We start from the raw sequence: 56,140 nt of genomic DNA, 5'->3' as shown, positions 1-56,140 counted from the left end.
GACAAAAACAGAACAAAATCACAGATATATGACATCTGATCACAAAATGAATCTTGTTTTCTCTGAAAATACTGGGGAATACCTCAACAAAACCTCAGCCAACGTTATTCCTTCCTCTAAAAAAGAAAAAATAACTGAATTGCCTGAAAATACCGAAAAAGCTGAAATTATTACCGAAGATTAATGGAAAAAGAAGATTTAGCCAAATCCTCAGATAATTCAATAGAAAAAGAAGGGGTTATAAGTCAATATTTATCTCAAGAAGGAATTCCAAATCAATCTTTATCTGATGATCACATAGGAATTGAAAACATTTCTGTGGAACCTAACAAATTATATGAAGCAGTTTCAGCTTTAAAAAATTACGGATTCAACTATCTCCAATGTCAAGGAGGATACGATGAGGGGCCTGGTAAAAATCTTGTAAGTTTCTACCATTTTATAACTGTTAATGATTTACAAAAAATCGAAAAAATTAATGAAGTCAGATTAAAAGTTTTCTTAAAAAGAGATTCTGATTTATCAATCCCTAGTTTATATAACATTTTTAAAGGAAGTGATTGGCAAGAAAGAGAAACTTTTGATATGTATGGAATAAATTTTATTGATCATCCAAATCCTAAAAGACTATTAATGCCTGAAGATTGGAGAGGATGGCCATTACGAAAAGATTATATTCAGCCAGATTTCTATGAACTTCAAGATGCGTATTAGTTTAATTTTTTTAATTTGCGGTATAAAAACATAACTGCTCTTGCGAGTCTCCTTTGATCATGTCTAAGAGTTGGAGTTATCCTTTTTGAATATAATGGTGCCTGCAAAACATAATAACCCTCAGATAATAATTTTTCTTTATTACATTGGACAGGCTCTGCCCCTCTACTTTCGTAATAGTCTACTAATGGAGACTTTTCAAATTTAATCTGAGATAAGATTGAGTTAAAAATTCGAGTATTAACTCCAAAATTTGATAATTGTTTTTCTATTGCTTTGATATGTTGATAAACATCAAGTCCATCTGTTTCTCCTGGCTGAGTCATCAAATTACTTATATATATTTTTGGGGCATTGCTTTGCAATAAGGCATCTACTATCTCTGGTACTAACAAATTTGGCAATAATGATGTGTATAGACTACCTGGGCCAAGAACAATTAAATCTGCTTCTTTTATGGATTCAAGAGCACTTGGTAGAGCAGAAGGATTTTCTGGTAGGTAACCAATCCTCGAAATTAATTTTTTAGATTTACTGATATTGCTTTCACCATAAATTTTTTCACCGTCTTCTAATTCGGCCCATAACATAACATCAATATTTGTTGCAGGTAAAACTTGACCTTGTACCGCCAAGACCTTACTAGAGGCCTGCACTGCCTTTTCTAAACTGCCTGTAATTGTTGTTAAAGCTGACAAGAATAGATTTCCGAAACTATGACCTTCAAGACCACTTCCTCCTGAAAATCTATACTGAAATAATCTTGTTAGAGTAGGTTCCTCGTTTGATAAGGCTGCCAAACAATTTCTAATATCTCCTGGAGGTTGCACACCTAATTGTTTTCTGAGAATTCCACTACTTCCGCCATCATCGGATACAGTTACGATTGCTGTAATATTACTACTATAATTTTTTAGGCCTTTCAGTAAAGTAGATAAGCCTGTACCACCCCCAATTGCAACAATATTAGGACCTCTGTTTAATTTACTCTTAACTCTTAATGCATCAACTAAGAATGTATTTTTTTCTGGAACAAGCGCTTTTTGAATAGAATTAATACTTCTATTTTGTCCAATCCCTATTAATATTATTCCAACAACAAAAATTAATGGCCCCAGTATTGAAACGGGTAAGACTTTTGTTAAACCTATTAATAAACCAAAAAATATTTCAGTAAACCAATAAAGGGGACTTAAATTTGTCCAAATTGACAGGCCCAATAATGAAGTGAGGAATCCTATTGCAGAAGTAAGCATCCATCTTTTTATTACCAGTCCTGGCAAAAGCCAACTCAAAATTCTCGAAATTTTGTTTAATAGATGAAAGTTATACTTTTTATGATATTTGTACAATCTTCTAACTCTTTTTTTTCGCTTATTCATTAAAAAAACTCTTAAATTATTTTTATCAAATTTAAAACTATAATAGAACCATTATAAATTAAATTCATACATCCTTTTTTTATTTCTAAAAATAGGCAAAATGAAATGAAAGATGTTTTTAAATAAGTTTTGAAGAAATCAAAGCATGCAGTTGAAACAAAAGACCTCTCAATTAGCTGGGGAGAAGTAGATGTGCTTGATCAAATAAATTTTGAACTTAATGATGGAGAAAAATTAGCTATTGTGGGCCCCTCAGGTTCCGGTAAATCAACAATATTAAAAATATTAGCAGGACTCATACTACCTACCAAAGGAGAATTAAGAATATTTGGTGAAAAACAAACATATTTGAGATTAGATCAAAATAATCCTCCTGATGTAAGACTAGTTTTTCAGAACCCCGCTTTATTAGGATCTTTAACTATTGAAGAAAATGTAGGTTTTCTCCTTAAGAGAAATAAAAACCTATCTAAAAAGTTAATTCATGAAATAGTATGTGAATGCTTAGCTGAAGTAGGATTATTTAATGTTGAAAAAAAACTTCCAAATGAATTAAGCGGAGGCATGCAAAAAAGAGTAAGTTTTGCTAGAGCATTAATTAATGATCAGACTCTCAAAGTAAAGTCAAAACCTTTATTACTTTTTGATGAACCAACTGCTGGCCTTGATCCAATTGCCTCTTCAAGAATTGAAGATTTAATTAATAAAACAAATCATAAAGCTAGCGGATCATCTATTGTAGTTAGCCATGTTCTTAGTACTATAGAGAGAACTTCAGATAAAGTTTTAATACTTTATGGAGGTAAATTTAGATGGGCAGGCTCGATTGATGAATTTAAAGAGAGTAAAGATCCCTATGTATTCCAATTTAGGCATGGGAAACTTGATGGTCCAATGCAACCCAAAGACATTTAGAAATTATGCGTAGAAGCTTGAGAGATTCAATAGTTGGTTTTTCCTTATTAGGAGGAATTTTAATTTTCACATTCTTTTCTTTTTGGCTAAGAGGAGTAAAATTATCTTCAAAAAATTGGTACCTCTTTGCTGAATTCAATAACGCAAGCGGTTTATCAAAAAAATCTCCAGTTACTTACAGAGGAATTTTAGTAGGATCGATAGAAGATATCTTGTTTACGAATGAATCAATTAAAGCAAAAATAGTTTTAAATAATCCTGACATTATCCTTCCAAGGCCAGCATTTGCTAGGGTAGTCACAAATTCTTTCCTTGGAGGAGATGTACAAGTTGCTTTAGAAACTAGTGACAAGACAATTCCCAAAAATACAGCAAAACCTATTTCAGAAAAATGCGATACCAAATTAATTATTTGTCAGGGAGACACTATCACAGGTAAGCAACTATCAAGTCTCTCAAATATAACTAATAGAATAAGTCAACTTTTAAAAGAAACAAATCAAGAAAACTTAATTGAGAACATCCTCAACTCAATTAATCAATTTGACAAAACACAAGAAAATCTTGATGAATTAATTTATTTATCGAAAAAAGAAATAGAAAGAGTTGAACCTCTAATAAAAGAAATTACAACTGCTGCTAATCATTTAAATAACATTTTGTCTACTATCGATGATAAAGAAACCCTTAACGACATTAAATTGACAATAAATGCTGCTAGATCTATTTCAACCAAAATAGACGATATGAGTGATGATTTTGAAAAATTAACTCAAGATAAAGAATTAACCAAATCTATAAGAGATTTAACGATTGGACTTTCGAAATTTCTTAACGAAATTTATCCATAAAAAATATTTAGAATTCATTTATAGCATTTAAAGCCATAGCTGCGATTGCTTTATCTGTAGCTTTTGGCAGTTGAACATATTTCCCTTGAGCTGCCTCTGCTAATTCTTTACCAAATCCACTTGCAATAAATTTTCTTTCTGTATCAATTATCAAAAGTTTTATCCCAAGCATGGGATATTTTGCTGCAATATCAAGAACCTCTTGCTTTAAATTTGCATTTGTATTTTCGTTTTCTTCAACTTCATTTTGTCCTAGAGATAATCCTAATGGAACATTTCCTCTTCCATCGGTAATTCCAACAACAATAACTTGACCTATATCTCCAGTAGAAAGAGCATTTTTTGCTACTTTTGCTGATTGCGTTAGTCCATGAGCTAAAGGAGATCCACCTCCACAAGGCATTGTTTCTAGCCTTCTTTTCGCTGCAGTTATTGATCTTGTTGGAGGCAAAAGAACCTCTGCTTGATTACCTCTAAAGGGTATAAGAGCAACTTCATCTCTATTCTCATATGCCTCTGTTAAAAGTCTTATTACTGCGCCTTTAGCACTTTGCATTCTATTTAAAGCCATAGATCCACTAGCATCAACCAGAAAAATCACTAGAGCTCCCGCCTTTTTTTGAAGAAGCTTAGCCCTAAAATCGTTTTCTTCAATAACTATTGATTTATTAGGATTCCTTATTCTTCTCGATTTTTGATAAGGAGCTGCAGCTCGCAAAGTCGCATCTACCGCAATTCTTTTTACCTTACCTCTTGGAATTATAGGTTTCACATACCTTCCTCTACTATCACTGAATATCACTGATCTACTTCCGCTATTTCCGGCTTTAGCTTTAGCTGATGAAAAAAGCAATAAATCAGGATCAACCATACATGCCTCAGGATCTAATATAAATTCTTCAGGTATATCGGGAGTAGATTCTTCTTCTCCATCAGAATTATCTTCTTCTTGTTCTTGTTCTTGGTCTAGGTCATTATCATTTTCATTAGCCTCAGGTTCTGACTCTTCATTGTTTGATTGAGGTGGAGGGGGGGGACTCTGATCCTCTGGAGGGGGGGGTTGAATATCATCATCTTCTGGAGGAATTTGCATTGCTCGTGGGAGAATAACTAACCTAACTGCGACTTTAAGATCTTCAGAATTTACATTCTCATCGCCTCGAAGAGCTGCATTGGCCTTTGCCACTTTTACTGCAAATAATTCTGACCTATGCCCTTCTACTCCTCCTCTAAGAGCTTCATTCACTAAATAGGTTATTTGCTCTTTTGTTATCTTGACATCCTTTAACCATTGCCTTGCCAAAATTAATTGAGTGGATAAATTATCAGATTCTTCCGACCATTTTTCTGAAAATTGAATATTATTTTCTGCATGCGATAAAACAGATTTTGTAATCTCAACTCTTTGAGCGTTATCAATAGATTGATCTGCGGAAAGCACGATGGCAAAACGATCTAAAACATGATCTCTTAGAGCTCCTTCTTCAGGATTATAAGTTGCTATTAAAAGTGACTTACAAGGATGAGAGAGACTTAAACCATCTCTTTCAATATTATTTTTCTCTCTTCCTGTGGCTTCAAGAATTAAATTTACAATTCCATCATCCAATAAATTTATATCATCTACATAAAGAACACCTCTATGAGCCTCTGCTAAAATTCCAGGCTGAAAAACTTGTTCCCCCGTACTTAATGATGCAGCGACGTCAATTGATCCAACAAGTCTGTCTTCGGTTATGCCAATAGGAACTTGAATAAATGGTGCCTCTCTTACTTTCTTCGGAATTTCTTCAATTTGATTCAAATAATCACTTCCAATTACCTCCTCCAACAATTTATTAGTACTAATATCCCATTCCTCTGGTTTATCTGGATCAAGGTTCCTCCCAATAGGTCTTAATGAAGTTCCACTATTTTTCTCAATTAGCTTTTCAAGTATTAATTCATTATCTAATACCTCTATAGGAGGAAGTAAAGTATGTAAACCCCTTGCTAATACTGACTTACCAGTACCTCTTCCACCAGCAATAATCACTCCCCCTAAACTTGGATCAACTGCTGCCAAAAGTAAAGATAATTTCAATAAGCTATGGCCTGTAATTGCGGCCAAAGGAAAAGCTCTAAAAGAATCCTTCGACTTCATTAAATCTTTTATTTCTCCTTTTTCTTTTAACTCGGGGTTCAAAATCACTTTAAAAATGCCTGATATAGAATTTATCCAATAACTTTGTTTTTTGTAGTGGAATTATCAAATCTTAATATCAAAAATGGACTATGTATATCCCTCGGAGCAAATATTGATAGTAAATTCGGAAGCCCTCTTGATTCACTATTAATTTGCAAACCAAAAATAGAGGAAATAATAAATGAGTGGGGAGATAGTTCCAACCAAAAAAAAGAAGAGAAAAGCAAATTTTATGCAAACTTTTTTTGGTCTTCAATTTATGAGACATTACCTCATGGTGTTGATAATGAGCAGCCAAATTATTTAAATACTCTATTACTTATAAAAAGTAATTCTTTCCCAAAACCATCAACTAAAAAAGCGAAATTACTTTTAAAAGAGCTAAAAAAGTTAGAGAGATTTTTCGGACGAGAAGAGACGCCAAAGGGTAAGAAATGGCTATCAAGATGTCTCGATTTAGATATTCTTTGGTGGGAAGATTTTCATACGGTTGACGAGGAATTAACATTACCTCACCCTAGATTCATGAATCGGAATTTCGTTATTACACCACTTTCTGAAATCTTAAGTAGAAGCCAAAAAATCACAAAGTTTGATGACCCAAAATGGTCTATTAATTGATTTACAAAACCAAAAAATAACTGTTAGGCTGTTTTTATTTAAAATTCATGGGCAAAATAAACTTTTTAAAAAGATCCATTTTTAAAGAAAAAATATCTGAGTTAAAGTCAAAAAAATTTAGTTTCGAAATAAATAGAATTGAGCTTCCAAATGGACACGAAGGTGAATATGGATACATTAAGCATCCTGGGGCAGCATTAGCCGTACCTATTACAAAAGACAATAAAGTTATCATTCTTAGGCAATATAGATTTGCTGTTTCAAGGTATTTATTAGAGTTTCCAGCAGGCACATTAGAAATAGGTGAAACACCTATTAATTCAATTAAAAGAGAAATACAAGAAGAAACTGGATTTAGTGCAAACAAATGGGATGAATTAGGAACTCTTGTCCCCGCTCCTGGTTATGCAGATGAAGAAATTTATTTATTTTTAGCGCGTGATTTGAGCAAACTAAATTCCGAGGTTAAAGGAGATTTAGATGAAGATATAGAAGTATTAATTTTAGATCCGAACGAACTAGATAATCTTATTTCTAGTGGGGATGAGATTCTTGACGCAAAAACTGTTACAGCTTGGTTTAGAGCTAAACAATTTTTAGATGAATTATGAATAAACCTAGAATACTTTTTTGGCATAGAAAGGATTTAAGAATATTTGACAATCAAGCTTTAATCAAAGCATTTTCATTATCAAATGCTATTACTTCAACTTACATATTTGATAAAAATTACCCACACGATTTCAATGCAAGTTCAAGAGCTTGGTTTCTAGGAAATTCGCTTCAAGAATTAGGAAATAATTGGAAAAAAATGGGTAGTAGATTAATCATGGAAGAAGGAGATCCGGTATTAATAATTCCTCAATTAGCAAAGAAAATAGATGCTAAATTTGTTTTTTGGAATAGATCAATTGAACCTTATGAGATTAATCGCGATTTAAAAATAAAAAAAAATTTAGAAGAACAAAATATCCAAGTTATTGAAACTTGGGATCACTTATTATTGGAACCTTTAAAAATATTTTCCGGAAATAATAAACCTTATTCAGTTTATGGACCTTTTTATAAAAACCTTAAATCAAAAATGAATTTATTAGGTCCATATGACCAAGATAAAGTTGCTTTCCAGTTTAAAGATATAGATAATAAACTCAAAGAAAATAAGACAATAAATTCATCTGATTCGGTTCTAGAGAAATTTATCAAAAATATCAAATTTCCTGGTTCGAATATTTGTCCATGTAGACCTGGAGAGAATGCTGCAGAAACATTATTAGAAAACTTCATTAACGAAAAAAAAATATATTCTTATAATTCGGCACGAGATTTTCCTTCCCATAATGGGACATCTTTTCTAAGTGCATCTCTCAGATTTGGCACCATTAGCATTAGAAAAATTTGGAACGCAACATTAAATTTAAATTCAGATTTTGCAAATCAAGGAAATTATCTATCAATTGAAACTTGGCAAAAAGAACTTGTTTGGCGTGAATTTTATCAACATTGCTTATTCCATTTCCCAGAGCTAGAGAAAGGTCCATATAGAAAAAAATGGGATCACTTTCCATGGCAAAACAATAATGAATGGTTTCAGCATTGGAGCAACGGAGAAACCGGAGTACCTATAGTAGATGCTGCAATGCGTCAACTAAATAGTACTGGCTGGATGCATAACAGATGTAGGATGATAGTCGCTTCATTTCTGGTAAAAGATCTTATATGCAATTGGCAAATGGGCGAGAAAAAATTTATGGAGACTTTGGTTGATGGAGACTTATCTGCAAATAATGGGGGATGGCAGTGGAGCGCCAGTAGCGGTATGGATCCAAAACCACTAAGAATTTTTAATCCATACACCCAAGCAAAAAAATTTGATCCTATTTGCAAATATATAAAATATTGGATTCCTGAATTATCTAAAGTGTCAAATTCAGAATTATTAAATGGGGGGATATCTAATTTAGAAAAAAATAATTATTCAAGTCCTATTGTCAATCACAACATACAGCAAAGATTGTTTAAATCACTTTATGCTGAAATTTGAATTTCCTCTATACAATTCTTTAAAACTTTATTTAAATTTTCTGCTACATAAACTTGCTCTTCATAAGAAATTTCAGGAAACATTGGAAGACTAAGAACTTCTGTACAAATTCTCTCTGTATTAATGAGTTTTGTTCTAGAAAAATTTTTATTTTTGTAAGCTATTTGTGCGTGTATTGGAATTGGATAATAAATAATTGAATTAATACCTTTTTCAAAAAGTTGTTGTTTTACCAAATTCCTTAATGAATAGTATTTTTTGCAATCAGTATCAAATAAATTTGAAAAATCTTCATTTAAAAAATATTTATCGTTTCTTAATTTGATTACAAATTGATTCCAGGAATGGGAAATTGAATCAGAGCTAATTTTTGGAAAACTAATAAATGGATTTTTTTCTAATAAATCAAGGTAATTATTAGCAATTTTTTGGCGATTATTAATCCAATTAGAAACATACTTAATTTTAATATTTAATATGGCAGCTTGAATGGTATCAAGTCTGCTGTTATATCCAATTTGGGTATGATGATATCTTATTGGGCTGCCATGAACAGCCAATTCTCTAATTTTTTTTGCAATCTTCTGATCTGAAGTTGTTACTGCTCCACCATCTCCAGCAGCTCCTAAATTTTTAGTAGGGAAAAAGCTAAAACAGCCTATATCTCCGATACTACCAACTTTGGAAGTTTCCCACATTGTGCATGTTGCCTGAGCACAATCTTCGATTACTTTTAAGTCATATTTCTTGGCCAAAGATTTTATTAAGGTCATATTCACTGCATTACCAAATAGATGAACTGGCATAATTGCCTTGGTATTAGGATTTATTTCTTGTTCTATTAGCTCAGTATTAATGAGATAAGTTTCTGGATCTATATCTACCAAAACAGGATTAGCACCAACTGCACTAATAGCCTCTGCAGTTGCAAAAAAGCTAAAAGATGAGGTAATAACTTCATCACCCACACCAATATCTAATGCGCGCAAAGCTAATACTAAAGCATCAGTTCCACTATTACATCCAATAGTATTTTCAACACCAATCAGATTTGAAAAACTCTCCTCAAATTTGGCAATTTCTTGTCCTCCAATATACTGACCCCCTTTTAAAACTTTAGAAACCTCACTCTCAATTTCAGAGCCAATTTCTTGGAACTGTCTATCTAAAGTAAATGGAGGTATCTGCATAGTAAATATATTAACCCTAAACCATATTTCTATGGGTAAAAAAAAATTTTAATTCATTTAAACCAACTTGGTTCTTTACCAGGAGTCCATTTTATATTGCAACCTAAAGAAGGCATCTGATTTGAAGGATAAGAATTATCTAGATTCAAATCTTTTACAGCAGAGCGCAAATCTTTTCCAGATAGAGGGATATTATTACCTGGTCTACTATCGTCTAATTGGCCATGATAATACAATAAAAAATCACCATCTTCTTCATTTGAAAAAAGATAAAAATCTGGGGTGCAAGCTGCTTTTAATTTCTTAGCAAAATTTTGATTTTCATCATATAGATAAGGAAAACTCCATCCCTTTTTTTGTGCTTGTAATCTCAAATTTTTAGGAGAATCTGAAGGATGAGTGAGAATATCATTACTAGAAACTGCAACTGTTTGAACTGTATTTTCAATTTCTTTACTTAATGTAGAAATTTGATTCTCAATATATTTGACAAATGGGCAATGGGCACAAATAAACATTAAAAGTAAATGCCGATTATCTAGATTATGAGAATTAAAATATTCATTTTTTGAAGAATTAGCATTTAACATTTCGAAATTCGGTAATTGAAAACCTAATTCCAAAACCATAGAATTTGTTCTTACCATGTTTAAGTTAAAAATTCTTTGATATTTGAAAATTATTGTATATTTTGGAGTAATCCGTAAAGATAGGTACTTTTATATAGGAGAATAATAGAAATAATAAACAAAATGCTTCTAAATCTAACTGGCAAAAAAATTCTTGTTACAGGGATTGCCAACAATCGTTCAATAGCATGGGGTATCGCTCAACAACTTTCAAAAGCTGGCGCAGAACTTGGAATCACATATTTGCCTGATGATAAAGGGAGATTCGAGTCTAAAGTTAGAGAACTAACTGAACCTTTAAACCCATCGTTATTTTTGCCTCTTGATGTTCAAAATCCAGCTCAAATTGAAGAAATCTTTAAAAATATAAAAGACAATTGGGGGCAAATTGACGGATTAGTTCACTGTCTTGCATTTGCAGGACGCGATGAATTGATTGGAGATTATAGTGCTACCACTTCAGAGGGTTTTGATAGAGCTCTTAATATAAGTGCGTATTCGTTAGCACCTTTATGTAAAGCAGCAAAACCACTGTTTAGTGATGGTGCTGGAGTTGTCTCCTTAACTTATTTAGGTTCAGAAAGGGCGATTCCTAACTATAACGTGATGGGAGTTGCTAAAGCAGCTTTAGAAGCTTCAGTAAGATATCTTTCTGCAGAACTTGGTCCAGAAAAACAAGTCAGAGTTAACGCAATAAGTGCTGGGCCTATAAGAACACTTGCGAGTTCTGCTATAGGTGGCATTTTAGATATGATTCACAATGTTGAAGAAAAGGCTCCTTTACGCAGAACAGTCACTCAAACAGAAGTAGGTAATACAGCTGCTTTTTTATTAAGTGATCTCTCTAGCGGCATTTCAGGCCAAACAATTTATGTTGATGCGGGTTACTGCATTAATGGAATGTAAACTAAGTTTTTTGCACAAAAAATGTCATCTCTAAGGCAATCTGAAATAAAAAGAAAAACGAATGAAACAGATATTTCTGTATTTATAAACTTAGATGGAAATGGAATTTCTGAGATTGATACCGGGATACCATTCCTAGATCATATGCTTCATCAAATATCCAGTCATGGTTTGTTCGATTTAAAAATAAAAGCAATTGGAGATACCCATATTGATGATCATCATACAAATGAAGATGTAGGAATCGCATTAGGTAAAGCATTTTCAAAAGCTTTGGGAGAAAGAAAAGGAATAAGCAGATTTGGACATTTCTTTGCCCCATTAGATGAAGCATTAGTTCAAGTCACCTTAGACTGCTCTGGTAGACCGCATCTATCTTATGATCTTCAATTAAAAGCTCCTAGAATAGGAAATTATGATACTGAACTAGTAAGAGAGTTTTTTATTGCCTTTGTAAATAACAGCGGTATTACTCTGCATATTAATCAAATACGAGGAAGTAATTCACATCACATAGTTGAGGCGTGCTTTAAAGCTTTTTCAAGAGCAATGAGAATGGCTACCGAGATAGATCCAAGAAGATCTAATTCAATTCCAAGCAGTAAAGGAATGTTAGAAAAACAATAAAATAGGAATTTTTTCAAATCAGCCACAATTCAGTTGATTTTTGGCGAAGATAGATGGAGTGATTATTTTGTTGTGACTAATTTACAAGATAAAAAAATTGATAAATTTAATATTTTTAAAAAAGAAGATTGGTCAAGTGCTTATCAAAATGTAGAAAAGGAGATAACTAATGAGCCTCTAAAAATTAGCAAAGGTAATAATATTCAAAATTTAAATGGAACATTATTAAGAAATGGACCAGGAATATTAGAGAGAGGTGGACAATGGGTTCATCATCCATTTGATGGTGATGGGATGATAACATCCATAAAATTCAAAAATGGTCAGCCATTATTAACAAATAGATTTGTTAAAACTAAAGGCTATTTGGAAGAAGAAAAAATAGATAAATTTATTTATAGAGGTGTTTTTGGAACACAAAAAAATGGAGGAATTTTAAATAATGTATTAGATCTAAAATTCAAGAATATCGCTAATACACATGTCATTAAATTAGGAGATGAAATTCTTGCATTATGGGAAGCAGCAGGTCCACATGCAATGGATCCTGATAGTCTTGAAACTATTGGTTTAACAACATTAAAAGGAGTACTAAAGCCTAACGAAGCATTCAGTGCTCATCCCAAAACAGACCTAAACTCAAATACATCTTCAGAACTTTTAGTCACTTTTGGAGTACAAACCGGGCCAAAAAGTACCATTAGATTAATGGAATTTGATAATGCTGGTACAAATTCTGGAGAGCTCATTTTTGACAGAAAAGATACCTTTAATGGCTTTGCATTCCTTCATGATTTCGCAATTACAACTAATTGGGCAATATTTTTACAGAATGCTATTGATTTCAATCCTCTTCCATTTGTAATGGGTCAAAGAGGAGCAGCACAATGTCTAAAGTCAAACCCAAATAAAAAGGCAAAGTTTTTTATCATCCCCAGAGAAAGTGGATTGTTTAGAGGACAGTCTCCTTTAACAATAGATGCTCCAGAAGGATTCGTTTTTCATCATGTAAACGCATTTGAAAAAGATTCCAAAATCGTATTAGATAGTATTTTTTATGATGATTTCCCATCAGTTGGTCCAGACGAGAATTTTAGGGATATTGACTTTGATAAATATCCAGAAGGAAAACTGAAAAGATCAATCATCGATCTAAAGACAAAAACTTGTGAACTTGAAACTTTCAGTGAACAATGTTGTGAATTTGCTGTTGTTAATCCTAAAAACTTAGGATTAAAAGCAACTTTTAGTTGGATGGCAAGCACATCTCAAAAGCTGGGGAACGCTCCGCTTCAAGCAATAAAAAAAATAAATTTAACTTCTAAGGAAGAGATTTTTTGGTCAGCAGGTTCAAGTGGATTTGTTAGTGAACCAATTATGGTTCCATCAGAAAACTCTTCAAAAGAAGATGAGGGATTTTTATTTATAATTCTATGGAACGGAGAAAGAAGAGGAAGCGATTTAGTGATATTAGACGCAAAAGACTTAAAAGAATTAGCTGTTTATGAATTACCCATTTCAATTCCTCATGGCCTTCATGGATCTTGGGTTAATTGATTTTAAGAAAAAATTTCAATTAAATCTGGAATAATTTTTTTTAATGCTTTACCTCTATGACTACAAGAGTCTTTAATATCATTATTCATTTCTGCGAAAGTTAATCTGGTAGAACTCTCCTCAAAAATTGGGTCATACCCAAAACCACTTTTTCCTCTGGGGTTTAAAATAATATTGCCATGACATTTGGCCTCAGATTCAATAATCACTTCACCATTTGGGGAACAAACACAAATATAAGCAATAAAGAAAGCACTTCTATTTTGAACTCCATCAAGTTCTCTTAAAACTCGTTCAATCCTTTTTTGATCATTTTCTGCATATCTAGATGAGTAAATGCCAGGCTTACCACCTAGTGCTTCAATACAAATTCCTGAATCATCTGCTATTGAAAAATTATTCGTTTTTCTAGAAACTTCTCTCGCTTTTTTAATTGCATTATCTCTAAATGTCAGTCCATCCTCTTCAACTTCTAATGATTCTGGCTGGAGTAACAACTTACAATTAACTCCGGCAAGCAATTTCTTATATTCTTCAATTTTACCTTTATTCTTACTCGCTAAAAATAAATTTTTCATCCTTATTTTCCTGCCAAATTTATAAATACTTGTCCCCAATCTAATAACTCATCTAAATAAGATTCTTTTGGTGCTTCACAATACAACCTTAAAAGAGGTTCTGTTCCTGAAAACCTAAAAAGAAGCCAAAAATTTTTATCAATTCTCAACTTTATTCCATCGATCTTTGAGATACTTTTTAACTTGTGATTATTAATATTCTCAGGAATATTATCTATGATAAAATCTTTTACGTTATTTTTCTCTGACTGGTTTGGAAATTTAATATCAATTCTTTTATAAAAACTTGGCCCAAAATCTTCTTGAATCTCATCTAAGGTTTCATATAAATATTGAGATTTTTCAGCAATTCCATTTAATAAAACCATCGCTGCATATAGAGCATCTCTTTCAGGAATAAAGTCACCAAAACCAACTCCCCCAGATTCTTCTCCTCCAATAAATATTTTTTCTTTAATCATTTTTTCAGCAATATACTTAAAGCCAACTGGAAGTTCAAAAACATCTCTATTTTGACTCTCTGATATATTTTTAATAATATCTGAACCACTAACAGTCTTTAAAACTGGATAAGAATTATTTTTAATTTCGCCCAAATAGCTAATAAAGTATGGGAGTAGATCTTGAGTACTAGAGTATCTTCCTTTTTCATCAATTGCCGCAATTCTATCACCATCACCATCAAATATAATTCCTAAAGTTTTCACTTCATTTGTTGAATTTTTAATTAGTGTTTGTTTTAGATCATCTGCATAATTCAAAAGAGGTTCAGGAGGTTTTCCTCCAAAAAAAGGATCAGCATCTTTCCTGATTTCTGAAATAACTTCTAAATCATTAGAAGCAAAAATCTCAGCCATACAATTTGCAGCTGAACCATGCATAGAATCTACAAAAATTCTCAATTTCATTTTTTTTAATCTCTTGGAAATATAGTCAATATCAAAAAGAGATTTAATTCTATCTAAATGAAATTTCTTTATATCTACCAATTGATAAGTACCATCTATTTTTTCAATTGAATTTCCAAGCATTAATCTTTTTTCAACTTCACTTGTAAAAGATTCGTCAACAGAACATCCATTAAAGCTCTTTATTTTCAGACCTAGCCAATTATATGGATTATGACTTGCTGTAATTATTAACGCTCCAAGACAACCGACTTCTTTGGCATAGAAACTACAAGAGGGTGTTGTAACAAAGCTATCAGATAAGATCGGTTCGAAACCACATCCTCTTACAAAAGGCACTATTTGCTTGGCGAATTCACAAGCCATAAATCTACGATCATATCCAATAATAATTTTCTTTGAATTAACTTCTTTATAGTATTGATAATGCAACTCTTGGCATGCAGCAACAACAACTCTTGAAAGATTGGACAGGTTAAAGTCAAAACCAATAATTCCTCTCCAACCATCAGTTCCAAATTTTATCTTATCTAATTTATCAGCTGTCAAATTTCCTTGATTTCTTTTAATTATCTATACTAATTTATATGAGTAAATTTTAAAACCGACCTTAAAAAATAATTTGAATTCTCTTCATTTAAAAAGTTATACAAGATGCAAAAGAAAAGCGTGGCTCGATTTTAAGGGTAAAAAATCTTATGAAGTTTGGTCTCCCCATAAAGCTATAGATAAAATTAATCAGTTTCAAATTTTCTCTGAATTTTGTAATGGTGAAATATATACAGGATTAAAAGCCTGTGAAAATGGTTATCAAGGGGTAATTGGATTAAAAATCAAAGGAAATCTTTTCCAAAATATAAACGCAGAGATACTTCCACAATTACTTTTTAAGACTAAAGGTAAAAGTAAATGGGGACAATATAAATATTTACCTGCTGTTTATAAGTTAGGCCACAAAACAACTAAAGAACATTTATTCGACTTAGCTTTTTGTTCTATTCTTTTGGAATCTTTTCAAGAATCTAAAATTGAGAAAGGATTAGTAATTTCAACTTTTTATAAAAAAATTAAAGTTGAAGAAATTTATTTAAATAAAAAATTAAGAAAAAAAGTTTTAAATGTTTTATTAAATTTGAATGAATGCTTGGAGGGATCTATACCAGAAATAACTCAAGATAGAAAAAAATGTACTATTTGTTCTTGGCAAAAATTTTGTAACAAAGAAGCAAAAGAAAATGGATATCTAACAGATATAGATGGAATAGGGTCCAAAACTGCATCATTACTCATAACAAATGGAATAACTAATACCCAAACATTAGCTTCGTATAGCGAAAAACAACTTGGAGAGAAATTATCTAAATTCAAAGATCAGAAGTATGAAAAAGCATCCATATTTGTAAAGCAAGCACAAGCATATATCTCTGGAGAACCATATTTCATTTCTAATAAAAATAATACGGAAGATCTATTAGAAAAAATATGTTCGGGATTCTATATATTTGATATTGAGTCAAATCCAGATGAAAAGCATGATTTTTTATATGGATTTTTAAAAGTAAATAATTTGTCTAATAAAAAAGAAGATCTTATCTATATACCAATTTTAAATCTTAAAAACAATAAAGGAGAATCTTACAGGCAAATTATTGAAATACTTTTTTCAAAGAAGGAATGGCCAGTTTTACATTACGGAGAAACAGAAAAGATAGCAATAATTAATATTGCTAAAAACCTAAATTTTAGTTTTGAAGAAATTGATTCACTTGCCTCAAGATTTATAGACTTACATACCTTAGTAAGAAAGTCTTGGATATTACCACTAAAAAACTATGGCTTAAAAACTGTTTCTAATTGGCTTGGATTTGAATGGATGCAGAAAAATGTAAGTGGATCGAAAGCCCTTTATTGGTGGATTCAATATCAAATTACGGAAAACGAAATATTTTTTAAAAAAATTATCCAATATAACAAAGACGATTGTTTGGCTACTCTAAAAATTGCAGAATTTTTAATTAAAAATCAATTAAAGAAAAATTGATCCTACAGATTTATTAATAATAATTTTTCCAAAAATTTCTGAAAAAAAATAACTTCCTTCCTCTAAATATTTTCTTTTTATCATTGCTAAACCTTTTATTTGAGAATCTGATTTAAAAAAACTTGTTATTTTACCTACAGAAATATCCTTGGCAGAATTTAAATATAAATTTTTATCTTCAACGTCTAAATTCAAATTAGATTCAAATGATTTCCAAATTCTTATTTCTTGTTTTAAAGAAGAAACATTTTTTATTTTTGACATTGTTTCTTGTCCTAAATAACAACCTTTATTAAAATCTATAAGATCTTGTAATCCAAGCTCAAGAGGATTATTTTTTCCGTTTATTTCCATTTCTAATGAGGGTATTGCCTGATTAATCTTCCAAAGTTTTAAATCATCAGGATTTAGTAAATTTAGTTTATTTTTATATATTTCAAATTCTTTATCTTCTATTTTGAAGAAAATAGGCTGGTAATTTCTCCATGAACTAGATTCATCAATTTCCTGAATTCTATTTATCAAGAAAGCTTCACTTATAAATACATCGTCCGCTGGAAAAATTATTTTATTAAAGTAATCAATTATTTCATTAGTGTTACCCGCCAAGATAATTACTTCTAAGTTTTTTTCTAAAAAAACAATTTCAATTAATGACCTTAGAACTCCATTTGGAGTTAACCAACAAGTTTTGATAACTTTATTTTCTAAATTAAGAATATTACCAGTTGTTATTCCATTCAAAAATTTTCTGGCATCTTTTCCAGTAATAGAAAAACAATCAAGTTTTTCAAGCCAAAACTTTTTTTTTATATAATGCATTTTGAAATAATTATAAAAAGTCTTTTATGGTAAAAAGACTCTTTAATTTAACATTTTCATCGCTAAGGGCTTCTAATCCCCCTTCTTGCCTATCAACTATAGACAAAACTTCCTCAACAAGATAATTATTTTCGCGTAACTTTTTTATAGCTTTTATCACTGAACCAGCAGTTGTAACGACATCCTCTAAAACAGTTACCAAAGTTCCTTCTTCTAATGTGGGGCCCTCTATTCCAGCTTTTGTACCGTATTTTTTAATTTCTTTACGAATTATTAAACCATTTAGGTTTAAACCTTGCGCAGCTGCTTTTACAATTAATCCACTTACTATAGGGTCTGCACCTAATGTCAATCCTGCTACAGCTTTTGACCTTGAGTCCTTTAACTCTAAAAATAAATCACTTATTAAGTTTAAGCCTTCGCCATTTAATGAGACTGGTTTACAGTTCAAGTAATGACTGCTTTTTTTTCCTGAAGATAAAGTGAAGTTTCCTTTCTTGTAAGATTTTTCAATTAACTGTTTTAACAATTTTGCTTTATTTAAATCATACTTATCCGAAAATTTGCCCATTAGTAAAAGTTAAATTAATATTTAAAGATTAGAAGAAAAAAAAGAAATCTCACAAAAACTTCCAAATGAGGTGTTTTTTGAAATATTATTTTTATATTGTATATTGAAATTCAATGTAAATTAAAATTACATAAATTCCCTTTGGGGGTGTAGCAATCTGGTGAATGCACCAAACTCATAATTTGGCTAAGGCGAGTTCGATCCTCGCCACCCCCATTATTCATTTGTTATTGAATGAAAATAACTCTACTTTTATTTCTTTTATTTTTCCCAGCTTTTTTCGCAGCGAGTGAACTCTCTTTTTTATTAATAAGGCCAAGTAAAGTTTTAAGGTTGATAGAGGAAAAAAAGAAAGGAGCATTTTCAATTTTAAAAATTCAAAAACGCTTTAGATCTTCATTAATTGCCTCTCAATTTGGAGTGACAATTTCATTAATTGCAATTGGATGGCTTAGCAATAACCTGGCTAATGATTATTGGAAAAGCAATATCTTGTCAAATAGATTTTATGATCTTCTATTGTTTTTATTGGTTGTTTTAATTGTTACTCTCGTTTCTGGACTAATTCCTAAAGCACTAGTAATTAACAATCCAGAATCTGCTGCATTGAGGCTTACAACAATATTTGATGCCGTTAGAAAAGCTATGAATCCTATAGTGAAGATAATAGAATTCTTTGCTAGCGCATGTTTAGGCTTATTCAATTTAAATGACAAATGGGATTCTCTAAACTCGGGTTTATCGGCAGGAGAATTAGAAACTCTTATAGAAACAGACAATGTAACAGGTTTAAAACCAGATGAGAAAAATATTCTAGAGGGAGTTTTTGCTTTAAAAGATACACAAGTTAAAGAAGTAATGATTCCAAGATCTGAAATGGTAACTTTGCCAAAAAATATAACCTTTTCAGAACTTATGAAACAAGTTGATAAAACTCGCCATGCTCGATTCTTTGTGATTGGTGAGTCTTTAGATGATGTATTAGGTGTATTAGATTTACGTTATCTAGCCAAGCCAATTTCAAAAGGTGAAATGGAATCAAATACATTATTAGAGCCGTTCCTTTTACCAGTGACGAAAATTATAGAAACATGTTCTTTAGCAGAAATATTTCCAATAGTGAGAGACTACAATCCTTTCTTACTAGTAGTTGATGAACATGGTGGGACAGAGGGGCTCATAACTGCAGCTGATCTAAATGGCGAAATAGTTGGAGAGGAAATGCTCAACAATAGAATTTATTCCGATATGAGAATGTTAGATAATTTCTCTAAAAAATGGTCAATAGCTGGAAAATCAGAAATTATTGATATAAATAAGAAGTTAGGATGTTCCATTCCAGAAGGCGAAGATTATCATACTCTTGCTGGATTTCTGCTAGAAAAATTTCAATTGGTTCCAAAAATTGGGGACGTTTTAGATTCTAATAACATCAAATTTGAAGTTATTTCGATGTCAGGTCCAAAAATTGATCGTGTTAAAATAATTCTTCCCAAAAGCTAAATGTGGCTCGCCATGGAGGATAATGATAATAAATACATGGATTTAAAATTATGCAACCAACCTCATCACCCGTAAAGGTTGGAGTAATAGGCATAGGGAATATGGGTTGGCATCATGCTCGAGTGCTAAGTTTACTCAAAGATGCAAATCTCATTGGAGTAGCAGATCCAAATGAAGAAAGAGGTAAATTAGCGATTGAACAATTTCAATGTGAATGGTTCAAAAATTATAAGGACTTAATTCCAAAAGTTGATGCGATTTGTATTGCTGTCCCGACACTACTTCATCATAAGGTTGGACTAGATTGTCTAAATGGAGGTACGAACGTTCTCATTGAAAAACCTATTGCAGCTAATGAGTTGGAGGCAAAATCCTTAATAGAGGCCGCTAATGAAAGTAATTGTCTATTACAAGTTGGACATATTGAAAGATTTAATCCTGCTTTTAGAGAATTAAATAAAATTGTTAATAATGAAGAAATTGTTGTTTTAGAAGCAAGGAGGCATAGTCCTCATGCAGACAGAGCAAATGATGTATCGGTAGTAATGGATTTAATGATTCATGATATTGATCTTATTTTAGAGCTTGTAAACTCAAAAATACAAAAATTAGCAGCTGTTGGAGGAAGAAATAGCGAAGGATTAATAGATTATGTTAATGCTACTTTAGTTTTTAAAAATAATGTTATTGCAAGCTTAACTGCCAGCAAAATGAGTCATAAAAAAATTAGAAATTTAAGTGCTCACTGCCAAAATGGACTAGTAGAAACTGATTTCTTAAATCACTCTTTACAAATCCATCGAAAGTCTCATGAATCATACACAGCAGAACATGGGGAATTAGTTTATAGAAATGATGGTTATGTCGAAGAAGTTAGTACAACCTCCATTGAACCTCTTTATGCAGAACTTGAGCATTTTCTTAAATGCGTTCAAGGTAAAGAAACTCCTGAGGTAGATGGTGAGCAAGCCTCAAGAGCTCTAAAAATTGCTGATTTTATAGAGAGTGCTGTAGATAATTCGGGAGATGCGATTTTACTTGAAAATCCCTTCTAATACTAACAATCTAAACTAAAAGTATTTTATTTAAATCCAACTGCAGCTTGCCAAACAAATACCAATAAAAAGAAAAATAAAGGAATAAGAGGAAGAACATCAACAGTTGGAGCAAAGGCCTTGTACGCCTCGGGCAATTCAGCGAATGTATTAAATAGAGTGAGCACCTTTTTTAATAATTTAATTAATTATGATAAGACGTTACCATGTATGGTGTGCAATAGAGGATGTTTTCCAAGGAGCGAAATCATTTGTAAAACAATTATCTCTAATCGCAGTAGAAATTGCATTAGTAAATCTTATTAAGTGAGCAATATTATGCAAACTTATGAGGGTTAATCCTAATATTTCGTCATTTCTTATTAGATGATGCAAATATGCTCGAGAATAGGATTTACAAGTCTCACATTCACAAGTTTTATCAATCGGAGAAAAGTCATTTTTAAATCGGGCATTTCGCAAATTCAATCTTTCATCATTAAAAAATGCGGTCCCATGTCTTCCTAGTCTTGTAGGCAAAACACAGTCAAATATATCGAATCCATTAGCAACAGCTAAAGAAATTTCTCTTAAAGAGCCAATTCCCATTAAATATCTTGGTTTATTTGTTGGTAAAAATTTCGCAACGTAATTAATTACACTATGTATTTCTTCGACTTCCTCGCCAACACTTACACCTCCCACTGCTATTCCAGGCAGATCAAAAGAACTTGTATATTTTGCACTATATTCTCTCAATCTGGGAAACTTACCACCTTGAACTATGCCAAATAATGCTTGATTAGATTTCTGATGAGTCTCAACACATTTTTGCAACCATGAATGAGTTCTTTGTAAAGAGTCCTCAATATCATTTTCACTAGCTGTGTGAGGAGGACAATGATCAAAAGCCATCGCAACATCTGATCCAAGATCCATTTGAATCTGTATTACTTTTTCAGGAGATAAAAATACATGACTACCATCTCTTGGATTTTTAAATTCCACACCTTTATCAGAAATATTATTTAATTTAGCCAAACTAAAAACTTGATATCCACCTGAATCAGTAAGAATAGGCTTAGGCCAATTCATAAAGTTATGTATTCCGCCAGAATCTTTAACTAATTTTTCTCCAGGTTGTAGATGAAGATGAAAGGTATTTGAGAGAATCATTTCTGATCCTGTAGAGATTAACTGCTTAGATGAAATTCCTTTAACCGTTGCCAAAGTACCCACAGGCATAAATTTTGGTGTATTTACCTGACCATTTGGTGTATGAAAAATACCAGTTCTTGCTCCTGTATTACTGCAATTCGATGTAATTTCAAATTCAAACACGATAATTTATAAAATTTTTAATCCTTTTTCATTTAATCTACTCTATTATTTAATATTGAATCTATTTTTATCTCATCATAAAATATTTAATAAAAAATTTTGCAGGATCTTGGATTTTCTATACGACATTTCCAAAGTTACCTTTAATTAAACCCGAATTTAAAAATATTGCACAATTTGCGCCGCCTTTAGGATTTTTTATTGGAACAATACAGAGCTATATTTTTCTTTTTTTAATAACAAACTCTTGGTCCATTTATGCATCTACATTAATTTGTTTGGCTTCAGGCTATCTAATTACTGGTGGTCTGCACATTGATGGTTTAATGGATACTTTCGATGGTATTTTTGCGGGTAAAAAGAAACGTTTAAAAGCCATGAAAGACAGTAAAGTTGGATCCTTCGGTGTTCAAGCTTTAGTTTTTATAACTTTAATTCAAATTGCTTGCATATTGAAAATTCAAAACCTAATAATTTTTGTTTTACCTATATGCTTATTTTGGGGAAGATTTTCAAATTTATTTTTTATAGAAAAGTTTAAATATATGAGTTATAAGAAAAAATCTATTAGTCACAAAAAGTTTTGGAATGGACTGAAAAAAGAATCTTTGATCTCCATTATTTTTCTTTTAATTTTCATTGCATACCAATTAGTTTCAATTACATCCCAAGCAATAATAATAAAATTTTTATTTCTTATTTTGATTGGTATTTTTCTAAGCTACTCTATCCCAAACATACTGGGTAAACAAATTGGAGGCTTTAATGGAGATGTCTGCGGTGCAAGTGTTGTACTTGTTGAAACTACAATGTTGTTTATGCATGCAATTCTTTTATAGGTAGTTCTAAATAGAAAATATTTTTCTTCTTAAGATTTTTGAATTTCTCAGTATTATCAATCGAGTTATTTTCCAACAATCTCAAATCTCCTCCAATTTGTTGTGCTAATTTCCTAGCTAAAAAAAGTCCCACACCGGTTCCGTCCTGCTTCTTAGCAGCAGATCCTCTAAAACCTTTTTGAAAAATTTTTTCATTCTCATTTTTGGTTATTTTTTTACCATCATCGAATATGCAAATACCTTTACTCGTAATAGCAAGGCCAATCTCAGCATCTTTTTGGGCATATTTAAATGCATTTTCTAATAAATTGGCAACAATTTCAGCGATGACAGCATATTTTGCCTTTAATGGCGATAAAGCCCAATGTGGCCACAGAGAAGGTTCTGTCCAATCTCTATTTTCTAATTTCGCGTTAGCTTTACCCCTTTCTAAAATTGGCCTCAATAAACTCTGAATAGTTATTTCCATTTTATTATCTAAATTTGGTGGTAATAATAATCTTTCTTCTCCAATGTCTAAGGGAAGTTGAATAGTTGTATTTAATTGCGCAAAAGAGTCCATATAATTATTAATTTGTTTTTGCTCTATTATCATGCGTTCAACTATTTCAATAGAGTCATCATCTGAACCAAGTCTTTTGATTAGTAATTTTGCATATGTTCTTAGAGCAGCTAATGGATTCCTCAATTGATGAATTATGACATTGACCTGATTTTTTAAATAATCAATTTCTTTATTTTTATTTTGACGTTCTAATTCGATAGAAACGCATTTAGCTAAAGATATTGAAAGCGCTTTTATTCTGGAATCAAGAGATACTGGCCAATTTCCTCCCCTCAAATCAGTTTCTACCCTAAGGACACCAAGGAGAATATCATTTTCTTGAAGAGGGTACCATCTTCTATTAGGAGAAGAAACTTTTAGTGAAGGATCGTCTTCTATTGATTTTAGGAGTCTATCAGTCTGCGGCCATTGCCCAATCAATTCAAAAGATGCTTTAGTTCCTTGCTTAGCTGAAGCAAGATACATTACTAAATGAGTCACACCCATGGAGCAACCGAAACTCTCTAACTGTTTTATGATTAATTCTTCAAATTTTTTTGAGAGGTCCATGATAAATGAAATTTAGAGAAATTTTTGGAAAAATTTGAAAAAGGGCTTGTAAAATATGAAAAAAGTATTAAGATATATAAAGAGGTCTGACTTAAGCCAGCCTTAAATATGAACATTTAATCATATTTTAAGCTACATCAGGGGTTGATGGGTCCTCTATGTAATTCGAAGTGAATTCAAAATCACAGATAGTAAGATTAGTAAAAATAAACAAGACTAATCTCATTAATAATTTCAGGAGTACCAATCAATGTCAAAAAAGAGAAAGAGAATCAGCAGAAGAAGATTGGCTGGCCAAAGAGTAATGGCACATGTACCTATTTATCATATCGAAACTGGCAAACATAAACCAGTTACAGCAGCAAGAAGATTCATAGCTGAAAATGGTCTCTCTGCACCTTCAGTCTTCAATGTCAGAAGAAATGAACATACCACCGATAGGTTTTTTTGGGGTGAAAAAGGGTTATTTAGCGCGCAATATGCTGAAGAAAATCATTTTCTATTTCCATCACTAAAAGTTGTAGTTGAAGGAATTGGTGAAGAAAAAATATTTGAAGGCCTAGAACTTACTGCAGATGATTGGGAAGAGATTGAAGAATACGAATATGCTTTTGTTTAAAAAATATTACTTATATTTGAACTTATAAAATTAATTAAATTTGAATCAATTTGATGAAATCCATCGAATTCTAATAATTCACAAAATTTAGAAGATTTAATCTTTACCTTTTCATAAATAGTCCTAGAAGCATCTATAGGCACGACGTCATCAAATAAACCATGACTAATAATAAATGGCGAGCATTTTTTTCCTGGGGCCCAGTTGGGGTGAGGATAACCACTACAAGCAACAATTAATCCAAAATTTAATTTGAATCCTGCATCAATTGCCATTGCCGCCCCCTGAGAGAACCCCAACAAAATTGTTTTTTTTAGTGGAATTTGATTAGTATCAAATTTTTTTAATGTAACTAGAAGTTTATTTACTTCAACCTCAGCTCCATTCCAATCATGTGGGTATAATCCATACCACTGTCTTCCCTGACCGCTTGGGTGTAATCCAGGAGCCCTCAAAGAAATTAACTCAAAATCAAGATTTATTTTTTCAGTCATCTCCTTTCCAAATGTCAAAAGGTCATCTGAATCAGCTCCCCAACCATGCATCAAAATAATTCTATGAGTTGCAGTTTGAGAGCTAATCGAGACAAATTCATGATTGATAGCATATTTCATGTTTATATTCTTAAGTAAGCAAACTTTCCCATAATGTCTCCATTAGCTTTAGTAAGTGTCTCTGATAAAAAAAATATTATTCCATTTTGTAAGAAATTGGTAGAGCAACTTAATTATAAAATTCTATCAAGTGGAGGAACTGCCAAACATCTTATAGAGGCTAAAATTCCAGTTATTAAAGTTGCTGATTTTACTAATTCTCCAGAAATTCTTGGAGGGAGAGTTAAAACTTTACATCCAAAAATACACGGAGGAATATTAGCTAAAAGAACTGATGAGGAACATAAAAAAGATATAGAAGCTAACAATCTTGAGTTAATTGACTTAGTAGTAGTAAATTTATATCCTTTTAAAAAAACTGTAGATCAGGGAGCTAAATGGGAAGCTGCTATTGAAAATATTGATATCGGAGGGCCATCTATGATTCGTTCTGCAGCTAAAAATCATAAAGATGTCTCCGTTTTAGTAGATCCTAGTCAGTATCAAAATTTTCTTGAAGAAAGTAAAAAAGGTGAATTGAAAGACTCATATAAAGCAAAATTAGCTCTTGAAGCTTTTCAACATACAGCAGACTATGACGCTGCAATATCTAATTGGATAAGAAAAAAAAGAGATTTACAAGCTTCCAAATATATTGAATCTTATCCACTAATCAAAACCTTAAGATATGGGGAGAATCCACATCAAAAAGCTTTCTGGTATGGTTTAAGTAACATTGGATGGAACTCAGCAGAACAATTACAAGGAAAAGACTTAAGTTATAACAATCTATTAGATCTAGAGTCGGCACTTTCAACAGTTTTAGAATTTGGCTACTCAGAAAAAGATGCACTGACAACCGACATGTATGCCTCTGTTATTTTAAAACACAATAATCCTTGTGGTGCCTCTATAAGTAATTCAGCTTCTAAAGCATTTTTGAATGCTTTGGAATGCGACTCTGTTAGTGCATTTGGAGGAATAGTTGCTTTTAATTCAAATGTTGATAGTGAGACCGCAATTCAGCTCAAAGATATTTTCTTAGAGTGTGTCGTCGCTCCATCTTTTGATGAGGAAGCTTTAGAAATTTTAAAAGTTAAAAAGAATTTAAGAATTTTAAAGTTTTCAAAAGATCAACTTCCAAAAAAGAATCAAAATTCTACTAAATCAATAATGGGAGGATTACTAGTTCAAGATACTGACGATAATGAAGAAAAAACTGAAAATTGGATTTCAGTAACTAATAAAAATCCGAGTAATCAAACTAACTTAGATCTAAATTTTGCATGGAAAATTTGTAAACACGTCAAATCTAATGCCATTGTTATTGCAAAAGACCAAAAAACTATAGGGATTGGAGCTGGACAAATGAATAGAGTAGGAGCAGCAAAAATTGCACTAAAAGCAGCTGGAAGGTTATGTTCTGATGCTGTCTTGGCCAGCGATGGGTTTTTCCCATTTGCAGATACTGTAGAACTAGCAAATGAATATGGAATAAAAGCCATTATTCAACCTGGAGGAAGTCTAAGAGACAAAGAAAGTATTGATATGTGTAATTCGAAAGGAATCTCTATGGTATTTACCCAAAAAAGGCATTTTTTACATTAAATTATGTTGACTTTGGATAATATGTAATCTTGTTTGTTTTTCTGAATAAAGATAGCCTTCCTGGACCTGCACAAAGAAAGTAGAGTGAAATAGCCCCATATATGAAAGACAATTCGAAAGCATAATTATGACCTTCAACCACTGCCAAAGGAAAACCTTCCAGTCCAGTATCAAGGAGATGAAAATATACTGCGAATGCCATGGTGGAGAATAGACCAAGAGAAGAAAGTCTCGCAAAAATCCCTAAAGCCAATCCAACTGGGCATACCAGTTGAGTAATTGCTGCTCCAAAAGTCCAAATAACAGGATCACCAGGCAAAAATGGGAAATACTTACCAACTACAAACTCGGCAAAACCCTGCGGATCCTGAAGTTTTTCTAGGCCATGATGAATCATCAAAGCACAAAAACCTATTCTTAAAACAAAAATAGATAGTTCACCAAGGATATTTACTTCTGACCCTGAAGATGAGTTGGCAACTACAACTTCAACTTTTTGGGGCGCTTTAGTTCTATTCATACTTGCAGTTTGAACCTGATTAGTTTGAGCTTTGTCTTCCATACTTCATTAATTTTTCATTATTCTAGTTAATAAAGTAGATCTTTTGGAATTATCTGACTAATAAATTAAAAAAACTAAGCAAATTTATAAATGAATAACAAATTCAGGAAGCAATATCAATTAACTTTTCAATAACATCTGCAACAACCTTATCAGGAGTGGATGCACCTGAGGTAATTCCAACATTAATTTTTCCGCTAGGTAGAAAATTATTTTTAAGTTCTAAATCTGATCCTAGTGGTTTATGAAATATTGAGTTTTCTTTAACTGATATCCTCTCTGGAGTATCAATGTGAAAAGAAGAAATATTTTTATTAATTGCTATTTCTTGTAGGTGAGTAGTATTGGAAGAATTAAAGCCTCCAATAACTACTAAAATATCAAGGTCTTCATCAACCAGAGAGAACATTGCATCTTGCCTTTCTTCAGTTGCATCACAAATAGTATTAAAAGCTAAAAAGTGACTATTTAAGTTTTCTGGTCCAAATTTCTTTAACATCGTCCTTTCAAAAACCTTTCCAATTTCCTCAGTCTCGCTCTTAAGCATAGTTGTCTGATTTGCAACTCCCACTCTATCTAAATCTTTATCAGGATCAAATCCATTAGAACAAGCTTTAGCAAATTTGTTCATAAACTCATTTCTATTACCTTTCCCCAGAATATATTCAGAAACGTAGTTCGCTTCTTCTAGATCAAGTACAACTAAATATTTACCTGCGAATGAACTTGTAGCGAGAGTCTCTTCATGTTTAAATTTTCCGTGAATAATAGATGTGAAAATATGTTTTTTATGTTTTTCAACTGTATGCCAAACCTTAGAAACCCATGGACAAGTTGTATCAATGATATGACAACCTTTCTCATGCAAGAGTTTCATTTCTTGAACAGTAGCTCCGAAAGCAGGGAGTATAACAACATCCCCATTAGAAACTAAAGAAAAATCTTTTATTCCATTTTTAGCTGAGATGAATTTTACATTCATTTTTCTTAAATGATCATTAACCGAGGGATTATGAATTATTTCGTTTGTTATCCAAATATTCTCATTTGGGTAATGTCTTCTAGTTTCATAAGCCATTGCAACAGCTCTTTCAACTCCCCAACAGAAACCGAAGGCTTGGGCCAACTTTATATTTAGTCTGCCTTTAGTATAAGTAAAATCATTATCCCTAATAGAACTTATCAAATCACTTTGGTAAGCTTCTTCTAATGCTTGAGCTCTTTTTGTTGGAGAATCGAAACCCCTTCTATTGTATCTATCAGAATGATGAAGAGATCTTCTAAAAGCTTGAGTATCCATCTTTCTATATTACAACGTTTTAAATAATTTTTCGTAAAAAAAAGAAACCTGACATAAGTCAGGTTTCTTAAATCAATTTTCAGTTAGATTATTTGGCAGATGCAAAGTCTGGATATGCTTCCATACCATGCTCTCCTATATCTAAGCCTTGAGTCTCTTCCTCTTCAGATACTCGGATTCCTCCGAATAATCCTCCAATTACAGACCAAGCAATCCAGCAAGTAACTAGTGTCCAAATAGCGTAAGCTGCGGCACCAAGAGCTTGAACTAGAAGAAGGGTAATACCTCCACCATTGAACAATCCCATACCTGCTCCATCACCCTGTACAGCTGTACCCCAGAGACCGATAACTACAGTACCCCATACACCACAAACTCCGTGAACAGAGAATGCACCTACAGGATCATCAATCTCAGCGGCATCTAGTGCTGCAACAGAAAATACAACTATAATTCCTCCTACTAGTCCTGCGAACCAGGCTCCAGCAAGAGTCATATCACCACAACCAGCAGTGATACTAACCAAACCCGCAAGGATTCCGTTAATTATCATTGTAAGATCAGGCTTACCAGAAGTTAATGTTGAAACAATAGTTGCACCAATAGCTCCAGCAGCTGCTGCCAAAGTAGTTGTTACAGCAACATATGGAACCCATTGATCCATAGCAAGTTGAGAACCGGGGTTAAATCCATACCAACCTATCCATAGGACTAATGCACCTAGAGTAGCTATAGCCATGTTATGTCCTGGCATAGCTTGTGGTTTCCCATCAGAGTATTTGCCAATTCTTGGTCCAAGAAGCATAGCTCCTACAAGACCCGCCCATGCTCCAACTGAGTGAACAATTGAAGAACCAGCGAAGTCAACAAAACCTAAAGAATCAAGCCAACCACCATTCCATTTCCAGCTACCAGCAATTGGATATATAAATGCAGTTAATACAACAGCAAAAACAACAAATTCTCCAAATTTAACTCTTTCAGCAACAAGACCGGAAACGATAGTTGCTGCAGTTCCTGCGAATGCAGACTGGAACAAGAAATCAACAGTTGGGACTAATCCAGCGTCAGTAACCATATCAGCGGTAACTGTTGGATCAAAGAATAAGCCTCCAAAATAAAGCCATCCGTCAGCAACACTTCCTCCGTACATTAATGAATAGCCGATAAACCAATAAGAAGTTACAGCTAGAGCAAATACAAAGAGGTTTTTAGCAAGGATGTTTACTGCGTTCTTAGAACGACACATACCTGCCTCAACCATAGCGAAACCGGCGTTCATGAAGATCACCAAAATAGTGGCGATCAAAAGCCATAAATTGTTAGCAAGAAAAGCTGCATTCAACTCAGGTAAATCAGCTGCATGAGCTGAAAGATTAAAAATACCTAAACCAAACAAAGCTAGGGGAACAGTTGCAAGCCACAACATAGAGCGGTTTGAACTAAATCCTCGAATACTCCTCAAAAGGAGCATAGGTCCATTCACAAGACTTGCATCTTGTAATTTGGACCTAGAGCGCCTTTGAGGCGTTTGCAAAGCAGTGGTCATAAAAAAAAATTAGATCTGCAAAAAAACAGTTTGTGCTGTTTCCTTTCAAATTTAAATTTATTCAAAAAACTTATCAGTGTCTAGTAGTTGTTTATACCAATTTTATAGTTGCACCATAAAAAATTATTTGTTAAATTTGAAAATTATTTTTTTAAGATTTCAGATTATCAAGTTTATAAATTATTTTAAAGGTTTAATTCCATTCCATGTTACGTGATCTTTATGAAATACAAACGAGCAAGGGATGGTGATCATGCCTGCACTAGAAGATTCTCTAAAAAGACTGCCATATAAGGGATCTGCCTCATCTCCGGGAGTAAAAAATTCTGCATCTTTTCTGGTTATACAAGGTACTAAAACGCTTTTACTTTCAGGAATCAGTTCTTTTAATTCTATTAAGTGTTTTTGGCCTCTTTTCGTTACTGTATCTGGGAAAAGAGCTACATTTTCTTTAATCCAAGTTGTATTTTTTACTTCTATGTAAATGTTACGTTTATCAGGATTTGAAGATTTTGGAGTTAAAAAAAAGTCAATTCTGCTTTTTTTATCTTTTCCATAAGGGATTTCTGATTTAATTGTCTCTATTTCTCCTATTATTTCTTTCAGCAAATTTTTCTCAATAACCCTTTTGATTAACTTATTTGCAAATAGGGTATTAATACCCACCCAAACCTCTTCATTTTTTGCATCTAATACAGATATCTGTTCCCATGTAAAAGGTAATTTTCTTTTTGGAGAAGGGGAAACACTTATTCTTACTTTTGCTCCCTCACACAAAAGACCTTTCATTGGGCCTGTGTTAGCACAGTGAGCAGTTACTACCTCTCCACTCTCTAGTTTAATATCTGCAAGAAACCTTTTATACCTCTTGATTAAAACCCCTTCAATTAATGGATCAAATTCAATTATCCGATCATTCATAAATATGTCTTTAGTTAAAAATCAAATATAATTGAAACTTAAACATCTTGATGATTTAGACAAATCCAAATGCATTCATTTCTAAAAAATAATGTTTTTTCAATTTCATTTGGTACTAGTCTTAGTAAATTAGCTGGATGTATAAGACAAATATTCATAGCTGCTGCTTTTGGGGTTGGGGTAACATACGACGCGTTTAATTACGCCTACATAATTCCTGGTTTTTTGCTAATAATAATTGGAGGAATTAATGGTCCCTTACATAACGCAGTCGTTGCAGTTCTAACTCCACTTAACAAAAAAAATGGAGGAATTGTTTTAACTCAAGTAAGTATAAAGCTTTCAATATTATTATTCATCATAGCCATATTGATTTATTCAAATTCCAGTTTATTAATTGAATTATTAGCCCCCAATTTAAGTTCGCAAGCTAAATCTATTGCTACTTACCAATTACAAATACTTACACCATGTATCCCTTTATCCGGCTTCATAGGTTTAAGCTTTGGCGCCTTAAATTCTCAAAGAAAATTCTTTTTATCAAGTATAAGTCCAGCAATAACAAGCGTAACTACTATTTTTTTTATTTTATTTAGTTGGATTTTTAACCAAGAAAATATATCTTTTAATTTCCTTAATTATACGGGATTACTGGCTTTTGCAACTTTGACAGGAACTTTTATTCAGTTTGTTGTTCAAATTTTGGAAATAAATAAAATTGGTCTCTTGAGATTAAATTCAACCTTCAAATTATTTAAAGATGAAGAGAAGAGGATTTTCAAACTAATCATTCCAGCATCTATCTCATCGGGTCTAAGTCAAATTAATGTTTTCATCGATATGTTTTTTGCTTCAAGTTTTCAAGGAGCAGCATCTGGACTAGCTTACGGAAACTTTCTCATACAAGCACCTTTAGGCATATTATCGAACTCTTTGATTTTGCCATTACTTCCAAAATTCTCAAAATTGAAAAGTGATAAAGACGTTAGAGGTCTCCAAAAAAAATTGATATCTGGAATAGAGTACTGTTTTTTAACAACTATTTTTTTAACCGGATTTTTTATAACATTTAATAATCAAATAGTACAATTAGTTTTTCAAAGAGGATCATTTGATTATGCAGCGGCTTTAAAAGTAAAAAATATATTAATTGCTTATGCAGTTGGCATACCTTTTTATCTTTATAGAGATTTATTAGTAAGAACTTACTATTCAATAGAACAAACAAACTTCCCTTTTAAGTGTTCATTAGCAGGGATAATATTAAATATTTTTTTTGATTGGTTTTTAATTGGTGCCCCAATTGAAAATTTTGGAAATCTTTCACCATATAATTTTGGAGTTGTAGGAATAATTTTATCTTCGGTAATGGTCAACTTTATAGTTTGTATTTTGCTTTCTTTTAATCTGAGAAATGAAGATATCCATTTACCTAACTTGGATTTATTGAGGAAAATTATCCTTATGTCATTTGCTGCATTTATAGTAAGCACACTTTCTTTTGCTATTCTCAAAACTGCAAATAACTTCAATTCAAATCTAGGACAATTTTTATTATTAATATTTGGATCTTTAACTTTTTTTGCAGTTTATTTTTTACTTACAAAATGCTTTAAAGTAAATAAATTTAAAGTTTCAAAAAAAGAAATTTAGTTTTTAAAAAAAACTTTCCAAAATCTCCTCTAATTCTACAATTTGTGAAGTAGTGATTAAATTAACAAGTGGAATACTGTTAACACCATCCCCTACTTTTACATTTATGGCTTTCAAACTTATTTTTGCAGCCTCCAATGGGCCTTGATCTTTATTGCTTATACATTCAAGAGCAAGATGCCTAGCTAGTCCAGCGTCTCCAAGATACAAATTCCACTTTTCTATTTTTATAAAAACCTTTTCGGAAATAACATTTTCTAGATCACTTATACTTATCTGAGAGTCCATAAATAGAAATTAATTTAAGTTGATTGTTTTGAAGTATCTTTAGGTTTTTTTATAATTACGAAAAGTAAATGGGAGGCCAAAAGAACTGACCAGACAATTGCAAAATTATTAAAATAGCTGATTTCATATTTAATCTCTTTTAAAAGCCACGTGCCACTTACAATCGCAGTAAATATCATGCAGTGAATAACAAAATTTACTATTCGAGAAAAATGTTTATAGATAGGATCTTCTGAGTCACCATTTCCGTACCACTTTATAGGCATATTAATAATTAGATTGTTAATAATAGACATTTTACCCGAAATCTAGTTGACTAAGAGACCCTGAAACAGAGATATTACATAATTATGCGCCTGTAGCTCAGTGGATTAGAGCACCTGACTACGGATCAGGGTGTCGGGAGTTCGAATCTCTCCAGGCGCGTTTAAAATTCTGAAATATTCTTTTTATATTTTTCTAAAAAATATCGTCTATATTATGAGTATTACTTATCAAATTCAATGAATATCCTTCAAAATCTTAAAGAAAGTGATCCAGTAATATCGAATTTTATTAACTCTGAAAAAAATAGGCAGGAAACTCATCTTGAGTTAATCGCAAGCGAAAATTTCGCATCAATTGCCGTTATGCAGGCTCAAGGTTCCGTACTTACAAATAAATACGCCGAGGGATTACCCCAAAAAAGATATTACGGGGGATGTGAATTTGTTGATGAAATCGAAGAATTAGCTATTCAGAGAGCGAAAAAATTATTTGATGCAAATTGGGCTAATGTTCAACCCCATAGTGGAGCGCAGGCAAATGCTGCTGTTTTCCTAAGTCTACTTAAACCTGGCGACACAATCATGGGGATGGATTTATCTCATGGTGGACACCTAACTCATGGGTCTCCAGTAAATATGAGTGGTAAATGGTTCAATGCTGTTCACTATGGTGTAAATAAAGAAACTAGTGAATTAAATTTTGATGAAATAAGAGAGATAGCACTTGAAACAAAACCAAAATTAATCATATGTGGATATTCTGCTTATCCAAGAACAATCGATTTTGAGTCATTTAGAAATATTGCAGATGAAGTTGGTGCATTCTTAATGGCTGATATTGCACACATCGCCGGTCTTGTAGCAAGTAAACTTCACCCAAATCCAATACCATATTGTGATGTAGTAACCACAACTACTCATAAAACATTAAGAGGGCCTAGAGGGGGACTTATCTTGTGTAAAGATGCAGAATTTGGAAAGAAATTTGATAAATCTGTTTTCCCGGGAACTCAGGGTGGTCCCTTAGAACATATTATTGCCGCTAAAGCAGTTGCATTTGGAGAAGCCTTGCAGCCAGATTTCGTTAATTATTCCCAACAAGTAATAAAAAATGCAAAAGTTCTAGCTTCAACTTTAATAAATAGAGGTATTAATATCGTTAGTGGAGGCACTGATAACCATATTGTTTTACTTGATTTAAGAAGCATCAATATGACTGGTAAGATTGCTGACTTACTTGTAAGTGAAGTGAATATCACTGCAAATAAAAATACTGTTCCATTTGACCCTGAATCACCTTTTGTAACCAGCGGGCTAAGGTTGGGAACTGCTGCTTTAACTACTAGAGGCTTTAATGAAGATGCTTTTGCTGAAGTTGGCGAAATTATTGCTGATAGATTACTTAACCCAGACGATTCACTGATTGAAAATCAATGTAAAGAAAGAGTATTAACCTTATGTAATCGTTTTCCTCTTTATGAAGGCAAACTTGAAGCATCAATTAAATGAGTCCTAACTCCAAGGGAGTTGAAATTCTTTCTATTGGAACAGAGCTACTCTTAGGAAATATTATCAATACAAATGCTCAATGGATTTCTGAACAGTTATCTCAATTAGGCTTAAATCACTTTAGGCAATCAACTGTCGGTGATAATTGTGATCGAATTATAAAAGTAATTCAAGAAATATCGAAAAGAAGTAATCTTCTAATTACAACTGGTGGCTTGGGACCCACCCCAGATGACTTAACTACTGAAGCAATAGCCAAATCTTTTAATGTATCTCTTTTTGAAAGACCCCTCTTATGGGATGAAATTAAACAAAAACTTTCATACTCAAAGCTCAAGGACGATTCCTCCAGCTTAAGGAAACAATGTTTCTTCCCAGAAAATGCTCAAATTATTAATAACCCTAGGGGCACTGCCCCAGGAATGATTTGGGAACCAGTAAAAGATTTTACTATCCTTACTTTCCCAGGAGTACCAAGTGAAATGAAAACTATGTGGGAAGAGACGGCGTATGATTTCATTAAAACCAAATTCTCAGATAATTATTCCTTTTTTTCAAATACTCTTAAATTTGCGGGTATTGGAGAATCAAGCGTTGCTGAAAAAATTAATGATCTATTAAATCTTAAAAACCCTACCGTTGCTCCATATGCAGACTTAGGAGAGGTTAAACTCAGAATCACCGCGCGAGCTAAGAACAACCTAGAAGCAAAAAATATAATTAAACCTATTAAAGAAAAATTAAAAAAAGATTTTTCAAAATTTATTTTTGGAGAGGATAACGATACTCTTCCTAGCGTTTTAATAAAAGAATTAACCAAGAGGAACGAAACTATTGTTTTTGCTGAATCCTGCACCGGAGGCCTTCTATCATCATCACTAACCTCAATATCAGGCTCATCTCGAGTTTTTCAAGGTAGTATTGTTTCCTATAGTAATGAACTAAAAAATTCATTATTAAATATTTCTAAAGAAAAGCTTACAAAATATGGAGCTGTATCTGAAGAAGTTTGTGAGGCCATGGCAATTAATGTAAAAGAGAAATTAGGAGCAGATTGGGCAATAGCAATTAGTGGAATAGCTGGTCCTAAAGGAGGGAGTCAAGATAAACCGGTTGGACTTGTCTATATTTCAATTTCAGGACCGAATAATCATATAACTAATATAAAAAAACTATTTAACTCAACACGAAATCGAATAGAAATTCAAAGACTAAGTGTAAATGTGTGTTTGAACAGCCTCCGATTAATCCTATTATCGAATAGTAAGTAACTATTTTTACAAATTGAGTCAAGATACCCTATTTGATAAAGTTTGGGATTTACATAAGGTTTCAAGTCTTCCTGGAGGATCTGATCAAATATTTATTGGTCTTCATCTTATCCATGAAGTGACTAGTCCTCAAGCATTTGGTGCTTTAAAGGACAAAAAATTAAAAGTAAAATTCCCTGACAGAACTGTTGCTACTGTTGATCATATTGTACCAACAGATAATCAGAGCAGGCCTTTCAAAGATAATCTCGCTGAACAGATGATTGAAACACTTGAGAAGAATTGCTTAGAACATAAAATAAGATTTTTTAATATTGGTAGTGGTAATCAAGGAATAGTTCATGTAGTAGCACCGGAATTAGGCTTAACTCAGCCAGGAATGACAATCGCTTGCGGAGATTCTCATACTTCAACTCATGGAGCTTTTGGGTCAATTGCTTTTGGTATAGGTACAAGTCAAGTAAGAGATGTTCTTGCTACCCAAACCTTAGCCATGAACAAATTGAAAGTGAGGCAGATTTGGTGTGACAATAAATTATCTAAGGGTGTTTATGCTAAGGATTTAGTCCTTCATATAATTAATAAACTTGGTGTAAAGGCAGGAGTAGGTTTTGCATATGAATTCGCAGGACCTGCTATAGATGAATTATCAATGGAAGAAAGGATGACGATATGCAATATGTCTATTGAAGGAGGAGCAAGATGCGGCTACATCAACCCTGACGAAAAGACCTTTAGTTACATTAAAAATAAATTATATGCTCCAAAAAATGAGCATTGGGATAGAGCGCTTAGATGGTGGGAATCATTAAAAAGCGATGAAAATTCAATTTATGATGACGTAATTAAATTAGATGCTTCTAAGGTAGAACCAACTGTAACCTGGGGGATTACTCCCGGCCAAAGTATAAGCATTAATCAACAAATCCCTCTTTTAGATGAATTATCCCCAAATGATAAATTAGTTGCAGAAGAGGCTTATGAATATATGAGTTTCAAGCCTGGACAATTAATAAAAGATACTCCTGTAGACGTTTGTTTCATAGGTAGTTGCACAAATGGAAGAATCAGTGACTTAAGAGTTGCAGCTAAAGTATTAAAAGGCAAAAAAGTATCCAAGAATGTCAAAGCATTTGCAGTTCCAGGTTCAGAAAAAGTAGCTACTGAAGCAAAACAAGAAGGTCTTGATCAGATATTTAAGGATTCTGGATTTCAATGGAGAGAGCCTGGCTGCTCAATGTGTTTAGCAATGAATTCAGATAAGCTAATAGGTAATCAAGTTAGTGCTAGTTCTAGTAATAGAAATTTCAAGGGTCGGCAAGGATCTCCCAGTGGAAGAACACTGCTCATGAGTCCAGCAATGGTTGCTGCTGCTGCAATTAATGGCAAAGTCAGTGACGTTAGGGAATTTATCAACTGATGAAATCAGACTTTATCCCGCCAATTGGAAAAATTTCAAATATTAACGGGCAATGTATCTCATTGATTGGAAATGATATTGATACAGATCGAATAATTCCAGCGCGTTTTTTGAAGTGTGTTAACTTTGATTCATTGGGTGAATCTGTTTTTGAGGACGATAGAAAAACTTTAAAAGGAAAGCATCCTTTTGATCTAGAGGAAAACAAAAATGCCTCAATACTAGTTGTTAATAGCAATTTTGGATGTGGTTCCAGCAGAGAACATGCCCCCCAAGCGCTTATGAGATGGGGTATAAAAGCAATCATAGGCGAGAGTTTCGCCGACATTTTTTACAGTAACTGTATTGCGATAGGAATTCCATGTTTTACGCTACCTAAAAAATCCATAGAAGAAATACAAAACTATTGCAATAATCAATCTTTACTTTTAGAAATTGATCTTAAAAATTCATTAGCAAAATCAAAAGATTTAAATTTCAATCTTGAGATCAAAGAGAGCTCAAGAAAAATGTTTTTATCCGGAGAATGGGATGCTACAGCAACATTACTTGAAAAATCTTCTCTAGTAGAAAGGAAATTTAAAGAACTACCTTATATAAAATTTATTTAGGTCGTTTAATAGCAAAAAACCTTATAAAGGTATTAGAAAATATATTTAAAAATTATATTTTTACAAAATTTGAAACAAGTCAAGGATAATTAATCCTGAGGACTTTCTAAATCTTTTCTATTAGGTGTTCTAGTTGGGTCACTAGCTAAAAAGCCGAAAAGAAAGATTCCAACGAAGAAAAAAACAATTGTGTATACAGAAATTTTAAGGGCAAGCATGGAATTACAAGTGCTGACAGATTTATATCCTATTAAATTTATATTTAAATCATGTTAAAAGGTTTACTTTTTGTATTTTTGGAAAATTTTGAAATACTTTAAAGGGAGTTAATCATCATGATCATCCCATGGATCTGTAAGTTTTGCAGCTTTAGGTCCAAATGCGGTCCATAGACCAAATCCTGTTAGAGCTAATAGTAATGCCAGTATTGTTACTGCTATAGAAACTGCAGGATCTGGAGCGGATGATAAAGTTTGCATCAATTTTACTAAGTTTGTAAACAATTTATGTATAAGTTCTTATACAATAGCGAAATAATATTCGATTTAGTGAATTCAACATGGGTCAAAAAACAGCATTAGGAAGTCTTTTAAAAGCGATTGGCAATTCTGGTCAAGGTAAAGTGGTACCTGGCTGGGGGGCAGTTCCTGTGATGACAGTAATAGGATTACTACTTTTAGTCTTCTTAGTTATTCTTCTGCAAATTTACAACCAATCACTATTACTACAAGGTTTCTCAGTAGATTGGAATGGAAACTAGATTTCTGAAAAACCTTTAAAGTTGTTTTAATCTAAAAATCCCTAATAAAATATTAGGGATTTTTATTTTTTGGTTATAGTTTGTTTGTATATTTATCATTCTCAATGAGAGGAATTTAGAAATACATCATGAATGAAATATATCTAATTGGATTGGGTAATCCTGGAAAAAAATATTCAAAAACTAGGCATAATATTGGATTCTTACTGCTTGAGAAACTCTCAAAAAAACATAACTCAAATTTTCTAATAAAAGATAAACTTAAAAGTTCCTGCTCAGAATTTCAAATCAATAATTGTACTTTCAGGTTATTTTTACCAAATACTTTTATGAATAACAGTGGTGATGCTGTCCGAGCAATAGTTGATTGGTACAAAATAAATCTAGATCAGATTTTTATAATAGTTGATGATAAAGATCTTCCCCTTGGAAAAATAAGATTTAGAAAAAAAGGGAGCTCAGGAGGACATAACGGTCTTAAAAGCGTCATTGAACAATTACAAACACAAAACTTCAAGAGAATAAGAATTGGTATTGGTTCACCTCCTCTTATAAAAGGAAAAAATAATTTCAATACCATTTCACATGTTTTAGGAAATATTTCTCTAGAAGAAAATTCAATATTAGATAAAGTATATAGAAGAGTAATAGAATCCCTCGAACAACTTAATACTAAAAAAGAAGAAAATATTATTAATGAATTAAATTCTTTTGATAAAGACCAACCATAAAAAATGCGTTCAAAACCAGAAACAATAGCCAATATAAGTGTCAATGAGTATTGTTTTTCAAAAAAGCAAATTAAGGGAGTTGTTGAAGCTAGTCAATTTAAATGGACTTTTACATGGTCCTTTAATAAAGGTTTGTTATTAGTGAATCCTCCACTAGGAAGAGCATTAATTGAAGATGCCTTATTGAGATTTTTATTAAAAAAAGATTATGAACTTGAAGCAGGTAATGAATATAAATTGACTATTTCAGCCAAGTTTTAAACTCTACATTCCGATCAAACGTAAACTCTATTTTACAATAATCCTCTAATATTATTAAAGCAGATATAGCATCAAGATTTTTGTTAATTATAAAAAACTCCCTAGGAATTAAAAACTTCATACCTCTTATTGGGAAAAGTTTAAAATATCTTTCCTTGGCTCTATAAGTAGTATCTTTCTCTTCAAAAGAAATTATTTCTTTTTTTAAAAAATTTAGTTTTTCCCTAATCTCTTTACTAGTTGTACCATTTCCAATAATAATTTTTGATATGTTTTCAACAGTATTTAAATTTCTCACATAATCCTCAAGAAATGCACTTTTAAGAATGATGGCTTTATAAACTTTTTTATTATTTATTTCAGCTAAAACTAACCCACATTTAAATTTACCAGGATCAATAGATATAATTTTCGACATAAAAACTACAACTTGGTAATAATTAAATCAACTATTATTGGCTCTGCTGTTTTACTATTTTTTAATGATATCACCTCTAATTTATATTTTATATCTTGAGATATCTTCAAATAATCTCTAATTTTTTTAATAAAGTTTCCTCTGGTATTAATTTCGTTAACTATTGATCCCTTTAATTTAATTTTATCTGTTGTTTTTCTCAACAAGTTTTTAATTTTTGAATTAATGTTTTTATTATCTATATCATTTTTCCCAAAAATTTCGCTGTTAATAACTTCCCCCTCTTTTACAATAATCTTATTTTGTAACAACTCTGGATATACAAAAACAAAATTATCTCCTTTCAAAACATTAGTTGCTGATTTAATCAATAGGATCCAATTCCCAGTTTTTGAAGTAACTCCTTCTATTTCAGAAAGATCATTAGGCCTCCACAAAAGAATATTTTCTTTTTCTTTTTTATTAGGGATTACAATTTTTTGAACATATTTATCAGCACTATTATAAATTTTTCCTAGATCTAATTTTATATTTGGATTAGAAGTGACTTCTGCAATAAATAATGTTTGACCTCGTTTAATAACTACATTTCCACTTCTAAATTCTTTAATATTACTTTTTAGTTTGTTTAATTCCTTTTCTTTATTAATAATCTTATCTTCAAGCATTTTTGTTTCTTCCTGTAAAGGAACAAGTGCCTTTTTACTTTCATCCAAAGTTTTTTGGAGAAAGGGAATATCAACAAAAAGTCTTTGCCTAAATTCTTCACTAAATAGAAGCAATAAGCCTATAGAAATTGCACTAATAAATCCACCAGTTATTATCGTTATTATTGTTGCTGTTTTTTTTGGTCTTAATTTTAAGATACTAAATCTTGCCTTTCCAATCTTCGTTCCAAGAAGATCACCAAATGGTGCAATTAATCCGCCAAGTATTATCAAAAAAACAATTAAAATCCAAGCCACATTATTTTGTATACTCGCTACATCATAATTAATGATGAGTCAATTAAATCTTTTTGCAAGGGCTATTGGGTCAAATACTGTAATTTTTTTTCTTTCAATGGTGAGGAGCCCGGAATCCTTTAAATCTCCTAATAATCTCGTTATGGTTACTCTTGTAGAACCAATAGCTTCAGCAATTGCTTGATGTGAAAGCCTCAAATCTATTGTAATACCTTTTTCACTTGCAACTCCAAAGTCTCTACACAAAACCATCAAAAAGCTTACTAAGCGAGAAGACATATCTCTATGAGTCAGAGTTTCTATCATAGTTTCTGTTTGCAAGATCCTACTTGAAAGTCCCTGCAGCAATAATAGTCCTACAGATGCATCATCCTCTATCGCTCTTAAAACAGAGTTTGCAGGGGCTGTTATCATTTCAACTCTTGTGAAAGCTATGGCGTGATAAAAACGATCAGATCTATGACCTGTAAGAAGAGATAAAACACCAAAGAGGCTATTCTCTCTTAATAAAGCAACAGTTATCTCTTCGCCAGATTCATAAACTCTTGATAACCTAACTGCTCCTCTTCTTATGAGATATACCCTCTCAGCAGGATCACCAGGGAAAAAGATTGTTTTAGATCTCTCCACCATTTCTGTGCTTGCACCCTCTAGACCTTTAATTACTTCCATTAAAGTTCTATTTATTGGAAAACGTTCTCCAAAAGAGCTTGTTTTACTTTGTCCAGACTGTTGCGAACTAAAGCGATTGAATCCTCGAGAAGAAGGTATCATAAATATCTTGACTATTAAAAAATTTAAGAAGACACATTGAAAAATCTTGTATCAACAGTAACAATTTTCAATTCTTATTGGTTGCATTAAGGAGATCTCTCGCTTAGCTTCAACTTTTCCAACTATTTTTTAAGTAAAATTACACTATATGCAGCGTAATTAATTTCAAATTATACTGCATATAGAAAAGAAATCTAAAATAATGGTGATTAGTTCATTTAATTCTTATTCCAAAAGTAATCTTGATGTTGTAAAAACAACCACTTCAAATAAGTCAAATTTAAAACAATTTAAACAAAACGGTCAAATTCAAATCTATCAATCTTCTTTTAGAGGAAGTTATTCATCTATCATTAGAGACTCTTTAAGAAATGCTGCTCTTGGTAGAAAAGTGCTTCTAGTACAATTCATGAAAGGTGGAGTTAAGCAAGGAATTGAAAATGCAGTAAAGCTTTGTGGGAATTTAACATGGGTAAGATCATCACATTCCTTTGATCAATATGATTCAAAAGAAATTGAAAATAATAATAATTTAAAAAAATCTATTCATGAATCTACTTATAAATTATGGAATTTTTGCAAAAAAGAATTACTTTCTGGCGAAAATGATCAGATCATACTTGATGAAATTTTTCTTGCAATTAAAAAAGAAATTATTGATAAAGATGATTTGATTTCAACACTTGAAAACCGATTTTTATCAGGAGATGTAATCCTTACAGGTACAGATATTCCTAAAGATTTATTATTAATGGCTAATCAAATTACCGAACTACGCTCATAAAAAAATGCTAAAAAATGATCTTTGGATAAATAAAAAAGCTTCTGAAGGAATGATAAATCCTTTCCAATCAAACTTGGTTAGGCATCTTGAACCTGATAATCACCAAAAGCCAGTTTTGAGTTACGGATGTTCTTCTTATGGCTATGATTTAAGACTTTCATCAAAAGAATTTCTCATTTTTAGACATATCCCTGGTACTGTGATGAATCCCAAAAAATTTAATCCGGATAATTTAGAAAAAACTGTTCTTCACCATGATGATGATGGTGATTTTTTTATTCTTCCTGCTCACTCCTATGGTTTAGGAGTCGCATTTGAAAAAATGAAAGTACCAGAAAACATAACTGTAATTTGCATAGGAAAAAGTACATACGCACGTCTAGGAATTATTGTTAATACAACACCCGCAGAGGCTGGATGGGAAGGCCACCTAACTCTAGAATTCAGTAATAGTTCAGGCGCAGATTGCAGAATTTACGCAAATGAGGGTATCTGTCAACTACTCTTTTTTGAAGGTGATCCATGCTCTACAACTTATAACGACAGAAAAGGTAAATATCAAAACCAACCAGAAAAAGTGACTCTAGCAAAGATCTAAAATGAGTAAAGTTGAATTAATATCTCTCACTCCTGATGCAGAGAAAACAATGGCTTACATTGCAAGAGTAAGTAACCCAAAAAATCAGGAAAATCAGGACTATTCAAAATTATTGAGTTATTGCATTAAAAATGAACATTGGAGTGTATTTGAACAGTCATTTATGACCTTACAAATAGAAACCAATAGGGGAATTGCTGCCCAAATTTTAAGACATAGATCATTTACTTTCCAGGAATTTTCACAAAGATATGCAGATAGTTCTCAATTGGGAAATATTCCCTTACCAGAGTTGAGGCGTCAAGATTTTAAAAATAGGCAAAATTCAATCCCTGACCTCCCTGATAAGTTAAAAAAAAGATTCAATGAAAAAATTAGTTTACATTTTCAGGCTGCTTCAGAATTATATGAAGATTTACTTGCTGAAGGTGTAGCCAAAGAATGTGCGAGATTTGTTTTACCATTAGCAACTCCCACAAGAATCTATATGTCTGGATCATGCAGATCGTGGATCCATTATATTCATTTAAGGTCAGGTCACGGTACCCAAGAAGAACATAAGTCTATTGCCCAAAATTGCAAGTCTATTTTTAAACAAAGTTTTCCGATTGTATCAAAATCTTTAGAATGGTAAAAATTATGAATGACTGCGAGGACCTACCTCATTATTTTTACTTTCTTGAATTGTTGAAAATTCAGCATTAATAATTTCTTCATAGGGTTTATCTTCTTTTTTCAAATTATTAATAGATTCTCTTATTTTTATTTCATCTTGTTTACCAATAAATGTAGATATTAGATTCCCCTTTTTATCAAAAAGATTAACTTGAGGAATCCCATTGACGGCGAACTTCTCGATGTAATTACCCCATTTTTGATTATCAACATTTAAAAAAACAAAATTAATATCTTCTTCGTATTCATCTTTAAGAGAAGAAACTTGTGGAGCCATTTCTTTGCAAACTTCACACCACTCTGCATAAAATTCAAGAAATGTAGGTTTATTATTTGTGAAAGCTATTTCAGGGTCAACAGATAACTCTCCAAAACTCTTTAAAAGATAAGTTGATTTAAAAAATAGATTTTTAAACAAAAGCATTGAAATAATAACAATAGATATAATCAAAACAAGCATTATTTTAAAATTTGTCTTTAAAAATGGCTCTCGACTTTCAGATTGCACTATTAAGGTATTACTAACTAAAGGTATCTTAAATAAGTTAAACAAATAAAGAGAATTGAAAAATATAAGCTTTTAACCAACTGATAAAATAAGGATTGAAAAGTTATCAAAAACTTCTTTGATTCCCGAAATCTAATTATGCAATCAATCTTTGGAACTGATGGAATAAGAGGAAGATTTAATGAAGAGATAACTTATTCTCTAGCCTATAAAGTAGGTTATGCTCTAGGTTCGTCTTTGAAAAAGAAAAATCCAATATTAATTGGAAGAGATACAAGAATTAGTGGAGATATTCTCCTTCAGGCCATAACACAAGGTATAAATGAAAGTGGCAAAAAATTTATAAATCTTGGAATCTGTCCAACCCCAGCTATTCCTTTTTTAATAAGACAAGAGAGCTTTAGCAGTGGTGTCATGATATCTGCAAGTCATAATCCGCCAGAATATAATGGAATAAAAATTTTTGATCATAATGGTCAAAAAATTACTAAAAATTTTGAGAATAAAATTCAAAAAATAATTGAAGAGTCAAAAAAAAATATATCAATTCCTACAAAAGTGGTTTCCCTAAAAACAAATAAAGATCTTATGGATACTTATATTAAAAGCCTAATCCAAACAATGGGTGGAGAAAGTTTAAGCGGGTTGAGAATAATATTAGACACATGCCATGGATCAGCAACAACTTGCGCAAAAAAAATTTTTCAGTCTCTTGGTGCTGATGTAAAAGTTATCAATAACTCTAAAAATGGTTTGAAAATTAATTTGAATTGTGGTTCTACTAACCTCGAACCATTAAAAAAAGCATTAAGAGAGAGTCCTGCAGATATGGGATTCAGCTTCGATGGAGATGCCGATAGAGTAATTGGAATCGATTCAGAAGGTAATGTGCTGGATGGAGATCATATTCTTTTTCTTTGGGGTAGAGAACTAATGGAACAAAAAATTCTCACCAATAATTTACTAGTATCAACACAAATGGCAAACTTAGGTTTTGAAAAGTCCTGGAATAAAATTGGAGGAATTTTATATAGAACTGATGTAGGAGATAAATATGTTCATGACGCAATTAAGAAAAAAAGAGCTATTTTAGGAGGTGAGCAGTCAGGTCATATACTTTCAAAAATTAATAACTTTTCTGGTGATGGGATATTGACTGCACTTCAAATTTCCAAATATTGTAAAAAGAAAAATATTAATTTAAATGATTGGCTTAAAAGTAGTTTCGAACCTTTTACTCAAAAACTAACTAATATAAAATTAGATTTTAATATTAATAAATTAAATCCAAAAAATAAAATCTTAATTGATGAATCTATAAAAAATTTTCAGGCAGCATATTCGGATAACTGTAGAGTTTATATAAGGCCTAGCGGTACAGAACCTGTAATCAGAGTTCTAGTTGAAGCCAAAAATTATAAAGAAGTTCATTCTTTATCAGGCGAAATAACTAACAAACTCTTTTTAGAAATTGATAAAATAACAAAATAACGATGAATTAAATTTTTATATAAATTTTTTCATAAATATCAAGTTGGTTAACAATCACATACTTTTCCCTATCAGTTTTAATTTTAATTGGATTAAAACTTTCGGAACAATTAAAATCTTTTTTATTTATTGTTTTAAAATGAGAATTACTTGATATAGTGCAATCCATATAATCGAATAAATCCTTTACATCTGTTTTTATAAAAATTAGAGTGCCTTTTTGCAATAAATTTGAAAGCATATTAATAAATTCTGGCTGAATTACACGCCTTTTATAATGCCTCTTTTTAAACCAAGGATCAGGAAAATTAAAAGAAATACTTTTTAGATTTTTAGTAATAAATTTATTTTGGACATCATTCAAAATATTATTAGCATTACCAAATATAAAATATAGATTTTTGATTTCTCGTTCAATAACTTTTAATTTAGCATTTTTGACTAATTTCTCACGAATTTCAATTCCTAAATAATTCCAACTAGTATTAACTAAAGCTAAATCAAATAGAAACTCACCAGCAGCACAACCTATATCCAAATGAAGATTCGATTTAGAATCATCAAACATTTCGCTCAAAGAGGGTATTCTCTCAATTTGATTGAAATTACTACTAAGGGGATTAACATGCTGTCTCATACAATTATTAATATATTCCTAGGCAACATTATAAGAATTCATAATATTCATAACTATGACAATAGTAAGTTCAAAAGTAACAGTTTGATGTTTAATTATTATGTGTTTAAAAGAAAAAATTTTGAACGTTTTTAATCAACTTTCTATTTGGCTATCATTTCAACTTTCAATAATTTTCCTTATTGGTATTCCTCTTACTCTATCTTTCTGGTCAATTAAAAAAAGAAATAAAGCAGTTACTAAACTTCTATCAATTTATTGGAAAGTATCACTTTTATTTTTTATAAGCCTTCTACTTTTAATAGGAAAGTATAATTATGCTCTTGTGATAACAAATATTTCAACATTATTAATGACAGTTTCAGTTTGGTTTTGGAACGATATTAATGATGAATTAAGAGAATATGATTTTTCTTACTCCCTTACCACGACAACAAAAATATGGAGATGGACGATAACTTTTATATCTCTCAATTTCTTTATTCAGAGTTTACAAAACTTCAACTGCTTTTCTTTTATAAATTCTGATGCGTGTGCAATATGGCTTCAGCCTTCTTCAAGTTTATATACCATTATAAAAAATTTATTTAATTTTTTCTTTGGAGCTAACTTTACCCAGCCGATATCAAAATTCTTAGGGTTATTCTCATTATTAATCTATATTTTAGGCCTTATTCAATGGTCAATAATCAAATTACCTAAAAATGGAAGAAACTCCTGCTTCTCAGAAAATGGCAAAAATTGATTTAATAAATAGTCTTGAAAAAATAAGTTCCGAGATACCTGATAGGATACTTAAACTAGAGGGATTCATTCTAAAAGAAAATCAAAAAGAAAAATTAGAAATAATTATTTTCAGAGGTTACAGTAGCTCAACAACTCATCCAATTGAAATAGATTTAGAAAAAAAAGTAATAACACTTTCTTATACAATTGCAAATTTTAAACTTTATAAAGCCCCATTAACAGAAACCGAAGAAAATTTAATAAGAGAAAGTCAAAACTCAGTTTTCTTTTTGAATCAAAAAAACTGGATTTAAATTAATTCAAAATTAATAATACTTGAACATCTTTTGCATAATTTTGTATTTTGGATTCCATTAAAAGTTTCTTTTTGATAATGCCAACATCTATCACATTTTTGACCTTGAGCTTTATTTATCTGAATTTTACCAAGTGCATTGTTATCAATAATCAGAGAATTCTCCGCCAAATCGGATACCACTTGGAAGTTTGATACTATAAGCCAATCTCTAAATAAATCTACATCTTGATTACCAAATTCTTTTAGCCAAGCAAGTGAATCTTTTAAAGCTTTATCTTCAGGTAAATAATTAACTTCAGTTTCCAAAGCTGCTCCAATTATTTGTTTGTTCCTACATCCTTCTATAGCCTTGTTAATTTCAACTCTCAAATTTCTTAAATTTGCAATGTGCTCATTAAGTATTTGATTTTTCCATGACTGCGAAAATATAGGCCATCCTCTTTGAAAGACTGATCTTTCTTCAGTTGAATATGGAATATTTTGCCAAATATCTTCAGCCATATGACAAAGCACTGGAGAAATAAGTACGGCTAAATTTTCAACAACTTTTGACATGACGAACTGACAAGATCTTCTCCTAAATTGTGATTTAGAACTTACATATAACCTATCCTTCGCAATATCCAAATAAAAATTTGATAGATCTACAACGCAAAAACTTTGCAAAATTTGGAAAAATTTTGAAAATTCATAATTTTCATAAGCATTTGATATTTGATCTGTAACCTCAACTAATCTGCCCAACATCCATTGATCTAAAAGAGGCAATTGATCGATTTCAAAACTATCAATTTTAGGATCATAATCATGAATATTACCTAGAAGATATCTTGCAGTATTACGAACTTTTCTGTATACATCTGAAAGTTGCTTGAGTATATTTGAACCAATTGGAACATCTACTGAATAATCTACAGAGCTTACCCAAAGCCTTAAAACATCGGCACCATATGCAGGATCAGTTTTCTTATTATTACCTCCATTAATAATTATATTTGGATCAACAACATTTCCTAAAGATTTGCTCATTTTTCTTCCGTTTTCATCAAGTGCAAAACCATGAGTTAAAACTTTCTTATATGGAGGTTTATTATTTACTGCAACAGACGTTAGCAAAGAAGACTGAAACCATCCTCGATGTTGATCTGAGCCCTCTAAATAAAGATCTGCTGGATACTTTAATTCACTTCTTAGTTCACATACTGCGGCCCAGCTAGATCCTGAATCGAACCAAACATCCATTGTATCTGTTCCTTTTTTCCATAGATCAGATTCTTTTGCGTAATTTTCTGGCAAAAGATTCTTAACATCCCAATCCCACCAAATATCTGCTCCATGTTCACTAAAAAGTTCTTGAATATGATTAATTATCTCTTCGTTAAGGAGTATGTCATTACCATTTTTTTTATAAAACACTGGAATAGGGACTCCCCATGACCTTTGTCTAGAAATACACCAATCTCCTCTACCAACAACCATAGAATAAATTCTTTTCTTTCCAGTCTCTGGCATCCATTCAACATCTTCGATTGCCTTTAATGCAAATGATCTAAAGCCATTTACAGATGCAAACCATTGTTCTGTTGCCCTAAAAATAGTTGGTTTTTTGGTTCTCCAATCATACGGATATCTATGCTTATAATTTTCTTGTAATAGAAGCAAATTATTTCCTTTTAAATGATCAATAATTAAATCATTTGCATCTTTCAGGACATTTGATCCTTTGAATTGACCAGAATATTCATTTAGGTTACCTTTTTCATCAACGACACATGTTATTGGTAAATCATATTTTTGACCCACATTAAAATCATCTATCCCATGACCAGGCGCAGTATGAACAATTCCAGTCCCTGATTCTGTAGTAATATAATCTCCTCCAATTACAATTCTGCAATTTTTATTCTTAGAAGGATGTTGATATTCAATATTTTCCAATTTGGAGCCTTTAATCTCTAAAAGCACCTTGAAATCTTTATTAAATTTCTTACTTATTTCAGAAGATAAATCCTCAGCAAAAAGGAAAATTTTCTTATCTTCATCGATGGCGAAAACGTACTTTATTTTTGGATTTACTGCAACTGCTTCATTTGCAGGTATAGTCCAAGGAGTAGTTGTCCAAATAGTTATATAAGAATTATTTTGAAAAAATTCTTTTTTGATATTAAAGTTTTCTTGGATGAAATTCAATAGAATTTCCTCAGGTATTTTAGTGATTTTTAATGAAACATAAATACTTTTTGAATAATGTTCATCAGGGTATTCTAATTCTGCTTCTGCAAGGGCAGTCCTTGAACTTGGACTCCAATGCACAGGTTTAAGACCCCGATATATATAACCATTTAAAAACATTTTCCCAAATACTCCAATCTGAGCAGATTCATAACTTTTCTTAAGAGTTAAGTAAGGATTATTCCAATCTCCCCATATGCCCCACCTTTTGAAACCCTCCTTCTGATTATTAATTTGAATATGAGCATAATCTGTTGCTTTTTTTCTTAAATTTAGGGTGTCAAGATTCTTTCTTTCATCAGATTTTAAATTCTGAAGAACTTTTAATTCAATAGGTAATCCATGACAGTCCCAGCCAGGTACGAAATGAACCCTAAATCCTCTTAAGGTTTTGTATTTATTTATTATGTCTTTTAAAACTTTATTAAGGGCATGACCCATATGAAGAGCTCCATTTGCATAAGGAGGGCCATCATGTAATGTAAATATTTCGCCTGAATTGCTTGAACCTAATTGGAAATCAATATCATTTTTAGCCCAAAAATTCTGAATCTCAGGTTCTCTTACAACTGAGTTAGCACGCATTGAGAAGTCAGTTTTTAATAAATTTAAAGTTTCTTTATAAGAAAAGTCTGATTTTTGTTCTTTGCTATTTTGAGATTTCATTAGACGATATAAGAAATATTGGTGATCAAAAGAATTATTTAAATAAATCTAATTCATTATATTGTTTCTTAATTGACCTGTAGTTTTTTTGGAATGTTTCAAATAACCAATATATTTGATTTCAGACTTTTATATTATCATTTTTATCATTTCTTACCCATTTTTTTTGGGTTGTATTTTCATTATTTCTACCAAAATTAAAAAAATTTGAAGGTTTCGTGAAATCAGCAAATACCAGATTTAAAGATTCTAATATTTTCAACAAGTTATTTTTAAACTCCAAAAAGGTAATTAATTTTTTCTTTTCGTTATCTGTCAATTGGTACCATCTAGATAAAAAAAGCTCAACTAGATAAAAAATAACTAGTACTGTTAAAAAAAGAAAAATTACAAAAAATGATTCATCTAGTGTTTTATTTTTAATTATTAATATCAAACCTATTAATAAATTTAAAAAAGCTTTTATAAAGTCTTTTGGTTTGCCGAGCTCAAGATAAATTATCGGTACAGTTAGAAAAATGGTCCCAACAAAAATATAAAAAGTTCCCAAATATAATATCAAACTATTCATTAAATAAACTTCTTATTTAAAGTATAAGGGTTGATATCAATTAACAAACTATCTATCAGAATTTCCTTAAGTGCGGTCGGGGAGACTTGAACTCCCACACCCGAAGATACGAGTACCTAAAACTCGCGCGTCTACCAATTCCGCCACGACCGCTCAAATAAAATAATAATTGAAAGAGGTTTATTTTAAAAATTTTTTTTCTTAAGATGATTAATTTGACACATTAAAATTAAATTAAAATCTCCTAAAAGAAACTTTTTATATTTGACCATGCAATCAACTTAAAATATTAGTTATATTATTTAAAGAATAATAGAAACAATTTCAAACTTAACCAGTAAAAATACAACAAAAAATACTAATTCTTCGAAAACATTTAATTGGCAAAAAGAGATTAAAAATTACGTAGATCCGCCAAGTTTTTGGAATCCAACATTAGGATTATTTTTTGGCGGTTATTTTCTTGCTTTTCTTAGCATATGGCAATGGTATAGAGGTGTTTGGCCTTTACCTTTACTTGTAGCCACTGCTTTTTTAGCTTTACATATTGAAGGTACTGTTATTCATGATGCCTGTCATAAAGCTGCTCATCCAGTTCCTTGGATAAACCAAGCAATGGGCCATGGCTCAGCTATTCTATTAGGGTTTAGCTTCCCAGTTTTTACGAGAGTACATTTACAACATCATATTCACGTAAATCACCCCAAAAACGATCCAGATCATATTGTCAGTACTTTTGGTCCAATTTGGCTAATTGCTCCAAGATTTTTTTATCATGAGGTGTTTTTCTTTCAAAGAAAACTCTGGCGAAGATATGAACTACTACAATGGGGAATCGAAAGATCCATATTCATAACAATTATTTTGGCAGGTTTGAAATTTGACTTTATGAATTTAATTTATAATTTATGGTTTGGCCCAGCATTAATGGTAGGTGTTACTCTAGGAATATTTTTTGATTATTTACCTCATAGACCATTTCGATCAAGAAATAAATGGATAAACTCTAGAGTTTATCCAAGCAAATTTATGAATTTATTAATAATGGGACAAAATTACCATCTCATTCATCATCTTTGGCCTTCGATTCCTTGGTTTGAATACAAAATAGCTTATGAAAAAACTAAACCTTTATTGGATACAAAAGGCTCCCCTCAAAGGGTTGGAATATTCGAAAGTAAAGAAGACATTTTTAACTTTATTTATGATTTATTAATAGGTGTAAGGAGTCACAGCAAAAAAAGGGGGAAAATAAGAAAAATCATTAATTTATATCCAGGCTTTAAAATAAAAAAGTTTTTATTAAAGATAGTCAACAAAACATTTATTGGAAGCAACTAAATTACTCATTCATTAATAATTTTTGGTACTTTAAAATATTTTTCTTCTCTCGATGGACCCAAATCTAATAGTTCTTGATTGCAATCAGAATTTTTCTTTTCATCTTTTCTAAATACATTTACAACCTCTATAGCTCTCGTTGTACAGGGGACATCATCCGTATCAATTTTTTCAAGTTGTCTTATATAATCCAATATCTTTTCTAATTGTTCTGCATGATTAGTAATTTCATTCTCGTTAAGTTCTAATCTCGCTAAATGAGCAACTTTTTTAACTTCCTTTTGAGTTATTTTTGTCATACCTTTAATATCTTTCTTCTTTAAATAATAGTTTATTAGCAACAACTTATTTACATATCCTTTGAATTTCAAATAATTTGAAAAATAATCACATCTTTTTGAAAATCAATATCAATTAATAGCCTTAATTATTTTTATCAGCTAAATATGTTATTAGATAGATATTTAAAAATAGAAGAAGAATTATTTCCAAAAAATTTTTTTTATCGGCACTCTAAACTTGTAGCTCCTGATTTAATAGGATGTCACCTCATAAAAAAAAATAATGAGATAGATCAAGTTAAAGGAGTTATTGTTGAAACTGAAGCTTATTCACAGGAAGAAGAGGCATGTCATGGCTACCGCAAAATGACTGAATCAAACAAATCATTATTTGGCAAACCTGGCACATTTTATATTTACAAATCTTATGGCATTCATCATTGTTTAAACATAGTTACTGATAAAGAAAATTTTGCGAGTGGTGTTTTGATAAGATCAGTTTTTATCTCTAATAAGAATGAAAGATTAGCTTCTGGACCTGGCCTAGTAACTAAAACATTTAGTGTAGACATTTCATTTAACTCACTTGAAGTTCTTAATAACAAATCTTTATGGATTTATCCACGAGACTTCACTCTAGAAGAAAAAGATCTTATTCAAACTACGAGAATTGGCATATCAAAGGCAAAAAATATAAAATGGCGTTGGTATCTCAAAAATAGTAGGAGTGTAAGTAAAAGATTAAAAGGTGATAGAACACCTAAATTTCAATAATCATTTATCTTTTTAAGCGTAATGCAAATTTGGCCTCATAAACATATCCACACACTAGCTAATTTTTCAATTAAAGATTATGAGACAGTATTTGAATTAGCTAATAGATTTGATGCACTAAAGAATGCAGGAACAAAAAAGATACCTGCCTTACAAGGGACTTTGGTAACTTCTTTATTTTTTGAAGCTAGTACAAGAACAAAAAATAGTTTTGAGCTTGCAGCAAAAAGACTTTCTGCTGATGTCCAAACGTTTGCGCCATCTTCCAGCTCTTTAACAAAAGGCGAAACAATAATTGATACAGCCATAACTTATTCTGCTATGGGGGCGGATACATTAGTTATCAGACATTCATCAAGTTACATAACCTTTGAGATCGCAAAAAAACTTGATGCAATAAATTCTAAGACTTCGGTTCTTAATGCGGGTGATGGATTACATAGTCACCCCAGCCAAGGATTGCTTGACATCTATACATTGATAAAATTCTTTTCCCAAAAAACACTGAATCCAGAGGTTTTAAATTCCAAAAAAATTTTAATAATTGGAGACGTTAATCATTCAAGGGTTGCCAGGTCAAATCTTTGGGCTTTGAGTGCATTCGGCGCCGATATAATCTTATGTGGTCCTAAGACATTAATACCTTATGAATTTATCAATTTTTTAAAAACCCCCGCGCCAAATCAAACAGAAGATCCTATTAAATCAAGAGGTTCAATAACAATTTCTAGATCATTAGAGGAATCAATAAAAATTGCAGATGCGATTATTGTTTTAAGACTCCAGAAAGAGAGAATGATGGAAAACTTACTAAGTAGCATTGATTCATATAGTATTGATTATGGCCTAACCCCAGAAAAATTATCTTTAAATAATAAAGAAATTCCTGTTCTACATCCTGGTCCCATTAACAGAGATATTGAAATAAGTAGCAAAGTGGTAGATCAATATCCTAATTGCTTAATTAATAATCAAGTTGCAAATGGTATCCCTATAAGAATGGCTTTGCTTTATCTATTACAAAAACACAACAAGTAAATTTATAGCAACTTAAGACTTTCAGTAAAGAAACCATAAAATAATCCCAATCTTAAAGAATCTAATAAAAGTACTAAAAACTTCTTTTTCCTCTCAAATCTAAAATTTCTTCTTAGAACTATTAAAAACTCAATAAAAACTACTGATAAAAAAGCGGCTACAGGATCCATGAGTTCCACAACGGCACTTACCATACCAAGAGAACTTCCAAAAAAGTAGCCAATTAAAAGTGTAATCAATGATATTGAATATCTTCGCCATGGATTATTAGCCCAAATACTTAATGTCTGAATATTTTCAACAATTTTTAGCTGAAATTTTGTCTTTTGAGGTTTAACGACCATTTTTAATTAAACTAAGCCGCTTCAGAATTTGATTGAACTTTAGTATTTTTTTCTATTAATTCAAGTAATGCTTCCAACTGAGCCAGTAATCCTCTTAATTCGCCTGGATCAGGGAAAAAGTCATCTTCTTTTATTCCTAAATGCATATCTCTGAGCTCTTGCCTTAAATAGCGAATGTGACTAATGACTTGCTCTCTTTTGGTTTGCGACATGATATAAATTTTTTATAGATATTTTAAGAAAGAATATTTTTGAAAAGTAGAGTTTGCATATTTATGACTGAGAATGAAGATAAATGACCTAACAATAATTTGAAAAGATTAGGAAAATTAAAAATTATCATATTCTTGAAAATATGTACTTAATTCTTATATCAATTTTAAATAATTACTTGAGGCTTTATTATTAGAATATATTGACTTTAATGAATATGAAATTCATTTCTGAAAATAAAATAAGTGAGGAACTACTAATTTCTTTTGATGAAGAAATGACCCTTGAGCTTGCTAATAGATTAGAGGAAGATAATTATAATACTCCATTTGATGGTTTAAAAGACTGGCATTTACTTAGGGCTCTTGCAATCAATAGACCTGAATTAACAACTAATTATACCCATCTACTCGATCAGGAACCTTTCGATGAAAACTAAAAGTAAAGATACCAAATTAAAGGTTCTTTTACTAATAACTGGGAGTATTGCA

At 31.5% G+C, this 56,140-nt stretch carries 65 protein-coding genes and 3 tRNA genes (2 of these 68 cut by a window edge); 37 read left to right on the top strand and 31 right to left on the bottom strand.

The window, feature by feature from the left end; genetic code table 11:
• Both HA148_RS01540 and HA148_RS01535 read left to right on the top strand, forming a co-directional pair.
• Window positions 1-184, top strand: partial view of an NADH dehydrogenase subunit K gene (locus HA148_RS01540; protein ID WP_209129609.1) — the final stretch only. The gene continues 545 nt to the left of window position 1, outside the view; 184 of the gene's 729 nt are visible here — the last part of the coding sequence; its start codon lies off the left edge, out of view; its stop codon occupies window positions 182-184.
• Window positions 184-714, top strand: coding sequence for an NAD(P)H-quinone oxidoreductase subunit J (locus HA148_RS01535; protein WP_209129607.1), 531 nt, complete (start codon window positions 184-186; stop codon window positions 712-714). Before HA148_RS01540 ends, HA148_RS01535 begins: the two co-directional genes overlap by 1 nt.
• Here the strand turns inward: HA148_RS01535 and HA148_RS01530 are convergent.
• Window positions 711-2,096, bottom strand: coding sequence for a gluconeogenesis factor YvcK family protein (locus HA148_RS01530; RefSeq protein WP_209129605.1), 1,386 nt, complete (start codon window positions 2,094-2,096; stop codon window positions 711-713). The genes HA148_RS01535 and HA148_RS01530 overlap by 4 nt on opposite strands.
• A gap of 129 nt (window positions 2,097-2,225) precedes the next feature.
• Here HA148_RS01530 and HA148_RS01525 point away from each other — a divergent pair, with 129 nt between their 5' ends.
• Together HA148_RS01525 and HA148_RS01520 are read left to right on the top strand one after the other, a co-directional pair.
• Window positions 2,226-3,011 carry an ABC transporter ATP-binding protein gene (locus HA148_RS01525; RefSeq protein WP_209129603.1) on the top strand — a complete coding sequence of 262 codons (786 nt, stop codon included), beginning with the start codon at window positions 2,226-2,228 and terminating at the stop codon, window positions 3,009-3,011.
• Window positions 3,012-3,016: 5 nt separating this feature from the next.
• Window positions 3,017-3,862: an MlaD family protein gene (locus HA148_RS01520; protein ID WP_209129601.1), complete on the top strand. Its 846-nt coding sequence runs from the start codon at window positions 3,017-3,019 to the stop codon at window positions 3,860-3,862.
• Between the two features lie 7 nt (window positions 3,863-3,869).
• Here the strand turns inward: HA148_RS01520 and bchD are convergent, their stop codons facing one another.
• Entirely contained in the window at window positions 3,870-6,005 is a 2,136-nt protein-coding gene (gene bchD, locus HA148_RS01515; RefSeq protein WP_245151974.1) for a magnesium chelatase ATPase subunit D, read from the bottom strand.
• A gap of 96 nt (window positions 6,006-6,101) precedes the next feature.
• Here bchD and folK point away from each other — a divergent pair, with 96 nt between their 5' ends.
• The 3 genes from folK to HA148_RS01500 are packed head-to-tail and all read left to right on the top strand — an operon-like array spanning window position 6,102 to window position 8,712.
• Window positions 6,102-6,668, top strand: coding sequence for a 2-amino-4-hydroxy-6-hydroxymethyldihydropteridine diphosphokinase (gene folK, locus HA148_RS01510; protein ID WP_209129597.1), 567 nt, complete (start codon window positions 6,102-6,104; stop codon window positions 6,666-6,668).
• Window positions 6,669-6,715: 47 nt separating this feature from the next.
• Window positions 6,716-7,279 carry an NUDIX hydrolase gene (locus HA148_RS01505; protein WP_209129595.1) on the top strand — a complete coding sequence of 188 codons (564 nt, stop codon included), beginning with the start codon at window positions 6,716-6,718 and terminating at the stop codon, window positions 7,277-7,279.
• Window positions 7,276-8,712, top strand: coding sequence for a cryptochrome/photolyase family protein (locus HA148_RS01500; protein ID WP_209129593.1), 1,437 nt, complete (start codon window positions 7,276-7,278; stop codon window positions 8,710-8,712). Before HA148_RS01505 ends, HA148_RS01500 begins: the two co-directional genes overlap by 4 nt.
• Here HA148_RS01500 and HA148_RS01495 read toward each other — a convergent pair.
• Together HA148_RS01495 and HA148_RS01490 are read right to left on the bottom strand one after the other, a co-directional pair.
• Window positions 8,697-9,902, bottom strand: coding sequence for a DegT/DnrJ/EryC1/StrS family aminotransferase (locus HA148_RS01495; protein ID WP_209129591.1), 1,206 nt, complete (start codon window positions 9,900-9,902; stop codon window positions 8,697-8,699). The genes HA148_RS01500 and HA148_RS01495 overlap by 16 nt on opposite strands.
• A 53-nt stretch (window positions 9,903-9,955) precedes the next feature.
• Window positions 9,956-10,549, bottom strand: a complete 594-nt coding sequence (locus HA148_RS01490) for a thioredoxin family protein (protein WP_209129589.1) — start codon at window positions 10,547-10,549, stop codon at window positions 9,956-9,958.
• A 105-nt stretch (window positions 10,550-10,654) separates the two neighbouring features.
• Between HA148_RS01490 and fabI the strand changes: the two genes are divergently transcribed.
• The 3 genes from fabI (at window position 10,655) to HA148_RS01475 (ending at window position 13,621) form a co-directional block, all read left to right on the top strand.
• Window positions 10,655-11,437 (top strand): enoyl-ACP reductase FabI, encoded by a 783-nt coding sequence (gene fabI / locus HA148_RS01485; protein WP_025893966.1) that lies wholly within the window; start codon window positions 10,655-10,657, stop codon window positions 11,435-11,437.
• Between the two features lie 21 nt (window positions 11,438-11,458).
• Complete coding sequence (hisB, locus tag HA148_RS01480) at window positions 11,459-12,064, top strand: imidazoleglycerol-phosphate dehydratase HisB (protein WP_209129587.1); 606 nt, start codon at window positions 11,459-11,461, stop codon at window positions 12,062-12,064.
• A 72-nt stretch (window positions 12,065-12,136) separates the two neighbouring features.
• Window positions 12,137-13,621 (top strand): carotenoid oxygenase family protein, encoded by a 1,485-nt coding sequence (locus HA148_RS01475; RefSeq protein ID WP_209129585.1) that lies wholly within the window; start codon window positions 12,137-12,139, stop codon window positions 13,619-13,621.
• 2 nt (window positions 13,622-13,623) lie between these two features.
• Here the strand turns inward: HA148_RS01475 and rdgB are convergent, their stop codons facing one another.
• Window positions 13,624-14,199 (bottom strand): RdgB/HAM1 family non-canonical purine NTP pyrophosphatase, encoded by a 576-nt coding sequence (gene rdgB / locus HA148_RS01470; RefSeq protein ID WP_209129583.1) that lies wholly within the window; start codon window positions 14,197-14,199, stop codon window positions 13,624-13,626.
• Window positions 14,200-14,201: 2 nt separating this feature from the next.
• A complete protein-coding gene (locus HA148_RS01465; RefSeq protein WP_209129581.1) occupies window positions 14,202-15,656 on the bottom strand; it encodes a phosphoglucomutase/phosphomannomutase family protein in 1,455 nt (484 codons plus the stop codon).
• Between the two features lie 73 nt (window positions 15,657-15,729).
• On the opposite strand from HA148_RS01465, the gene HA148_RS01460 reads away from it, so the two are divergent.
• A complete protein-coding gene (locus tag HA148_RS01460; RefSeq protein WP_209129579.1) occupies window positions 15,730-17,148 on the top strand; it encodes a TM0106 family RecB-like putative nuclease in 1,419 nt (472 codons plus the stop codon).
• On the opposite strand, the gene HA148_RS01455 is transcribed toward HA148_RS01460, so the two are convergent.
• Together HA148_RS01455 and pyrE are read right to left on the bottom strand one after the other, a co-directional pair.
• Window positions 17,134-17,970, bottom strand: a complete 837-nt coding sequence (locus HA148_RS01455; protein WP_209129577.1) for a folate-binding protein YgfZ — start codon at window positions 17,968-17,970, stop codon at window positions 17,134-17,136. The two genes, HA148_RS01460 and HA148_RS01455, sit on opposite strands and share 15 nt — an antisense overlap.
• A 10-nt stretch (window positions 17,971-17,980) precedes the next feature.
• Window positions 17,981-18,541 (bottom strand): orotate phosphoribosyltransferase, encoded by a 561-nt coding sequence (gene pyrE, locus HA148_RS01450; RefSeq protein ID WP_209129575.1) that lies wholly within the window; start codon window positions 18,539-18,541, stop codon window positions 17,981-17,983.
• 143 nt (window positions 18,542-18,684) lie between these two features.
• Here pyrE and HA148_RS01445 point away from each other — a divergent pair.
• The 3 genes from HA148_RS01445 to HA148_RS01435 all read left to right on the top strand — a co-directional run bounded on the left by HA148_RS01445 (window position 18,685) and on the right by HA148_RS01435 (window position 21,099).
• A tRNA-Ile gene (locus HA148_RS01445) sits at window positions 18,685-18,757 on the top strand.
• Window positions 18,758-18,775: 18 nt separating this feature from the next.
• Window positions 18,776-20,044: a hemolysin family protein gene (locus HA148_RS01440; protein ID WP_209129573.1), complete on the top strand. Its 1,269-nt coding sequence runs from the start codon at window positions 18,776-18,778 to the stop codon at window positions 20,042-20,044.
• 50 nt (window positions 20,045-20,094) lie between these two features.
• Window positions 20,095-21,099 (top strand): Gfo/Idh/MocA family protein, encoded by a 1,005-nt coding sequence (locus HA148_RS01435; protein ID WP_209129571.1) that lies wholly within the window; start codon window positions 20,095-20,097, stop codon window positions 21,097-21,099.
• A gap of 26 nt (window positions 21,100-21,125) precedes the next feature.
• Here HA148_RS01435 and HA148_RS01430 read toward each other — a convergent pair whose 3' ends face one another.
• Window positions 21,126-21,266, bottom strand: a complete 141-nt coding sequence (locus tag HA148_RS01430; RefSeq protein WP_075488293.1) for a photosystem II reaction center protein K — start codon at window positions 21,264-21,266, stop codon at window positions 21,126-21,128.
• A gap of 34 nt (window positions 21,267-21,300) precedes the next feature.
• Window positions 21,301-22,419, bottom strand: a complete 1,119-nt coding sequence (gene tgt, locus HA148_RS01425; protein ID WP_209129569.1) for a tRNA guanosine(34) transglycosylase Tgt — start codon at window positions 22,417-22,419, stop codon at window positions 21,301-21,303.
• 59 nt (window positions 22,420-22,478) lie between these two features.
• On the opposite strand from tgt, the gene HA148_RS01420 reads away from it, so the two are divergent.
• The gene (locus tag HA148_RS01420; protein WP_308789035.1) at window positions 22,479-23,258 is read left to right on the top strand and encodes an adenosylcobinamide-GDP ribazoletransferase; all 780 of its coding nucleotides are present in this window, start codon (window positions 22,479-22,481) and stop codon (window positions 23,256-23,258) included.
• Here HA148_RS01420 and HA148_RS01415 read toward each other — a convergent pair.
• On the bottom strand, window positions 23,236-24,372 hold the full coding sequence (locus tag HA148_RS01415) for a sensor histidine kinase (protein WP_209129567.1): 1,137 nt from the start codon (window positions 24,370-24,372) through the stop codon (window positions 23,236-23,238). The two genes, HA148_RS01420 and HA148_RS01415, sit on opposite strands and share 23 nt — an antisense overlap.
• Before the next feature lie 250 nt (window positions 24,373-24,622).
• Between HA148_RS01415 and HA148_RS01410 the strand changes: the two genes are divergently transcribed.
• Complete coding sequence (locus HA148_RS01410) at window positions 24,623-24,991, top strand: DUF3155 domain-containing protein (protein WP_011817760.1); 369 nt, start codon at window positions 24,623-24,625, stop codon at window positions 24,989-24,991.
• On the opposite strand, the gene HA148_RS01405 is transcribed toward HA148_RS01410, so the two are convergent.
• Window positions 24,988-25,605, bottom strand: coding sequence for an alpha/beta hydrolase (locus tag HA148_RS01405; RefSeq protein ID WP_209129565.1), 618 nt, complete (start codon window positions 25,603-25,605; stop codon window positions 24,988-24,990). The genes HA148_RS01410 and HA148_RS01405 overlap by 4 nt on opposite strands.
• A 33-nt stretch (window positions 25,606-25,638) precedes the next feature.
• On the opposite strand from HA148_RS01405, the gene purH reads away from it, so the two are divergent.
• The gene (gene purH / locus HA148_RS01400; protein WP_209129563.1) at window positions 25,639-27,192 is read left to right on the top strand and encodes a bifunctional phosphoribosylaminoimidazolecarboxamide formyltransferase/IMP cyclohydrolase; all 1,554 of its coding nucleotides are present in this window, start codon (window positions 25,639-25,641) and stop codon (window positions 27,190-27,192) included.
• A gap of 1 nt (window position 27,193) precedes the next feature.
• Here the strand turns inward: purH and HA148_RS01395 are convergent, their stop codons facing one another.
• The 4 genes from HA148_RS01395 to sfsA form a co-directional block, all read right to left on the bottom strand.
• Window positions 27,194-27,754 carry a DoxX family protein gene (locus HA148_RS01395; protein WP_025893950.1) on the bottom strand — a complete coding sequence of 187 codons (561 nt, stop codon included), beginning with the start codon at window positions 27,752-27,754 and terminating at the stop codon, window positions 27,194-27,196.
• A gap of 103 nt (window positions 27,755-27,857) precedes the next feature.
• Window positions 27,858-29,054, bottom strand: a complete 1,197-nt coding sequence (locus tag HA148_RS01390; RefSeq protein WP_209129561.1) for a 4-hydroxy-3-methylbut-2-enyl diphosphate reductase — start codon at window positions 29,052-29,054, stop codon at window positions 27,858-27,860.
• A gap of 88 nt (window positions 29,055-29,142) precedes the next feature.
• Window positions 29,143-30,603 (bottom strand): ammonium transporter, encoded by a 1,461-nt coding sequence (locus HA148_RS01385; RefSeq protein ID WP_011862304.1) that lies wholly within the window; start codon window positions 30,601-30,603, stop codon window positions 29,143-29,145.
• Between the two features lie 180 nt (window positions 30,604-30,783).
• A complete protein-coding gene (gene sfsA / locus HA148_RS01380; protein ID WP_209129559.1) occupies window positions 30,784-31,524 on the bottom strand; it encodes a DNA/RNA nuclease SfsA in 741 nt (246 codons plus the stop codon).
• 69 nt (window positions 31,525-31,593) lie between these two features.
• Here sfsA and murJ point away from each other — a divergent pair, with 69 nt between their 5' ends.
• Window positions 31,594-33,177 carry a murein biosynthesis integral membrane protein MurJ gene (gene murJ / locus HA148_RS01375; protein WP_209129557.1) on the top strand — a complete coding sequence of 528 codons (1,584 nt, stop codon included), beginning with the start codon at window positions 31,594-31,596 and terminating at the stop codon, window positions 33,175-33,177.
• Window positions 33,178-33,180: 3 nt separating this feature from the next.
• Here murJ and HA148_RS01370 read toward each other — a convergent pair whose 3' ends face one another.
• On the bottom strand, window positions 33,181-33,465 hold the full coding sequence (locus HA148_RS01370; RefSeq protein ID WP_209129555.1) for a DUF3181 family protein: 285 nt from the start codon (window positions 33,463-33,465) through the stop codon (window positions 33,181-33,183).
• A gap of 14 nt (window positions 33,466-33,479) precedes the next feature.
• The gene (locus tag HA148_RS01365) at window positions 33,480-33,731 is read right to left on the bottom strand and encodes a hypothetical protein (protein WP_025913276.1); all 252 of its coding nucleotides are present in this window, start codon (window positions 33,729-33,731) and stop codon (window positions 33,480-33,482) included.
• Window positions 33,732-33,817: 86 nt separating this feature from the next.
• Between HA148_RS01365 and HA148_RS01360 the strand changes: the two genes are divergently transcribed.
• The 5 genes from HA148_RS01360 (at window position 33,818) to leuD (ending at window position 38,542) form a co-directional block, all read left to right on the top strand.
• Window positions 33,818-33,891: transfer RNA gene (locus tag HA148_RS01360), tRNA-Arg, on the top strand.
• 77 nt (window positions 33,892-33,968) lie between these two features.
• Window positions 33,969-35,240 carry a serine hydroxymethyltransferase gene (glyA, locus tag HA148_RS01355; protein ID WP_209129552.1) on the top strand — a complete coding sequence of 424 codons (1,272 nt, stop codon included), beginning with the start codon at window positions 33,969-33,971 and terminating at the stop codon, window positions 35,238-35,240.
• The gene (locus HA148_RS01350; protein WP_209129550.1) at window positions 35,237-36,511 is read left to right on the top strand and encodes a competence/damage-inducible protein A; all 1,275 of its coding nucleotides are present in this window, start codon (window positions 35,237-35,239) and stop codon (window positions 36,509-36,511) included. The genes glyA and HA148_RS01350 overlap by 4 nt, the downstream gene beginning before the upstream one ends.
• A 13-nt stretch (window positions 36,512-36,524) precedes the next feature.
• Window positions 36,525-37,931 (top strand): 3-isopropylmalate dehydratase large subunit, encoded by a 1,407-nt coding sequence (leuC, locus tag HA148_RS01345; RefSeq protein WP_209129548.1) that lies wholly within the window; start codon window positions 36,525-36,527, stop codon window positions 37,929-37,931.
• Complete coding sequence (gene leuD / locus HA148_RS01340; protein WP_209129546.1) at window positions 37,931-38,542, top strand: 3-isopropylmalate dehydratase small subunit; 612 nt, start codon at window positions 37,931-37,933, stop codon at window positions 38,540-38,542. The genes leuC and leuD overlap by 1 nt, the downstream gene beginning before the upstream one ends.
• 89 nt (window positions 38,543-38,631) lie before the next feature.
• On the opposite strand, the gene HA148_RS01335 is transcribed toward leuD, so the two are convergent.
• Window positions 38,632-38,760, bottom strand: coding sequence for a photosystem II reaction center protein I (locus HA148_RS01335; protein WP_002805124.1), 129 nt, complete (start codon window positions 38,758-38,760; stop codon window positions 38,632-38,634).
• A gap of 108 nt (window positions 38,761-38,868) precedes the next feature.
• A complete protein-coding gene (psbN, locus tag HA148_RS01330; protein WP_011817745.1) occupies window positions 38,869-39,021 on the bottom strand; it encodes a photosystem II reaction center protein PsbN in 153 nt (50 codons plus the stop codon).
• Between the two features lie 80 nt (window positions 39,022-39,101).
• Between psbN and psbH the strand changes: the two genes are divergently transcribed.
• From psbH to HA148_RS01315, 3 genes are all read left to right on the top strand, one after another.
• Window positions 39,102-39,302: a photosystem II reaction center phosphoprotein PsbH gene (psbH, locus tag HA148_RS01325; protein ID WP_002805661.1), complete on the top strand. Its 201-nt coding sequence runs from the start codon at window positions 39,102-39,104 to the stop codon at window positions 39,300-39,302.
• Between the two features lie 128 nt (window positions 39,303-39,430).
• Entirely contained in the window at window positions 39,431-40,033 is a 603-nt protein-coding gene (gene pth / locus HA148_RS01320) for an aminoacyl-tRNA hydrolase (RefSeq protein ID WP_209129544.1), read from the top strand.
• Between the two features lie 3 nt (window positions 40,034-40,036).
• Window positions 40,037-40,294, top strand: coding sequence for a DUF3146 family protein (locus tag HA148_RS01315; RefSeq protein WP_209129542.1), 258 nt, complete (start codon window positions 40,037-40,039; stop codon window positions 40,292-40,294).
• On the opposite strand, the gene HA148_RS01310 is transcribed toward HA148_RS01315, so the two are convergent.
• Genes HA148_RS01310 through ntcA form a run of 3 tightly spaced genes read right to left on the bottom strand, consistent with a single transcriptional unit; the run spans window position 40,275 to window position 42,451 of the window.
• The gene (locus HA148_RS01310) at window positions 40,275-40,712 is read right to left on the bottom strand and encodes a hypothetical protein (RefSeq protein ID WP_209129540.1); all 438 of its coding nucleotides are present in this window, start codon (window positions 40,710-40,712) and stop codon (window positions 40,275-40,277) included. The genes HA148_RS01315 and HA148_RS01310 overlap by 20 nt on opposite strands.
• 5 nt (window positions 40,713-40,717) lie before the next feature.
• Entirely contained in the window at window positions 40,718-41,677 is a 960-nt protein-coding gene (locus HA148_RS01305) for a DUF3084 domain-containing protein (RefSeq protein WP_209129538.1), read from the bottom strand.
• A 39-nt stretch (window positions 41,678-41,716) separates the two neighbouring features.
• A complete protein-coding gene (gene ntcA / locus HA148_RS01300) occupies window positions 41,717-42,451 on the bottom strand; it encodes a global nitrogen regulator NtcA (protein ID WP_209129535.1) in 735 nt (244 codons plus the stop codon).
• Between the two features lie 202 nt (window positions 42,452-42,653).
• Between ntcA and HA148_RS01295 the strand changes: the two genes are divergently transcribed.
• The 3 genes from HA148_RS01295 to thyX are packed head-to-tail and all read left to right on the top strand — an operon-like array spanning window position 42,654 to window position 44,467.
• Window positions 42,654-43,235 (top strand): cob(I)yrinic acid a,c-diamide adenosyltransferase, encoded by a 582-nt coding sequence (locus HA148_RS01295; protein WP_209129533.1) that lies wholly within the window; start codon window positions 42,654-42,656, stop codon window positions 43,233-43,235.
• Between the two features lie 4 nt (window positions 43,236-43,239).
• Window positions 43,240-43,833 carry a dCTP deaminase gene (dcd, locus tag HA148_RS01290; protein ID WP_209129531.1) on the top strand — a complete coding sequence of 198 codons (594 nt, stop codon included), beginning with the start codon at window positions 43,240-43,242 and terminating at the stop codon, window positions 43,831-43,833.
• Window position 43,834: 1 nt separating this feature from the next.
• Window positions 43,835-44,467, top strand: coding sequence for an FAD-dependent thymidylate synthase (thyX, locus tag HA148_RS01285; protein WP_209129529.1), 633 nt, complete (start codon window positions 43,835-43,837; stop codon window positions 44,465-44,467).
• Between the two features lie 3 nt (window positions 44,468-44,470).
• Here the strand turns inward: thyX and HA148_RS01280 are convergent, their stop codons facing one another.
• Entirely contained in the window at window positions 44,471-44,968 is a 498-nt protein-coding gene (locus HA148_RS01280; protein WP_245151971.1) for a thioredoxin domain-containing protein, read from the bottom strand.
• Window positions 44,969-45,154: 186 nt separating this feature from the next.
• Between HA148_RS01280 and glmM the strand changes: the two genes are divergently transcribed.
• Complete coding sequence (gene glmM, locus HA148_RS01275) at window positions 45,155-46,507, top strand: phosphoglucosamine mutase (protein WP_209129525.1); 1,353 nt, start codon at window positions 45,155-45,157, stop codon at window positions 46,505-46,507.
• Window positions 46,508-46,514: 7 nt separating this feature from the next.
• Here glmM and trmB read toward each other — a convergent pair whose 3' ends face one another.
• Window positions 46,515-47,144: a tRNA (guanosine(46)-N7)-methyltransferase TrmB gene (gene trmB / locus HA148_RS01270; RefSeq protein WP_209129523.1), complete on the bottom strand. Its 630-nt coding sequence runs from the start codon at window positions 47,142-47,144 to the stop codon at window positions 46,515-46,517.
• A gap of 121 nt (window positions 47,145-47,265) precedes the next feature.
• On the opposite strand from trmB, the gene HA148_RS01265 reads away from it, so the two are divergent.
• On the top strand, window positions 47,266-47,889 hold the full coding sequence (locus HA148_RS01265) for a DUF3177 family protein (protein WP_209129520.1): 624 nt from the start codon (window positions 47,266-47,268) through the stop codon (window positions 47,887-47,889).
• Complete coding sequence (locus HA148_RS01260; RefSeq protein WP_209129518.1) at window positions 47,849-48,184, top strand: hypothetical protein; 336 nt, start codon at window positions 47,849-47,851, stop codon at window positions 48,182-48,184. The genes HA148_RS01265 and HA148_RS01260 overlap by 41 nt, the downstream gene beginning before the upstream one ends.
• Here the strand turns inward: HA148_RS01260 and ileS are convergent.
• The 3 genes from ileS to HA148_RS01245 form a co-directional block, all read right to left on the bottom strand.
• Window positions 48,181-51,087, bottom strand: a complete 2,907-nt coding sequence (ileS, locus tag HA148_RS01255; protein ID WP_209129516.1) for an isoleucine--tRNA ligase — start codon at window positions 51,085-51,087, stop codon at window positions 48,181-48,183. The two genes, HA148_RS01260 and ileS, sit on opposite strands and share 4 nt — an antisense overlap.
• 121 nt (window positions 51,088-51,208) lie before the next feature.
• Complete coding sequence (locus HA148_RS01250; RefSeq protein ID WP_209129514.1) at window positions 51,209-51,658, bottom strand: hypothetical protein; 450 nt, start codon at window positions 51,656-51,658, stop codon at window positions 51,209-51,211.
• 71 nt (window positions 51,659-51,729) lie between these two features.
• Window positions 51,730-51,811: transfer RNA gene (locus HA148_RS01245), tRNA-Leu, on the bottom strand.
• 240 nt (window positions 51,812-52,051) lie between these two features.
• Between HA148_RS01245 and HA148_RS01240 the strand changes: the two genes are divergently transcribed.
• On the top strand, window positions 52,052-52,999 hold the full coding sequence (locus HA148_RS01240; protein WP_308789034.1) for a fatty acid desaturase: 948 nt from the start codon (window positions 52,052-52,054) through the stop codon (window positions 52,997-52,999).
• 5 nt (window positions 53,000-53,004) lie between these two features.
• Here the strand turns inward: HA148_RS01240 and gatC are convergent, their stop codons facing one another.
• The gene (gene gatC / locus HA148_RS01235; protein WP_209129512.1) at window positions 53,005-53,298 is read right to left on the bottom strand and encodes an Asp-tRNA(Asn)/Glu-tRNA(Gln) amidotransferase subunit GatC; all 294 of its coding nucleotides are present in this window, start codon (window positions 53,296-53,298) and stop codon (window positions 53,005-53,007) included.
• 147 nt (window positions 53,299-53,445) lie between these two features.
• Between gatC and HA148_RS01230 the strand changes: the two genes are divergently transcribed.
• Window positions 53,446-54,054, top strand: a complete 609-nt coding sequence (locus HA148_RS01230) for a DNA-3-methyladenine glycosylase (RefSeq protein ID WP_209129510.1) — start codon at window positions 53,446-53,448, stop codon at window positions 54,052-54,054.
• 21 nt (window positions 54,055-54,075) lie between these two features.
• The gene (locus tag HA148_RS01225; RefSeq protein WP_209129507.1) at window positions 54,076-55,092 is read left to right on the top strand and encodes an aspartate carbamoyltransferase catalytic subunit; all 1,017 of its coding nucleotides are present in this window, start codon (window positions 54,076-54,078) and stop codon (window positions 55,090-55,092) included.
• Window positions 55,093-55,094: 2 nt separating this feature from the next.
• Here HA148_RS01225 and HA148_RS01220 read toward each other — a convergent pair whose 3' ends face one another.
• A complete protein-coding gene (locus HA148_RS01220) occupies window positions 55,095-55,436 on the bottom strand; it encodes a DUF565 domain-containing protein (protein WP_025892528.1) in 342 nt (113 codons plus the stop codon).
• A gap of 11 nt (window positions 55,437-55,447) precedes the next feature.
• Complete coding sequence (locus tag HA148_RS01215) at window positions 55,448-55,648, bottom strand: hypothetical protein (protein ID WP_209129505.1); 201 nt, start codon at window positions 55,646-55,648, stop codon at window positions 55,448-55,450.
• Window positions 55,649-55,866: 218 nt separating this feature from the next.
• Between HA148_RS01215 and isiD the strand changes: the two genes are divergently transcribed.
• Together isiD and coaBC are read left to right on the top strand one after the other, a co-directional pair.
• Window positions 55,867-56,088, top strand: coding sequence for a protein IsiD (gene isiD, locus HA148_RS01210; RefSeq protein ID WP_209129503.1), 222 nt, complete (start codon window positions 55,867-55,869; stop codon window positions 56,086-56,088).
• A protein-coding gene (coaBC, locus tag HA148_RS01205) for a bifunctional phosphopantothenoylcysteine decarboxylase/phosphopantothenate--cysteine ligase CoaBC (RefSeq protein ID WP_209129501.1) crosses the window boundary here: on the top strand, window positions 56,078-56,140 show its beginning. It continues 1,194 nt past the right edge of the window; only the first 63 of its 1,257 coding nucleotides appear in the window; the start codon lies at window positions 56,078-56,080; its stop codon lies beyond the right edge, outside the window. Before isiD ends, coaBC begins: the two co-directional genes overlap by 11 nt.

The sequence above is a fragment of the Prochlorococcus marinus XMU1405 genome, assembly GCF_017696275.1.
GTDB classification, from domain to species: Bacteria; Cyanobacteriota; Cyanobacteriia; order PCC-6307; family Cyanobiaceae; genus Prochlorococcus_A; species Prochlorococcus_A marinus_AB.
Note: the sequence above shows the minus strand (reverse complement) of the source record. Positions and strands in the feature narration are given on the sequence as shown.

What these genes read in the sequence shown, in the direction of transcription:
- HA148_RS01535 (WP_209129607.1), top strand. Translation starts at nt 184, where the DNA reads ATGGAAAAAGAAGATTTAGCCAAATCCTCAGATAATTCAATAGAAAAA.
- HA148_RS01530 (WP_209129605.1), bottom strand. Translation starts at nt 2,096, where the DNA reads ATGAATAAGCGAAAAAAAAGAGTTAGAAGATTGTACAAATATCATAAA.
- HA148_RS01520 (WP_209129601.1), top strand. Translation starts at nt 3,017, where the DNA reads ATGCGTAGAAGCTTGAGAGATTCAATAGTTGGTTTTTCCTTATTAGGA.
- bchD (WP_245151974.1), bottom strand. Translation starts at nt 6,005, where the DNA reads ATGAAGTCGAAGGATTCTTTTAGAGCTTTTCCTTTGGCCGCAATTACA.
- HA148_RS01505 (WP_209129595.1), top strand. Translation starts at nt 6,716, where the DNA reads ATGGGCAAAATAAACTTTTTAAAAAGATCCATTTTTAAAGAAAAAATA.
- HA148_RS01500 (WP_209129593.1), top strand. Translation starts at nt 7,276, where the DNA reads ATGAATAAACCTAGAATACTTTTTTGGCATAGAAAGGATTTAAGAATA.
- HA148_RS01495 (WP_209129591.1), bottom strand. Translation starts at nt 9,902, where the DNA reads ATGCAGATACCTCCATTTACTTTAGATAGACAGTTCCAAGAAATTGGC.
- HA148_RS01490 (WP_209129589.1), bottom strand. Translation starts at nt 10,549, where the DNA reads ATGGTAAGAACAAATTCTATGGTTTTGGAATTAGGTTTTCAATTACCG.
- fabI (WP_025893966.1), top strand. Translation starts at nt 10,655, where the DNA reads ATGCTTCTAAATCTAACTGGCAAAAAAATTCTTGTTACAGGGATTGCC.
- hisB (WP_209129587.1), top strand. Translation starts at nt 11,459, where the DNA reads ATGTCATCTCTAAGGCAATCTGAAATAAAAAGAAAAACGAATGAAACA.
- rdgB (WP_209129583.1), bottom strand. Translation starts at nt 14,199, where the DNA reads ATGAAAAATTTATTTTTAGCGAGTAAGAATAAAGGTAAAATTGAAGAA.
- HA148_RS01455 (WP_209129577.1), bottom strand. Translation starts at nt 17,970, where the DNA reads ATGCATTATATAAAAAAAAAGTTTTGGCTTGAAAAACTTGATTGTTTT.
- pyrE (WP_209129575.1), bottom strand. Translation starts at nt 18,541, where the DNA reads ATGGGCAAATTTTCGGATAAGTATGATTTAAATAAAGCAAAATTGTTA.
- HA148_RS01440 (WP_209129573.1), top strand. Translation starts at nt 18,776, where the DNA reads ATGAAAATAACTCTACTTTTATTTCTTTTATTTTTCCCAGCTTTTTTC.
- HA148_RS01435 (WP_209129571.1), top strand. Translation starts at nt 20,095, where the DNA reads ATGCAACCAACCTCATCACCCGTAAAGGTTGGAGTAATAGGCATAGGG.
- HA148_RS01415 (WP_209129567.1), bottom strand. Translation starts at nt 24,372, where the DNA reads ATGGACCTCTCAAAAAAATTTGAAGAATTAATCATAAAACAGTTAGAG.
- HA148_RS01410 (WP_011817760.1), top strand. Translation starts at nt 24,623, where the DNA reads ATGTCAAAAAAGAGAAAGAGAATCAGCAGAAGAAGATTGGCTGGCCAA.
- HA148_RS01405 (WP_209129565.1), bottom strand. Translation starts at nt 25,605, where the DNA reads ATGAAATATGCTATCAATCATGAATTTGTCTCGATTAGCTCTCAAACT.
- purH (WP_209129563.1), top strand. Translation starts at nt 25,639, where the DNA reads ATGTCTCCATTAGCTTTAGTAAGTGTCTCTGATAAAAAAAATATTATT.
- HA148_RS01395 (WP_025893950.1), bottom strand. Translation starts at nt 27,754, where the DNA reads ATGGAAGACAAAGCTCAAACTAATCAGGTTCAAACTGCAAGTATGAAT.
- HA148_RS01390 (WP_209129561.1), bottom strand. Translation starts at nt 29,054, where the DNA reads ATGGATACTCAAGCTTTTAGAAGATCTCTTCATCATTCTGATAGATAC.
- HA148_RS01385 (WP_011862304.1), bottom strand. Translation starts at nt 30,603, where the DNA reads ATGACCACTGCTTTGCAAACGCCTCAAAGGCGCTCTAGGTCCAAATTA.
- sfsA (WP_209129559.1), bottom strand. Translation starts at nt 31,524, where the DNA reads ATGAATGATCGGATAATTGAATTTGATCCATTAATTGAAGGGGTTTTA.
- murJ (WP_209129557.1), top strand. Translation starts at nt 31,594, where the DNA reads ATGCATTCATTTCTAAAAAATAATGTTTTTTCAATTTCATTTGGTACT.
- HA148_RS01370 (WP_209129555.1), bottom strand. Translation starts at nt 33,465, where the DNA reads ATGGACTCTCAGATAAGTATAAGTGATCTAGAAAATGTTATTTCCGAA.
- HA148_RS01365 (WP_025913276.1), bottom strand. Translation starts at nt 33,731, where the DNA reads ATGCCTATAAAGTGGTACGGAAATGGTGACTCAGAAGATCCTATCTAT.
- glyA (WP_209129552.1), top strand. Translation starts at nt 33,969, where the DNA reads ATGAATATCCTTCAAAATCTTAAAGAAAGTGATCCAGTAATATCGAAT.
- HA148_RS01350 (WP_209129550.1), top strand. Translation starts at nt 35,237, where the DNA reads ATGAGTCCTAACTCCAAGGGAGTTGAAATTCTTTCTATTGGAACAGAG.
- leuD (WP_209129546.1), top strand. Translation starts at nt 37,931, where the DNA reads ATGAAATCAGACTTTATCCCGCCAATTGGAAAAATTTCAAATATTAAC.
- HA148_RS01335 (WP_002805124.1), bottom strand. Translation starts at nt 38,760, where the DNA reads ATGCTTGCCCTTAAAATTTCTGTATACACAATTGTTTTTTTCTTCGTT.
- psbN (WP_011817745.1), bottom strand. Translation starts at nt 39,021, where the DNA reads ATGCAAACTTTATCATCCGCTCCAGATCCTGCAGTTTCTATAGCAGTA.
- psbH (WP_002805661.1), top strand. Translation starts at nt 39,102, where the DNA reads ATGGGTCAAAAAACAGCATTAGGAAGTCTTTTAAAAGCGATTGGCAAT.
- pth (WP_209129544.1), top strand. Translation starts at nt 39,431, where the DNA reads ATGAATGAAATATATCTAATTGGATTGGGTAATCCTGGAAAAAAATAT.
- HA148_RS01315 (WP_209129542.1), top strand. Translation starts at nt 40,037, where the DNA reads ATGCGTTCAAAACCAGAAACAATAGCCAATATAAGTGTCAATGAGTAT.
- HA148_RS01310 (WP_209129540.1), bottom strand. Translation starts at nt 40,712, where the DNA reads ATGTCGAAAATTATATCTATTGATCCTGGTAAATTTAAATGTGGGTTA.
- ntcA (WP_209129535.1), bottom strand. Translation starts at nt 42,451, where the DNA reads ATGATACCTTCTTCTCGAGGATTCAATCGCTTTAGTTCGCAACAGTCT.
- HA148_RS01295 (WP_209129533.1), top strand. Translation starts at nt 42,654, where the DNA reads ATGGTGATTAGTTCATTTAATTCTTATTCCAAAAGTAATCTTGATGTT.
- dcd (WP_209129531.1), top strand. Translation starts at nt 43,240, where the DNA reads ATGCTAAAAAATGATCTTTGGATAAATAAAAAAGCTTCTGAAGGAATG.
- thyX (WP_209129529.1), top strand. Translation starts at nt 43,835, where the DNA reads ATGAGTAAAGTTGAATTAATATCTCTCACTCCTGATGCAGAGAAAACA.
- HA148_RS01280 (WP_245151971.1), bottom strand. Translation starts at nt 44,968, where the DNA reads ATGCTTGTTTTGATTATATCTATTGTTATTATTTCAATGCTTTTGTTT.
- glmM (WP_209129525.1), top strand. Translation starts at nt 45,155, where the DNA reads ATGCAATCAATCTTTGGAACTGATGGAATAAGAGGAAGATTTAATGAA.
- trmB (WP_209129523.1), bottom strand. Translation starts at nt 47,144, where the DNA reads ATGAGACAGCATGTTAATCCCCTTAGTAGTAATTTCAATCAAATTGAG.
- HA148_RS01260 (WP_209129518.1), top strand. Translation starts at nt 47,849, where the DNA reads ATGGAAGAAACTCCTGCTTCTCAGAAAATGGCAAAAATTGATTTAATA.
- ileS (WP_209129516.1), bottom strand. Translation starts at nt 51,087, where the DNA reads ATGAAATCTCAAAATAGCAAAGAACAAAAATCAGACTTTTCTTATAAA.
- HA148_RS01250 (WP_209129514.1), bottom strand. Translation starts at nt 51,658, where the DNA reads ATGAATAGTTTGATATTATATTTGGGAACTTTTTATATTTTTGTTGGG.
- gatC (WP_209129512.1), bottom strand. Translation starts at nt 53,298, where the DNA reads ATGACAAAAATAACTCAAAAGGAAGTTAAAAAAGTTGCTCATTTAGCG.
- HA148_RS01230 (WP_209129510.1), top strand. Translation starts at nt 53,446, where the DNA reads ATGTTATTAGATAGATATTTAAAAATAGAAGAAGAATTATTTCCAAAA.
- HA148_RS01225 (WP_209129507.1), top strand. Translation starts at nt 54,076, where the DNA reads ATGCAAATTTGGCCTCATAAACATATCCACACACTAGCTAATTTTTCA.
- HA148_RS01220 (WP_025892528.1), bottom strand. Translation starts at nt 55,436, where the DNA reads ATGGTCGTTAAACCTCAAAAGACAAAATTTCAGCTAAAAATTGTTGAA.
- HA148_RS01215 (WP_209129505.1), bottom strand. Translation starts at nt 55,648, where the DNA reads ATGTCGCAAACCAAAAGAGAGCAAGTCATTAGTCACATTCGCTATTTA.
- isiD (WP_209129503.1), top strand. Translation starts at nt 55,867, where the DNA reads ATGAAATTCATTTCTGAAAATAAAATAAGTGAGGAACTACTAATTTCT.